Genomic DNA, 52,209 nt, shown 5'->3' on the forward strand with positions numbered 1-52,209 from the left:
GGGCGACCTGGCTGCTTGACCGGGCTACGAAAAGAGGAAAAATCCAGCGCGTGCTGGTGACGGAGGTGTATCAGTTTTAAATCGCTGCGAGCGCCAAAACTGTATCAGTTTTCAATCGCTGTTGACATCGTTCTCCAATCGAACTCGCCGCTCTCGACATCGATCTCACTCCAGGGCGCCTCAATCAGCTCGGAGGTGCGAACAAACAGCAGCAGCAACAAGTGCATGGCGATGCGCACCAATGGTCCCATGCAGGCGTTATTGCGTACGAAGGCGTGCAGGAATGCCGGAAGCTCATCGGCGCCGATGGCTGCGAAATGGCCCTTCAAGGGCGGCTTGAGCACCTTGCCTAGTTTCGCCGCAGGATTACGGTCAATGATTCCGCAATTCATGCCATGTTCGAAGACACGGGAAATATCAGCCGCCATACGCTTGGCAACTTCGCGAGCACCGCGTTGCTCGATACGCCGCAGCACAGCGAGCAAGTCAGAGGCACTGATAGCGGTGATTGCGCCCTGGTTAAAGAACGGAAAGACATCGATCTGGAAACGACGCAAAATATTCTCCGCTGTACCAGGCTGCCATTGATCAATCATCGTCGCATGCCAATCGCGCGCGACGCGCTCAAAGGTGTTAACCGGCGCAGCCTGGACGGCGCGCGCCGCTCGCTTTGCTTCTGCCGGGTCGGCGCCAGACAACAGCAATTGGCGGGCTTCTTCGCGCTTTAGCCGCGCTGCAGCTAGCGATACGCCGGGGTAGGCGCCGAAGCTGATTCGCGTTTCACCACCTTGAGGCCGGCGGTACTTGAACCACCAGACTTTAGAACCGCTGGGATTGATTTCAACGTAAAGGCCGGCGCCATCGAACAAACGGAACAGCCGTTCGGCTGGGTTGGCGTTGCGGACTTGGCGATCGGTAAGTGGGGGAATAGATTTAGGCATTTTGAGGGTCGCGGAAAAAGGGTGGATAAAAATGACCCCCAATACGACCCCAAAACGCATTGGCTGCAGATAGACGTTCTGAGCCGTAGTTAAACAAAAAAACCGCTGCCCCAGAGTGGGAACAGCGGTTTCTTTGATGTCCATCTATCAGACTGGACAGTGTTCTGGCGGAGACGGTGTAATACACACCACTAGGATTCATGCGGCATTCAATAGCACAACCAATCCAAATACCTACAAATATACCTACAAGATTTTCCGATAAAAAAAATCTTCACTTTGCCACCATTCGTCGATGCATCAAACGGTTGTGCTGCCGGTACGTGAGTATACCACGAGTGCAAATAGCAAAATTTCACTCCCGTGCCGGCTATAATCGAAGGAAAGGCGTGCGGCATCTCGCTCGACGGGCAGGCGCGAGTTTTCCGATTACTAAGCTTCCAAGGTACGGTAAGCATTACATTAATTATGAAAAAAATACATTTCAATATTTTCCATAAGTATAGCTGGCTGCAGATTTTCACACAGCTTTTAGGCGAGTTTTACATTCCCGCAGTCATCAGTCTCGTCTGGACGTATCTCGAGTCCAAAGACGCATCCCCAACTGAAATGCTAAAAGAGGGGATGCTCCACTTTTTTGCTGTTGGATGGGCATTCAGCCAATGGAATAGAGTAAAGAAACAAATCAAGGCAGAGAAAAACATCGCCGGCGTTGGTGACGACGTCAAAGCACTATTGAAACAGCTAGAAGACCACGCTGCAAATATTATAGGCTATTCGACGGGCGGGGATAGCTTCTGTACATTGACGCCAATCGGCGGCCTCAATGCTATCCCTGTAGCGTGGAGTATGAATCACCACGGAACCTATCCGGTCTTTGATATTGAGATCAAAATTTTAGACAGCAATGTTGCTTGGAAGTATTTCAAGGAAAATAGGCCGTACCCAGGACATTCGATCCATAATTTTAAAGCTTTGCATCCAGCAGACATTAAAAACTTCATCCTGGATTCACCAATCACGACAAATGAACGAGGCGAAATGCGCTTGAGCTTCCTTTTCAAAACACGCGCCGGGGAATATCGTCAAGAGCTACTTTCTAAACCTGTCTCAGGCAACTGGAAGTATGCTACTCGGGTAGTAAGAAATACTGTGACCATTTGGGAGAGCGTAGAAGAAGACTTTCCACGGAACCCAAGCGGAGAAACCGAATGGTATAATTTCCACAATTGAAAATTAAATTCAATATCACTCTATCCTAACATCCCATCCACAACCACGGCCTAGGCTTATGCTTACGCTTAAAAAAACTTGCTGAGGGCAAGCTATAATCATACGGCCATAGAAGATCGCCATATACGCATGATTTGTGAACCTAACTGTTCCTCTTGGGGATGCTTACTGCAGCGCGCGCTTCCACGCCCAGATTGTCACAATGACGGTCTGGGCTTTTTGCTGTTAGAGAAGAATTGCAACAGTGCTAAATAGATAAGGAGGTCAAATGGCCGTAGGATTTTTAAACCGTGAGGGCAAGCAGATTCCCAAATCGGAATGGCAGGAGCTGCGGGCGGACGAGTCGTACAAGCAGGTGCGACGCTACGACAATGGCGCGGTCAATGTTGACCTGGAGTGGGTCGGCCGCGTTGCCGACTTCGGCACCGTTTTCCCGGACTTCTACAAAGTGTTCAAGCTGTCGGTGAGCAATTACACCGAGGACGGCAAGCTGGTTCCTGACCCGGTCATTACGGACAAATTCTTTCACAAGGAAGCTTCGGCCATCGCCTTCTATGAGGTGTTTTTGACCAAGTGGACCAACAGTGGCATTGGCGACACCGGCGTGTTTCAGGAAGTCGACAATACCTTGACGCCGCCGCCACCGGAAGATCCGAACCGGCCAGAGAGCGCTATTTCAGGCGAGGGCTTTGATGAGGTAGGTGCCTGGTGAGCCGCCGCTACTCGGCTTGCGACCGCATCAACCGTATCGTGAAGGAGCTGGTCAGCGCCGGCTGGGAGGCGCTGCGCACCAAGGGGCACCCGCGCATCAAGTCGCCTGACGGGAAGATCACCCTGACCGTGCCTGGCTCCCCGTCGGACCACCGCAGCGCCCTGAACTGGATCAGCCAGATTCGGCGCCTGGGCGTGGTTCTGCCAGCATGAGCGATACCTGCAAGATGAACGTGGCCGGTGGTCCCTGCCCTTCATGCCCTTGGCGCACTGACCAGACAGCAGCCGACATTCCAAACTTCGACCTTGAGAAAGCGGAGGGCTTGGCTAAGACTTGCCCTAACGAACGCGGCTTCGGCCCGGACTTCGACGCGAGCCTGTTTGCATGCCACAAGTCGAAGGAAGGGGCTGAAATTGCCTGTGCAGGCTGGCTCGCTGCCGTCGGCGGGCGGCACCCACAGGTGCGCCTCGCTGTCATGCGCGGCCAGCTCGATCCTGAACGCTTAGCGCCAGGCAAGGCCTGGCCGGAGCTGCACGACAACTACCAGGACGTGTTGAGAAAGCTTAGACAGACAGCTTAGCCATCCGACGATTCGTTGGTTTTGGGCGCCGGCTGCGCAGGAAGCCAGTCGTCTGCGGCGGGATGTCCCGTCATCTGAGCCAAAAAGCGCCTACTGATATAGCCACCACCTACAAAATGATCTGCCATGCCGTCGGGGTCGTCCAAGTTGAAGCGAAGCTTGAAGTTGACATTGGCGATTTGGTGGTAGAAGTTGCTAAGGTCATCGGTAGTGAATTTGGCTTTGATAATTTCCTTCTTTTTTACACGCACCGAATATATCTCGGCCAAGTCTTCAGTCGACCATTGGAGCATTCCATGTACCAATGCATCACGAAAAACTTTGAGCTTGACGATCCTGTCGTATTGCCTTTCGAGTACTTCTTTACGAGCCTCAGAAGCTACTCCCGCTACTCTCTTCCGCCATAAGTCGAGCACGCCGGTAAATTGCACATTGTTCATGGCCGCAGGCAGTTTGACCTCTCCGTCATCCTCGACGTCAAAAGTCAGCAGCGTCTGATGGAATATCTCGTATTCCATAGCTCCCCATTGAGCAATGATCTTACCCAAAAAAAAGGTCTCTCTGTCTGAGAGTTCGTCGTTCCAAATGGAAATGCAGTCGTCTGTCACATCGCCTCCCATCTATTTTCCAAATGGCAATTTAACACATGCACCGCTGGCGCAGCTCGACATAGCCGATGGCGTCGATTGTCAGTCCAAATACGGCCCTTCAAACTTCATACATCGAACAGCGCAATGCACTGATCGGTATGAGCAGAGGGCAGAAACAAAGCCATGTAGGTCGGTTGTTGTGCCATGCCCCACCTGTGAAACTGATGTTGTTGCAAGACGAAACCAATCTAAACTTTATGGGAGAAGCAAAATGGCAAATGTACAAACTCAAGTATTGAGCGACGACGCAGCGAATGACGCGCTGCTGGCCGAACTACTGAGCGACGTGGGCTTGGACGCCGGCGGCGATGAAGTGATCGAGACCGTGCCGGAGAGCGACGGTTTGGGCCAGGTGGGCGATATCGCCGCAAGCGTCGAAATGCTCGACGACAGCCTGCTGGAAGAAATCGACGCAAGCGCCAAGCGTACCGACGACATGCAGGCGCTGTACGCCGAACAGCCAGCGCAGCCCGCCATCGCGGCTGGCGAGACGGCACCAGAAACGACGCCAGAGATCGCGGCCGCTGCGCCAAAGAAAAAGCGCAGCGGTGGCAAAAAGAAGGAGGCAAAGGCGCCGGCGGAAGATGAAAGCGCTCCCGCCGAAGCGCCGGCAGTCGCAGTTGCACCAGTTGAGGACAAGAAGCCGAAGGTGCCGCGCGCTACTTCGGTGACGCACAAGCCGGGCGACCTGCTGCTGGCCAAGCTGGGCGACAAAGCGGACGACTTCCTTGTGTTTGACAGCACCGCAGACTTGGCCCAGATCGAAGTGGACAAGATCCAGTTCATTGAGCGCATGAACGACCGCGACGCCATCGCCGACAAGGTGCGCGAGAAGATCAACATGTTCCTGGTGTGGATGGCCAAGGGCGGCTCCTTGAACGAAGTGCTCAAGCGCGCCATCACCGTGCTGCATACGGACGGCCAGCTCACTTCGGGCGACAAGGGCAACCTCCAGCTGAACTTGCTCTCTAAGCCGTACAGCGTCGGCACGGCCCGCAGCCAAGCGAATCAAATGTTCATGGCACTGCCCGAACTGGGCCTGACCATCAAGGAGAAAGGCCGCATGATTCCGAACCCCAACAGCCCTCTTCTCGTCGGCGCATATGCTGCGTTGGGCCTGGAATAAATAGCACACCGGGCGGCCCTGCGCCGCCCCACTATCAGACGAGGAACAGAGAAATGCTGGACAAATTAATGGCGGTGCCGATCGAGACGCTGTTCGACCTCAAGCAAAAGGTGGACGAGGCATGCGAGAAGCGGCGCCGGGAGCTATTCAAGCCAGGTCGCAAGGCAAAGTTCGAAACGAACAAACGCAAGTGTGGCTACGTCGTCATGATGATCACTCAGATCGGACCGAAGAACATTATCGGATACGAAATCGACGCCCACGGTAATCACCTCCAACATGTCACCTGTCGGGTCGATCCGAGAGTCCTCACGCCGGTGTTCGAAAAGCCGAAGCCAGCCGCCCCTCCCATGTACGCCGCTGGCGATCGACCGCAGCTGGAAACGGCCGGCACATACTAAGCCAGGCGCCTTCGGGCGCTTTTTTATCTTGTCACTCGCTCCTCGGCGAAGTGAGGTCGATGCACTGATACCGACATCAGCTACACCTTATCATTCCGCGAACTAAACGGTCGCATAGTAAGCTTTCGCTGATCTTTCAATACTAACCTCTACCCCGTAAAAATAACGCTTGCAGCCCGTTTAAATCTGCGGCTACAATCTCTGATATAAGTAAGCGCTGAGTTACATATCCAACCTCGAGCGCTGATAATGTCTCTATCGCGACGTGCGATCTTACGGAACACAGAAATGATGAAAATCACCTTAGAACGGGCGGAACGCCCTATCAAAAGCGGTAAGCAGCAAGCAATCACCCCTCGCAACGGCAAGAACTCGGCCGACATGATGCTCAAGCCAGCGCAGAAGCCGGCGCAGAACGACAAGCAAAAACCCAGCGGCAGCTATCTGTGGCTGGGCGACCTGAAGCTGTAAGGAGACCGTCATGACCCCAACTCAGCGCGCGTACCAGGCACTGCAAACCACCTTGGGCCACTTCATGCCGGTCGGCCAGCGAATGATGCTTCTCAGCCAGTTGAAAGGAGAGGAAGGCGTCGGCATCGCCGAGATCGTCAACAAGGTGACAGATGCCATTGCCACCATGGCGAGCACGCACCAGACGGCCAGCCAGGGCGATCAGGCGACTGCTCCCCTGCACTACTTCTCGGGCGCAGTCGAAGCCTGGATCACGGAGAAAGATATGGGCAACCCGACGGCCGGCGACGTGTCGCAGCGCCAGGCATTCGGACTGATCACGCTCAGTGGCGACGTAGAGACTGCGGAGCTGGGCTACATCAGTCTTGAGGAACTGATCGGCTGCGACGTAGAGCTGGATCTTTACTGGACGCCCAAAACGTTAGCGGAGATTCGCAAGCCGTGAATACCAAGCAGAAGAAAGCCAGGTTGAAGAAGCTGACAAATGGCTTGGCCGAGCGCGTTAAGACGAATGCGGAGAATCGAATCAGCGCCGTGTTGTGGCATGACTACCTCGTGGAGATCGCCAACTACGAGGTGCTTCGCCGAAACACCCCGGAGACATCGCAGGACGTCTGGTAATCAGGCTGCTTTCAGATGCTCAAGGCTTACGCCGGCGTTCAGCGCAGCCTTGAGCCACGCGGGGCGCGGGCCGGCGCCCATCCACACGTTGGCTGGGTTCGTTGGATCAACATAGCGCTGGCTAGGCGCGCGCGCTTTGCGTGGCTTTTTAGAGGGGCCACTGCCTGGCACGAGGTACGCCACTGGCATTCCAACCTCGCGAGCAATTTGGAAAATGCGCTCGATAGCAGCGCTTTTATCTTGCCTGGTTCGAACTCTAAGTTCATCTATCACGCGTGCGAGCAGCGATTTCAACTCCGATTTATTCATGCCGGCCAGATCCATGGACTCCCTTTCTATTTGATGTAGGAGTAAGCGCGCAAGGGAGCAATGTAGCCACTTTGTCTCCGCACTTACGTTGAGATTATAGCGGGATCAAAACGAACGGGAGTAGCAGCAACATGGAGAACAGTCGATGAGCACGATGAACTTCAAATGGGGCCGGGACGAGCGCGGCATGGAAGGCTGGGTTGCAGAAGGCTATGCCAACTTCGACGTCACCATGCCTGGGCAATTTGCCCATGACGTGCTGGAGCACCTGCCGCGCGGACTGAAGCACGGCCAGATCGCCGACGAATTAATGGCGCTAGGCGCGCGCCTCTACGCCCGGGTCAAGTCTGAATGGTGGTGGAGCCAGGGCTTCCGCGTTGGCGTGCCGGAGACTTGGGGCATGGAGCTGGTGACGCTTCTCACGGATATCCGCGCTGCCGGCCTGAGCGAGCCTGCGCTGATCGTCGAGCCATTATTGAACGACGACATGGACGACGAGATTGAGGCGGCGCTGGAGTACGGGGCGCTCAAAGCCAATCGTGAGTTTGAATACCAGGCCTCCTGGGATAAGAGCCTGCAGGGACAGGCGTCGTACGACGCTCAGTCGGAGCTGTTTCAAAACATGGCCGCCTGGATGCGTCGCGGTTATCGGGCCTGTGTTGCGCGCTTCAAGGACCGCCGCCCCGCCGACATCATGTGGCTCGGCGAACTCATGGACCAAGAAGCCAAGATGTACGACCGCGGCGAAGAAGGCGACAAGCTGTCGGTGCGGGTGCATGAGAAGGACATGGAATTCGAGTTCGTTCACAAGCCAGGACAGTTCTCGGAGTACTACAACTAGCCACGCCCGGTCCACACCCCGACCGGGAAAATACATATATCGACAACACAGCGAAAGCTAGAAATGCAAATTCACCTCTTACCGAACACCGCCGCCGCAGTCCGCCTGACTCACGCTGCCGGCGACATTCTGATCATCGAGTCGGAGAAAGTTATTGGCGTTGCCGCCAACTGGCAGCCTTTCGCCATAACTGTCGAAGCCGGCCAGCTTCACGCTTTCCCTCCACGCCCGCTACCCCAAGAAGTTCTCACCGAATTCGGCGCTTCCGTCGTTCGTGCATTCGGTCAGGCCATGCTGCGCGGTTGGGCGACGCAGCCGAGCGTCGACTTGGCAATGGCGAAGGTCCAGCAACTGACGTGCGCCTGCTGCGGCAGCTATCACAAGGGCCGGCAATGGTGGAACCGCGACGACGGCTACGGTCTGTGCAATGACTGCATCGACGACTGCGTCACGGACCCGATGGACTTCCTTGAGGCCGGCGCCAGCTACGGCGTGCCAGGCTATCACTACGACATCGACGGCTCGCACTTCCGGGCAAAGGCAGGTGCGTGATGGGCAACCGGTACGAGTTCAGCCTCTACTTTTCCGTAGATGACCTCAAGCAACTTCTCGCTGCGGCGCTGGCGCACGAAGACGCGGAAGGCATGACTGCGGTCGACTTTACGACCGCCGAGGGCGAAATCGACGTGTCCGCCTGCGCGCGCATGTTGCTCGACCCCGGCTCGATGCCTGGCTGTAACATCTTTGACTCAGCGGTGGAGGGTGAAGCATGACGAGGATTCTCGTATTGAAATCCTATACCGCCACCGTCGATCACTTGCGAGACCCGCGCCTGGTCAAATGCATCTGCGAAAACTGCGAGACGACGATGACGGCCGACAAGCTGGCGCCGATCGAAAGTGCCATTCTTACTCCAGGCCATGCGTCGCCTGCAGGCCGTTGCCCCGAGTGCGACCAGCTGGCGTACGTGGACCAGCCTGATCTTCAATCGCTTGTCGAAATCGTGGAGCAGCTACTGACGTGCGCCGAGCTGAGCCAGGAAGAACTGGAGCCACACACCCAGGTACTAATCGAGTCGGCCCGTCTGATTATGGGCAATCCGCGATGAACCGGGTGCCTACAAGCAGCCGACGGGCGATGGCGCCGATCCACGCGGCGGCTGGCGAGGATACGCACCATTGTCAAATTTGCGGCACCAAGACAGAACACGCCCGTGAAGAACTGGCAGGACCGGGCTGGGAAACCCCGCGAATCTGTCCGCATTGTCGCCAGCGGTACTACCTCACCGACGAGGCAAAGGATGTGCCTGACCTCAACGACCTCGGCGAGATCGAGATCGTGGACGAGAGCAGCGGCACGGTGGTGGGCATGACGTGGGACGACCGGGCGACGAAATCCACCGCCAAACTGAAGGCACGCCTGGAAAGATTGCGTGCAGAAGAAAAGACGCCCGTTACGGAGGCAAGCCAGGCTGACCTCGATCACCTGTTCGGCAAGAAGCGGCCGCTGGAAGAGCCTTCGCCATACGGCGACGAGTTTGGGAGCTACTGATGGCTGAAACCGACCTGATCGGAGAGTACCCAAAGCAGGGCCAGCATGCCTGGACGGCCATCATAGATGTAGCGAAGCCGAAGGATTGGAACCGGTGCCTGCGCTGCAACCATCCTCTGTTTCCGGTCGCGACCGCCCCGCTGGCTGAAGGTCGAAAGCGGAAGGCCTGCAATTTTTGCACGCAGCGCTACAACGTGCTCGAGCCAGTCGCGCCGCCCGAGGAAATTTACGAAGACGGCGGCTCTTGGTGAGCCGCCAATCGAAAGGAAATCATGAAAGTAATTCAGTGCAAAGTCGTTGAGGAATGGGACGGCGGCGACCGCCACAATTTCGCCTTTCGCATATCGTTGGACGTGTCCGATGAAGAAATCAAAAGCCGGGACCGCCACTGCCTTATCCGGCCCGAGACGCTAATCGTCTTCGACAGTCTCGAGGAGAAAGACGCCAACTCCCGCGCCAACCTGCGTCGCAGCGCCTGGGCAAAGCTCAGCCCCCAGGAACGCTTGGCGCTCGGCCTGTCGGAACCGAAATAGGCAGCGTAGCGTCCGGTCCCTGCTGCCACATTCGGCCCTTCAAACTGTCTCTTGTCGCGACGTGCGACGCAAAACGAGAACGAAATGACCCATTTAGAAATTGAAAAAATCTTAGACGCTTGGACGCCCGAACACGCGGACGCGGCGCAGCGCGAAGGCTGGGACTTGTTCACCACCACTTCGGATGATGGTGAACCGGTTCAAGTTCAGCGCATCGACGATCCAGAAGAACTGCCCGCTGGCGTGGCGACCTATCTTCCCAGCAACTGCGTGGCTTTGGCTATCGCTTTCACCGGTACCGGCGCCCACCACCTCGCGGCACGCACCATCATCAAAGACCACTTCCCGAAGGAGTGGGCGAACATGCTAAAGGCCGGCGCCATGACGGGCGGCCAGGTGCTGGAAGCGGAGATCTACTGATGCTCTGGATTATCACAGTGGATCACATCACGAAAGAATTGAACGACTCGCGTGCAGCCCACGCGCCTGGCGCTGAGCAGTTCGTTACCTACGCCGACCGCAAATTTGGCGCACCGAAGGCTTGGCGTGAAAGCTACAAGACCGCCGACGAACAGGGCAAAGCGATGATGTTGGCCCAGTTCAAGGCGAACATGACCGACGAATTCCGCCTCTACGACGACGACAACAACCTGTATTACGAAGGCTTATGTCTCGACCTCGACGACCAGGATGGTGACAACGCCTTCGCGCCGCTGGACTGGGCAAGCGACGACGCCGGCTGCACCCGCATGGATTACCGCAAGAAAGGAGCGACCGAATGGAAAACACTGTGAACCTGAGCGCCGACGAGATTCGCATCGCCGACAATTACAACCGCGAATACCCAGGCATGAGCCGTGACCAGGCAATCGCCAAAGCGAAGCAGGTTCTGGCCGACATCGCCGCACGCGGCAAAGAGGTGCCGCCGGCGATCGCGACCAAGCCGGTCAATCACCACCTCGGCATGCCCAAGAGCGCAGCATCGGCTCCCGACCCGACGGACGTGTATCGCGACGGCATGGTCGAGGCATTTAACAATGCGGTGGACGACATCGTCATGGGAGGATCTACGCAATGACGCTGGCTGTAACTCGCATCCCGTCTCACCAGGATCGCGACGCCGACTTCAACTCGAAGGCGCCGCACTACAAGACCGCCGACTTCACCACCCTGGCGCGCTCCTACTGGCCTCACCTGCCGGCCGAGTGCGTGCGCGTAGTCTTTGATAGCCTCAAGCGCAACATCAAGTACCAGGAAGACGAGCCGCTGTTCCGCGTGTACCGCACGGTGGACGACGACAGCTTCATCGGCCACTACTTCGCCCGAGCGCTGAAGGACTTCACCTTGTGAGGCACTTCACGCCCATTATCATTGCGGCGCTGATGGCTACGTCTGTAGTTGGTGCCGGTTTGTACGAAGCCTCGCGCCCGCCGATCGAGCTGCGCCTGGCGCTGGTGCAGTAACGTGGACGAGAGCGTAGCTTGGTCGGCGTACGCCGATTTCGGCAACTTCTGACCCATTCCCAAAGCAGGCACTTTGCCTGCTTTTTAGGCGATGTATAAGCGCCATGGATAAGTTGTTGATTATAAACAACTTTACAGGATCGCTTGAGAAGCAACGCGCAACCAACGCGCAAGAATCCTGGCGTTTTCCCTGTAGCAAAACCCGTCATGCAAACGACCGATATCGACCAGCGAGAAGGTACCTGCACGCGCTCAAAAACAAGAATTCGACCCAGCACAAGGGCGCGAGAGAAAAGCGCTCAAAACGCGTTTAAACGCTTAGGCAAGATCGATCGCCACCGCACGGCTCCAACCTTGCACCGATATCATCGTTTCAGTAAAACCGCATACACAGAAAGGCAGAAATGACCAGTATTCCCCCCGCCATTGAAACCGCGCTTCGGCACGTTCAAGCTCAGCATCCTACCGTATGCCAAGTTTTCTACGGGATCTGCAACCAATGGCTATACACGGACGCATTCATGGAGCCTCCAAGCTTTAGCGACGAAATTGATGTCTCCTTGCTCGAGGATGCGGCTGACGCTGTGCCTTTTTTACCTTGCGCGTTCGCCCTCCCATCCACATAAATAAAGAAAGGCAGAAAAGATGATCTACACGTACTTGGACTTATCGACCGGGCACCTCTCGCAAAAGACGAAGGAACTACTGGATGAGGCAGCCGACCGACAAATGGCGCAGTGGCCCGCAATGACGATCGCCAAATACTCCTACGGTTACTTCGTCACCGTGCCTGACCTGGGCCAGCAGGACGTTCGTGACCAAGCGACTTGGCTGCGCGCGGACCTACGCGCTTGCCTGCAGTACGCTCACAAGCAGGGCATCCACATGCTGCGCTTCGATGCAGAAGGCGACCAGGTGGACGGCCTCGAGGTGTTCGATGAATAAGCCACTGCGCCTGCGGCCGGCCGAGGTACTCGAACAGCGCCTGTTCATGGAACTGATCAACCGAGTGGAGAACGCTGCCGAAGGCGCCGACCTGGACGACCCGCCGGCCGAGCTATACGCCACCGCCTACCGGGTGGGCCAGTTAATGGAGAGCATCGGCTTTGCCAAGACGCCGGCCGGCTTGATGATGGTCGTGCGCGATTCGGACGAGCTGGACAACATCGACAATGCCGACGCTGAGCAGCGCCGCGCAATGAAGGCAGGCATGGTTCAAGTGATCTTAGCGATGACAAAGGGGCCGACAAAGTAAAGCGGCAGGGCTTGATGGGCGCCTGCCGGTCTAAGATCGTCGAATGTTTGGCCCATCGGGCCTGAGAAGAATGGATACGCTACCGCGCAAATTCATTATAGCTCAGGCTCAACTCATCTAATCTCCGCTCTATCCAAACCCCAAAAAAATTGTTCCATATAGCTTTTTGGAAACAATACAACAGCGAAACTACTTTCCTCACCCATTCCTGATCTCCGTCTGTACCATTCTGGTCATATCAACATCTAGGGAGAAAACATGGACCAAGCAACCCAACAGAAGATTGCACAGGCTAAATTGCTTCAAGAAGCAGCGGACAAGCTCAACCAGGAGATCGATAAGCTGCTTGGCTCGATCGCCACGGAAGCAATGGCAAAAGGAGATATCAATTACATCGAGGAGCTAATCAAAGAAATGCCCGATGGCTTCGCCCGCTCGGAACTGCAAACATGGCTTAAGCAAAACGCCCATAGCTAACTCTCAACAAGGAATTATATGCAAAAAGCAATTCAGGATTTCCTCAGCTCTCTGCCAGTGTGGGTCGATGCTTTGGGCATTATCATCGCACTGGCACTGCTTATCTACGCCGTCACCTCAAACAGGTATGATGAAGACAAAAATGTGGCATGGGCCTTCGTGATTGCCCTTCCACTCGTAGCTTTCAGCATCATCGCCTTGGGCCTTCACTGGTCGCTGCCAAACCAATGAATCTCGAACGCTTTAACCGATGGGCTACGGCCTACCATGAAGCAGGCCACCTGATCTGCACCCATTACAGCGAACATTTTTTTCTGAGAGATCCTGCGGTACACATTCCTGGACTTCGCCCCGGGAATCTAGCTGAAGCAACCCTTCGCGGCCCAAGTAGAGTTAGGTGGAATGCAGAACACGCAAGAGAATTCTCAATGATCTCATTCGGAGGATACGTAGGAGATCGATTAGCGGAGAAAATGTTCCCTCCCTTTACTGTACATGCGGAGAGCTGTGAAGGCGACAGGCAGAAAAGGGAGGAAGCCGTGTTTGATTTTGACATATACCACGAGCAAAAAGAACATCTTGGCGAATGCATCCGACTAATCACTCTGCACAGTGAAGCGCATCATCAAATAGCTAAAATCATTTACAAAGCTAAGAAGGACGTACCTCTCGCAGATGTTCTTGCAGTACTTGAGCCTATAGGGTGGATTGCGCGATTAAAGAAGTGGTTCGGAGTAGGACGCAAGGGATAGAGGGTAAGCGCCTGTATAGCGCGATAGAGAGGAATTATGGATACGTGTAAGGTTAGCGAAAATGCGCCTTGGATTCATCGTTTCAACTCACTTTTCCCGCCAACCTTATACTAAATCCACGCGGCATTGCAGCCAGGCCCGTATAAGAGTCATCTGCACCGGCATTAATCCTGCCCGGTTTGGCTCTTATACATTGGCGTGAATTTCTATAAGGGTGGCGTCTCTCCTAGGGAAAAATGATCTTATACATTGATCTGACTTCCTGATTATAGTGCGCGGAGCGATCCCCAAGCCCAACGCGCCATGGCACTTCCATGGACATTCCTACTTGGCGCGAAGGCGCCCAGTGATTACATAACGGCCGGCGTAAAAGACAGCCATGACCAGCGCGGCGCCTCCCACGCCAAGAAGCACACCAAAATCTAGGTGGCCATTTGCCCACCCCATAATTGGATAAAGAATCAAAGAAGCAATCGCCAGCACTACGGCTAGCCGGTACAGTTTCTCTTCCATGGATATCCCCGGATTTATATTGCCATCAGGATATCACAGGCAGTAGGCGCCAGGCCATCCACTCTAGGCCATGGCGAGGCCAGGCCGCACCGGCTATAGGCCACCCTCCCCGGCTGCACGCACCCAGCCACCCTGCCGCCACACTCACATCGTCAAACTTCTTTCTGTCGCAACGTAGCGACGACAACCAGAGAGATAGCGATGCAATTAAATACCTTCCCATGCGTAGTAGAAGCCCTCCACACGACCGGTGTGAACATCGTGCGCTGCGCAGCCCTTGGCACCACCGACGTGTACGTGACCGACGATTTTGGTCATCTGATCCACCGCAACATGGGCCACCTGGCATCGGTGCAGCACAGCATGAACTCGGCAGACGCCTGATCATGAGCCAATCCGTTATCGACCACTACCGCGCCAGGATCAAGCGTATGGGCCGCTGGATGGCGCCACGCTTCCTGCGCAACCGGGGCTTCACCTTCGAGCAAGCCTACTTCATCATCTTTGGCGTCCAGCCACGGTTATAGGAGCGCCGCCATGCGAGAAGCCATCGAACGTGCCGCCATTAGTGCTGCCACCCTCCCACAGGACAACGCGCATGGTCAGGACGACGACATCGACGCCGGCGTGGAAATGTCCCACTTGGAATGCTGGGCTGAAGGACTGGTCCACATGGACGCTCACGCGCGCCGAGCACCGCGCCGGATGCGGTATCACGATTAATCACAGGAGGGGCGTATATCGCCTCTCTCTGTTCTCACGACATTAATCCATGGAACGCCATGGCGTTATTCGGATACTCCACGAATCGCGAGCGCGGCGACGTACTTTTTCCGGGTTTTATATACGTGGCATCCCCATGGCCCAATGTGGAATTGGATTCTCCACGGCGAACAGTTGGAGCATTCCATGGATATTCCTCAAAAAGCAGCGCTTCCGACGCCTAAAGAACAAATGCGGGTGGGCGCGCCCGAATAGCACGGTGGCTGCGAGGCGTCAATCGATCCGCTGGAATACAACACAAAATTGGTTCAATTTATTTTTTAGTTCTTTTTATTTTTTGGTTCAATTTCGTTATATAATTCTTCTCGTCGCAACACACTTTGTTGCACTAACCGGGCGATGTGCCCATATCACACAAAGGGATTGACCATGAAAACCGCAAAATTCAAACCAGAAACCATCGTCGCTAAACTGTTCGACGCTATCAACACCCGCATCGCCACCCTGAAAGAAAATGAGCAAGTGGTAAGCGTTGAATTCAAATCGATCCTGGCTCACTTCAATCCAGAAGGCGACTCCTATCGTGCCATGCTGCACGCAGTAGAAAACACCAAAACCTTCTTTGACTTTGCGCCTTTACTGAGCGTGGTAGCCAAAGCTAAACCGGGCAAGGGCCATGATTCTGGTTACGTGCAAGCCAAAGCCTTGGTGAAAATCATTAATTTTGCCAAAGCACTCGCACAGAAAGACTTCCGTATCCTGGATAACCATACGCGCTCAATCATGCTTAACACGATGGTCAATAACGGTTGCATTTCGTCGCGCACCGCATTCGCTACCTTAGTTCGCGTTGAATATGACGCACTTGAATCGCAAGACGAGAAACTGAGCGCACGCAACAATTACACTCCTGGCACTGGTAGCACCCAATTATCCAGCACCCGCGAACTGTTCCGCATTCTCGGTTTGACCGATGGTATTAAAGGAGCGCGTGATGCACAGATCATCTTCACCGAACAAGCGAAAGCAGCATTGATCCAGCACTTCGATCCGATCGCTAAAAAGCTCGGTATTGAAGTCGAGAGCGAAGAACAAGAGAGTGAAGAAGTAGAAGCATAACGCGTTTTTATTTGCCCTTATGCATAAGTCAGTACTGACTTATGCATATTGCGAAGCACGCTCATACTGACCTATACGAGAGAACATAATGCATAGCACATACAGCGAACAAGAGAGCGCACGCAAACGAGAGAAGCACGACGCAAGGGCCATTATCATCATCTGCGCTATCACGCTCGGTTCGTTGCTCGGTGCGTTTGTCAAGATGGTGTAGCACCTCCCCCTCCCCCTGTCGATTTTCTCTAAGTGCCTGGAAGGGCGAAGTCCTAGAGAAAACGCGACCCGCTGATGGCCCTGCCTTCCTCAACTTCCGCCTCTGCGAAGACCTCCTTATAGAAATTCCGGGGATTTCAAAATTGGAGATCCTTACACGTCCATTGCCCAAGTCCCAATTTCCCTAGGTGCCACAATAGGAGAGCGACGCGCGTATCCGCGACACGCCATTCCGCCTGGCCGTGATTTCATCGGTTGCACAATTGGATAGAAGCGCCGACTCCATTCGATGCCATTTGTCGTACCAATTGGCTTTATCACTCCACGTAGCGACGCTGCAAGGTGTGGGATCAGAACGACAACGAATAATACGCCTGCGCCAGAGGGCGCTACGCCCTTGCGCTCAAGGAAAATACCAGTTTCCGCACGTCATAACATCCCCATTTCGTGGCGCTTTCCACCCTCTTTCCACCCTCCCATGTCACCTCACGAGCGGCCGTAGGCATAATAGCCTCGCATAAGGACTGGTATCCCGGCGCCTAACCAAGAACGTGCGGAGGGTCTAACCCACACTAAAAGGAACAGCCCGTTCATACATTTTCAAAGGAGAATCAACATGTTCAAAACGCTCGATACTGCCATGCGCCGAGCCGACGTCATTATTGCGTCCATGCAGCAGAACCCGACCGGGGCCGCCATCTTCGTGCTGCTCGTGTCAATCATTTGTGGAGCTGGCGTGGCTGCGCTTTACGCGGTGAGCCGTTAATGGCTACCCCTGATATACTGTATGCAAACACAGTATTTGCCAACACGCACGTCCGCACAAAAATGGGAGACGCCACCATGCTCACACCCCCACTGGAAATCACCGCCGAAGCCGAGCAAGCCAAGCGCCTGGTCATGCGTGACGTGTGGCGCGCCAGTGAGCTGGCCATTTCCCGGGCGATTACAGGAACGACAGGGCACCCGCAGCTCGACGCGGAACTTCCCAATGGAGGCTGGCCAAGATCCTCGCTTGTCGAGTTGATGGTCCAGCAGCATGGAATTGGCGAAATGCAGCTGCTGCGCCCGTTCCTGACGGGGCTGTCTCAGAAGCAGCGCGTGGCCATGATCCAACCACCGTACGTCCCTCACGCCATGGCTGCTCGAGCCTGGGGCATGAAGGTGGAGAACATGATGTGGCTCACGCCCAAGAGCAGTGCCGATGCGCTATGGGCGGCAGAGCAGATACTCAAGAATGGTTCCTGCGGGGCGGTGGTGCTGTGGCAGCCAAACGTGCGGCCAGAGGCGCTGCGACGCTTGAACCTGGCGTCCCAGACGACCGACACCTGGTTGTGGCTGGTACGTCCGCTGTCAGCTGCAATGGATGCGTCGCCCTCGCCTCTGCGCATGTCGTTGAGACCGGCTGCCGGCGGCGTGTCCGTGGACATCATCAAGAGGAAGGGGCCGCACTGCGACGAGTTGATTTTCGTGCCGCTGCCCGACATGCCGGTGCCGCAGCGATCGCCCGTTGTGCCGGCCGAGGAAGTGTTCACACCAGCACCTGGCGTGCTGGCTCGACGCGAAGTGCCGGTGCTGATGTAATGAGCTTGAGATTTATGCCAATGGGGGCCGGACGTTTGAGACCACTCCATGCTCTAGGATATACGGCACATGGACGAATGGGCCTGGACCACCGAAGTCTCTGGCGTTGCGGGTGATGACGATGCGATTTTCCACCTCTGCCGTTGCCCGAATGATGCAATCAGGCAGCGTCTTCTTCGTGTTTTCTTTGGTGGACGCCCGCCGAATCGCCGCCGCCCTTACCATGATCTGCTCCGACGTTTGCACCACGTCGATGTCGAGACGCAATAACTTAATCCTGAAGTCCGCAATACGCTCCGGGGTCATCTGGCATGCAACCTCCATCCAGTTGATCGAGCTGATGATCTTACTTTCGTACTCGCCGCCGGCCACAACTTCCAGCGCCTCCGGCACTCCATCCAACATGTCTATTATTATGTTTGTGTCAAACAGTACTATTGCCATTCAGCCCGCATCCTGTTCTGGTATTCGACGCCGTCAGTTGGCCCATTCCCGCTTTCTTTCCACAGCGCGATCATTTCCCTGGCTGCCGCCAAGCGTGCTGCCCTGTCGTGCTTAGGCGGCATCATTTCCCCTGCGGCAGTCGTTTTAGCAACAAGGGCGCCTTCTGACTTATTGGGCAGCTTAGGGGCCGAAGGCAGCCACGGCCCATCTGGAACCCAGCGCCCGTTTTCCTGCTTCAGCCGAGTAAGTGTTGGACGGCCGCCTTTCACTGGCTTAGCGACGGCTTCGCTCTCGGCTGGCGGACTGTGGATGATTTTTTGAGCGAGCGACATATTGCACCCCTTTCATTTAATATACCTCGTAGTGTATAACATTTGACCAGGCCCGCAACCGCAATGGTTCGGCTGTCGGTACATTTCCTCGCTGGGAGCATGACTTGACCGTTATTTCTATATTCAGTGGCGCCGGCGGCAGCGGCCGCACAACACTGGCGGTCGGCTTGGCTGCTTACTTCGCCAAAAGCGGGCGCGCCACGGCCCTGTTGGACGTGAACTACGCCGACAACCAAGTAGCGGTGCGCTGGGCCGAGAAAATTGCCGGCACGGCCTCGAGCTGGTCCTTCCCGACTATTGGGTATCCCGACGGCGACGTGGCCGCCTGGGTAAAGGCCCATGCGGACGAATTGGATGTGGTCGTCGTCGACGGCACGAACTACGACGGCGTGGCGCTGCGCACTGCGCTGGCGCTATCGAATATGGTCCTGGTCCCGGTTGAGTCATCCGGCCGCGCCATGGAGGCCGCAGCCTTCCTGGTTCCCCTGATCGTAGCCGCGCGCGAAACAAACCCGGGCCTGAAGGCTTACACCGTGGTGGCCGACATCACAGGCAAAGACTACGAGGGCGATCCGGGGCACGCGATCGCCGAACTGCCGGAGCTGGAAAACGTCATCACCAGCGCCTGGTCGTTTGACGACGCCATGGACCTGGGGCACACCGTATTTGATCGCCCTGAATACGACGATGCCGCCGAGCAGATCATTGCTCTGGCGACTGAGGTAGAAAGACTCATTTAATGAAACACAGAAAGCCACATTTGCGGAAATACAGAAATGTGATTATGATGAATCCGTAACCGCGCTGTGCGGCAAATCGGAGATCACATGACGTACGTAATCGGCATCATCGGCCAAAAAGGCGGGTCTGGAAAAACCACCACTTCAATTAATCTTGCGTGCGGTTTGCACGAGCTGGGCTACAGCATTCTGCTCATCGACTCGGACAACGACACCCAGGCCAGCTCTCTCAGTTGGAAGGCGGCGCGCACCGGCGAATCGCTCTTCCCCGTCGTGGGCATGCCGCACGCGAGCATCCACAAAGAGCTGCCACGTCTCGGCCGTGGCTATGATTTCGTCATCGTGGATGGCCCGCCACACGTCGGCGACGCCACACGCAGTATCGTCATGTCGTCCAACCTGGTGATCGTTCCGGTTCAGCCATCGCCATTGGACGTGTGGGCGGCTGCGGAAACCATGAAGCTGTTGAAGGAAGGATTGATCTTCCGGCCCGACCTACAAATTGCGGTGCTGATCACCCGGAAGATCGTCAACACGGCAATCGGTCGCGACGTTACCGCGGCCATGGAGGCCTATGAATTTCCGGTTCTCGATAACGCCATGATGCAGCGCGTTGTATTTGCTGAGAGCCTTGGCGGAGGCCAGTCAGTCTTCGAAATGGACGACGCGGCGAAGGCGGTAGAGGACGTTCGTGCTATCGTGGCGGAAATTTCTGAAAGGTTTTTGAATGGCAACGAAAAAAATAGCACTGACGCCCTCGCCTCTGCATAAGCCGGCAGCCAAGACTGGAGCGCCTTCGGCCGATCACTGGGTGAAAACAAGGTCGCTCGACGTAGAGAAAGAGCCGCAAAAACGGCTCACGTTGGACATACCGGCCAGCCTCCATGCGCGCATTAAATCTCAATGCGCGCTTGATGGAACAAAAATGGTTGAGGAGATAAAGCTCTTGCTGGAGGACCGCTGGCCGGAGAAAAAGTGACGGAATTGGCTGGTCGGGCCTCGCGGCCGCGACCGGCAATCTGGCAAAAGTCTTCCCGCTAACTTTTAATAGTGTACCCGCAAGCCTTTAGCTCTTTGGATACGGCGGACTTCCACCCGCCATACGAATCTAAGGTGACGTAAACTACACCACTTATATCATTTGGCGTTTCAATTTCGTCCTTCACCAGCGCACAAACATTTTCCCGACCGAGCTTACCAATCATTAAGCCATGTTCAAAAACCACGTTTTGCCTCGCTCGTTTCTTTGGGGACAAATGACCTTCATGCGCGCCTCTCCCGAAGTCACATGGGGTATATAGAACGATCGCAAAGTCCGCGTCGTTAGCGTAGCGCTCAATCTTCTCAATAATAGTCATGCCTTGGCTGGCCTGCTCATGGAGAATAATAGCTTCCAGTCCAAGCTCCTCGATAAACCTGGCGACCTCTTGTTTCGCAGCGTCGTCCCGGCCGTGAACAACAAACACTTTCCGCTTGTTCCGTTCGGTCGGCGGTGGCGGAGCCTGAAATCTAGAGACTTGCGCAGGTTCACTTGCTTGAGGTATGAAACCCATAGCTCGCAGCGAGACTGATTGCCTTGTCGGCAACGGGTCTGGCTCGGTCTTGCGTCCATTGCCGTTTTCAAATTGCGAGGAAGGCGTGGAAGGGGTACCTTCCAAGTAGTCCAGGACTTTCGTAAATTCTTCCGATATAAAAGTTCTTCGCTCAGCATAAGATTTAAATTTCGGCTGAATAAACGACCAGAATGCGCCCAAGTCGCGACACATCCGCACGAAAGACGGAAGCAGCTGCGAAATCTCGTTATCCGAGAGCAGTTCGTGCCGAAGCTTCATATACTCGGTGTCATCGGCAGAGTTGCCAGAGGCGCGAGCACTCAGAATGGTGGCAAGATAATTTACTTTTTCAAACCGGGATTGGAGAAATTCTAAACTCATATTCTTTTCCGTTGGTAGATGCGATAGCCAAAAGACCCGCATGAATTAACGAGCTGGCTTGGAGAATGCCGTAAGAATTACAGGAACCGGTCCAATATCTTCTTGCTGTGCTTGTCCAACTCGCGCACATCGCGCACCAGGAAGTGAATACCGTGGATGTCCGAGATCAGGAGCGTATCGGCCGTCAGCCGGCGGATGTCTTCTTCGCCGCGCAGCACGAATTCGGTGTCGCCACGGTCGGTATTGACGGTCCACGTGCATGGCGTGGCAAAGCTGGTCACGGCCACGATGCGGCTGATCTCGGGCATGAATTCGCGCCCGCTCAATTCTTCGCGCACCAGCGCACCTACCGCTGCCGGCAAATCCTCGATGCGGTCGATCCAGGCCACTTCCTTGCCGTCATGATTGACCAGCGCGATGCCGTCTTCCGGCGCCTGCACCGGGAAGGCGCGCACCGCTGCCACGCCTTCGTGGACTACGCCATCAAGCGTGGTCAGTACCAGTTTGCCGAAGGGGTTGCGTGTCAGTTCAAAGTTAATGCTCATCTGCTTCAATCCTTGCTGCCACGGTCGTCGAGGTCCGTGTCCACGTTGCGGGCTTGCGCCTGTACCAGGCGGTAGTACGCGCCTTCCTTGGCCATCAGTTCATCGTGGCCGCCTTCTTCCACCACCACGCCGCGATCCATCACCACCAGGCGGTCCGCTTTTGCCAGCGTGGACAGGCGGTGAGCAATCGCGATCGTGGTGCGGCCTTTGACCAGGTTTTCCAGCGCGCGCTGGATTTCTTTTTCGGTCTCCGAATCGACCGAGGCGGTGGCTTCGTCGAGGATCAGGATCTTTGGGTCGATCAGCAGCGCACGCGCAATCGAAATGCGCTGGCGCTCGCCGCCGGACAGGCCCTGGCCGCGTTCACCGACCATCGAATCGTAACCCTGCGGCAGGCGCAGGATGAATTCGTGGGCGTGGGCGGCGCGGGCGGCGGCCATGATCTCGGCGCGGGTGGCGTCCGGTTTGCCGTAGGCGAGGTTCTCGGCGATGGTGCCGAAGAACAGGAACGGTTCCTGCAGCACCAGGCCGATCTGGCGGCGGTAGTCGGAAACGGCCAGCGAGCGGATATCCACGCCGTCGAGCATGATGGCGCCTTCGGCCACGTCGTAGAAGCGGCAGATCAGGTTCACCAGCGTCGATTTGCCCGAACCCGAATGGCCGACCAGGCCCACCATTTCGCCGGCCTTGATATCGAGGTTGATGCCGCGGTTGACCGCGCGGTTACCGTAGCGGAAGCCCACTTCGCGCAAGGTGATATTGCCTTCCACCTTGGCCAGCTTGACCGGGTTGACCGGATCGGGCACCGACGACACGTGGTCGAGAATGTCGAAAATACGCTTGGCGGCCGACGCCGATTTTTGCGTGACCGAGACGATGCGGCTCATCGAATCGAGACGGCCGTAGAAGCGGCTCGAGTACGCAATGAACGCGGACAGCACCCCGACCGTGATATTGCCCTTCGAGACCTGGTAGATACCGAACACCCAGATCACCAGCAGACCCAGCTCGGTCAGGAACGACACGGTCGGCGAAAAAAGCGACCAGATTTTATTGAGCTTGTCGTTGACGGCCAGGTTGTGCTTGTTGGCGGTGCGGAAGCGCGCCGCTTCGCGCGTCTCCTGCGCGAACGCTTTCACCACGCGGATGCCGGGAATGGTATCGGCCAGCACGTTGGTCACTTCGCCCCACACGCGATCGATCTTTTCAAAGCCGGTGCGCAGGCGGTCGCGCACCAGGTGGATCAGCCAGGCGATGAACGGCAGCGGCGCCAGCGCGAAGATGGCGAGATACGGATCGATCGAGAACAGGATCACGCCCGTCATGATGATCATCAGGCAGTCGGACGCAAAGTCCAGCAAATGCAGCGACAGGAACACGCAAATGCGGTCGCTCTCGCTGCCGATGCGCGACATCAGGTCGCCGGTGCGCTTGCCGCCGAAGTATTCGAGCGAGAGGCGCAGCAGGTGGTCATAAGTCTCGGTGCGCAGGTCGGCGCCGATACGCTCGGAGACCAGTGCCAGCACATAGGTCTTGGCCCAGCCGAAAATCCACGCCAGCACCGCCGCGCCCACCAGGCCGGACATGTACAGCGCCACCAGGCTCGAATCGACCGGCGTGCCGTTCTGGTACGGAATCAGCACCTTGTCCATCAGCGGAATGGTCAGATACGGCGGGATCATGTGGGCGCCGGTGGACAGCAGCATTAGCAGGAAGCCCAGGCCCAGTTGCAGCTTGTACGGACGGGCAAAGCGCCACAGGCGGAACAGGGTCCAGGTGGACGGCGGCGTGTACACCACCTTGGTGCACACCGGGCATTCTTCCTGGTCCGGTTCCAGCGGCGCCTTGCAGCTCGGGCAGACGTTGGTGTCGTCGCTGATGACCGGCTCACCGCTGGAGTGGCTGTCGCGCTGGGCGGCAAAGTGCTCGACCAGGCGGATCGCCTGTAGGTTCTGGCCCAGCGTAAAACGCCAGGCGGCCAGGCGGCCGCGCGCGGACACCAGTTCCAGGTGGCCCACGCCCGCGTGATCGTGGTGTTCCAGCGACAGATCGAACGAGAACGGCCATGCCTGCCATTGCTCCTGGCCCGGCGCGCGCGCCAGCAGGCGGGTGTTGGTAATCACGACCATACCCTTGGCGAAACGAAGTTGCTGATCCAGATCGACCTCTAAGGCGCCTACAACACGCTCCTCCTTGGAAAGCTGGGCCTCGATATCGGCGCGCCAGCGGTCGGGTACATCGATTCCAGACGAGCTGGACAATTGTTGACTTGTCATTAGTGGCTTTTTCGTTTCGGTTTTCTTGCGTCATGATAACGCAATGACAAATGACGCTCGAGGCGCCGTGGAGTGCGGTGCTTTAAACTACCAAGCGTCATGCGCGGTATCTGGACGATCTCGAGGCAGCGGGATGGACTCGATCTCAATCCACTGCCCGTTTCTCACATAGGTTAGGCAGGCGTTAAGAGCCGTTCCCATTAGTTCAGTATTTTGCACAACGCGGCCATCGTCATGATGGTGCAGGTACTTGCCATCTGGCGTGACCTCAATGCAGGCGCACGAGTTGGGAAAGTGGCCGCCCTGCTTCATGGTGAAGTAGCGGCTTACCATACCTCCCCCACTACTGTCTCAGGCGAGTGCGGCGCGCCAATCGAGTCATCAAACTCTTCCCAGTGGCCGGATTCGACCAGGCTCTCGGCCTGTCGCAGAGTCCAATTGGCACCTCGTATCGATCCGCCCGCGACAAGCATCGAGCGGGAGCCGCCTGCGTAAAACTGCACCGAACTCACCCTGTAATTAATATTCACCGCGCCCACTTTCCTGAAGCTGCGTACCCAGCTCATGAAACTGCCACCGTTATGAGATAAATGACCATGCAGGCCAGCGCAAACTGCTGAAACCAATGCAATCTGGCGAAGCGCTTGCCCGTCTTCCAATCGACGATAGCCAAGACTATCCCGGCCAACAACGCAAGGACCACCACCAGGCCGATCACGTCGTGCCTTTGCTGGCCAGCTCCACGGCTGCGGCGATTTGTTCTGGAGTCAAAGTACGCAGCAGTGCGTTGAGCTGCTTCTTAGGCGCCCGGGCCGCCACCTTGGCTGCGCGTTTGCGATCGTAGAGGGCCGACGCGCTGTCGGAGCCGCGCAGCAGTACAAGCATAAGGTCTACCACCTCACCTTGCGTAATCTTGTGGGCCTTGGCCAGAACGGCCAACTCCTCCCAGCTCTCGACGGAGAGATCAATCGACCGACGTTGACGCTCCTCGTCAACCGGAAGTTGAATTTCTTGAATGTCCATATGTTCCAAAATAAGTATTTTTACGTTCATATGGATTATAGCTCATTAAAAATTTGAATCATTCTTGCGTAGGAACACTCCTACGTTGTTTGTCAAGAAACTTAAAATATCAAAGGTCTAACAACGTTACGAAAGTTCACAAACTGACCGGTTGTAGCGCCGCCACGGTTAATGATATCGCTCACATTTGGCCGCAAAGGTGGATAGATCCGTGCTAAGATAGTTGCTTAGAAAATACGCGGGTTTCTCGTGCACAACAGCCAACTTACGGGATGTCGAACCTCCATATAACCGGAGCTAGACAACAATTGACATCTATTTAGCGCTGCCAAAATCGCAGTCGTTGGATTTTTGCATCCTGAAGATTGACTTTACGCATCGCAACCTGAAAGATAGCCGCATGAAACTGAAAATCGCCTGCTTCAACCCTACCACCCAAGAATACACGCACGAGGAAATCACCCTGACTTCGAAAGTCTTTAAGACGCCTGAAGCAGCCGTGACCGCGCTGCGCGGGATGTACCAAGCCGCAGCTCCGGATGTGGAAGTGTTACATGCTGTTCTAATCGAAGAAATGGAACGCGGCTACTACGAGTAAGCCGCGAATGTGAAATAACTTGGCCGCTTTATGCGGCCTTTTTCATTTTGGAGAAGCCCAGAGCCTCCAGATCAAAGTCGGCGCCCCGCTCCAGGATGTGCCGGTCGAAGCCAGGAGTGGCCTTGATGATGCCCAAGCGCGTGAGAGCGTGCTCCTTCAGGTGCTCGTTGAAGGCATCGGCAAAGTCGGTGACAAAGCACACGTTTGGCATGCCGTTTTTCTTCTCCCGCAGGCCGCGTCCGATTCGCTGACGCAGCGCCACCTCGGCCTTGCCGCCGCCAGCGAGACAAATGTGCCCGACTGCCGGCACGTCCACGCCAACGTCGAGGATGCTCGTCCCGATCAGTACATCGATCTCGGCCCCGGCCAACCTGCGCAGCGCCTCCTTACGCCCTTCCTTGTCGTCTTCACCCTGGATGAATTCAACGCGTAGGCCGGCATTAGCCAGTTTCTGCGCCAGCAAGGCGCCGTGCTGTGTCTGTTGGATCAGCACCATCGACGTCAGTCCGTACCCGGCGAAGCGCACGCATTCTTTGACGATCTCCGCATTACGGAACTCGTTCTCGACGATCCCAATGCGGTATGCGGACTGCCAACCGGTGTGACGCATCAGTTTGGCTGGCTTGTTGCGCAGCTCGATAATACGGAAGTGAGGCTGCGCCAGAATGCCGCGATCGATCAGCAGCTCCTCGGGCACCTTGATGGCGATCGGTCCGGAGCACGCCATCAAGCGCATGTTGGCCTCCTCATCGCCCTTCATGAATGGGGTTGCCGTAAGCGCCAGGCGGTAGTGTGCATTTTTGCAGTGGCGCATGATCTCGTAATAGCTGTTGCCCGACGCTTCATGTGCTTCTTCGAGGATCACCAGTTCGAATTTACCCAGGAGGTCGATCGTCTTGGCGCGATCCTTCATGTGCGCGTCCACCTTCACCGCAGCGGCGGCTTTCAATTCTTTGGCGCCGGCCGCGCGCGCAGCCTTCTGCTTGACCTCAAGCTCCGCGATCGCCGCGCGTACGGCCGCCGGCGTGGCCCCAACGGCCGTCATCTTCTTTTCCAGCGCCTTGGCGACCTTCACTTCTTTCTTCAGGATTTGGTCGACCATGCGCTCGATCTCGCCGTCGACCGTTTTCTCCTCGAGACGCGCGACCAGCGTCTGCACCATGGCCACCGACATTTTCTTGATCGCCTGACGCTCAACGCCATCCTGCACAACGGTGTGCCCGAACTTGCCGTCGCCCAGGATGGACACCTTGATGCCCAGATCGCGTTCAAATGCCTCATGCATCTGGTACAACAGGATGCCGCGCGTGGTCAGGAACATCGCCGGCCGGCCAATACGGGCGAACGCCAGCTTGGCGATCCGACTCTTGCCGCCGCCGGTGGCCACTTGGGCAATGATCTGCCCGAACTTGAGCAGCGCGTCGATCACCTTCGGCTGATAGTCGTAGCGCGGTGCCATGCCGAACTTGTCGACTACGGGAGCGACCGGCCCCAGCGGCGGCGGCAACTCTTTTCGGGCGAACATGACCGTGTACCCCAGCGCGCGCAGCTTGGCCGCAACGTAGTGGACGAAGCCGGCCGGAAACGTGCCCGCGCGGAAGTCAAGAAACGAGCTGCGGCCATCCCATGTGCCGCGCTTGAAGGTTATGGAGTGCTCGGCGCCGGAGACCGCGTACGACAGGATCGTTTGGACCGCCAGGAGCAAATCACGATCCGGCTTGTGAAGTTTTGCGATCCAGGCGTTGGATGCGATGGTTGCTTGTTTGGTCATTGGGGTTGCCAAGTGTTAAAAATATGGATAAAGTATAAGTCAGTACTGACTTATTATCAATCACACCCATTCCATGTCAAATCCCACCCTTACCACTGCCGATCCCCGCACGCTGACGCCGAATCCCTGGAACACGAACATCGTCGGCCCGGACAACGAGGCCAAGATCGATGCCTCGATCAAGCGTCTGGGCATGTTCAAACCTATCGTCGTGCGCACCCTGGCCAGCGGTGAGCTGCAGATACTGGGCGGCGAACACCGAAATGGTTCGGCGATCCGTCTTGGCATGACGGAAGTCCCTATCGTCAATCTTGGCCAGATCAGCGACAAGAAGGCAAAAGAGATCGGCCTGGTCGACAACGGCCGCTACGGCAGTGATGACACCCTGCTGCTGACCAAACTCCTGGAGGAGATCGGCACGCCGGCCGAGCTGGGTGCGTTTTTGCCCTATTCTGACTCGGAATTCGAATCGATCTTTGCAAGCAGCACTATAGCTCTCGATGATCTTGATTTTCCGGATGAGGGCACCCCTACCCCAAGCCCTTCGACAACTGCCGCACCCCAGACCCACGTCATCATGCGCTTCAAGGTGCCAGTGGGCGATTCGGCCACGATCACCGACGCCATCGAGCGGACAATGAAGCGTCAGCGCTTCACCGACGAGGACAGTCTCACCAATGCCGGCCACGCGCTGGTGCACATCATTGGCAACCTGGCATGAACATCCGGCCAGCGAACGGCAAGGACTACGTGTACTGCGAGTCCTGCCTCAACTTGGAAATCCCATTCGAGTGCCAGGGGTGCGACGCCGGGAGCAACTACTCCGGCGCCGATCCTGACGAACTCGACGCGGCGCCCGCCGAAGCACCCCTCACCTTTATGCCCATTCAGGACGAACAATGATCGAAATTCTGTTCATCGCTGTGATCCTCGGGATCATTGCTGCCACCTACTGTTACTGCTGCATGTCCGAAGCCAGCTTCCCATTTGTCGCCATTTTCTCGATCGTGACAGGCGTTCTGACCTCCTCTCTCGTACTGATCTCTGCGTTCATTTTCGTCACCCTGCGCGTGGTCTTGCAGATCCTGCCGCTCTAACATCAAGGAATATTTATGGATAACCAGCACCGCAAGATCGCCGGCTACAACGAGTTCGACGCCGAGACGATCGACCTGATGAACCAGGTCCGCCAACACAACCACGAGATCGCCAAACTGGTCGAAATGGTCAAGCAGCGCATCGCTACCCAGCGCACTGCGGCGATCGGCGACGCCGACCTGACCCGCCGCATGAACGCTGCCGAGCCTGAGCGCTGGGCCGCGCTGGGCCGCACCAGCATCCAGCAAGGCCTGATGTTCCTCACGCGCGCTGTCGCGCAGCCGGAGTTCTGATCATGGCGTCTACTGCAGCAAGCCCTGAAATTCAAATGTGGGACACTGGCCGCCCACGCCCATACGCCAAGAACGCGAAAATGCACGACGACAGCCAGGTCGGCAAAATCGCCGCTTCGCTCGAGAAATTCGGCTGGCGCGGCAATCCGATCGTGGTGGACGAGAACGAAGAGATCCTTGCCGGCCACGGCCGGCGCCTGGCCGCCATCAAGCTGGGCCTGCCTCACGTACCAGTGGTGCAGATCACCGACATGACCGAGGATGAAAAGCGAGCGTACCGTCTGGCCGATAACCGCGTCGCGATTTCCAACCTCGATACCGACCTGCTGCAGCAAGAGCTGGTGGACCTGGACTTCGACTTGAGCGGCTTCTTCGACAAGAAAGAGCTGGACTTCGTCATCGCCGACCTGGGCGAGCTGAACACGGACGCCTTTGTCACCGACCTCGACGCCGAGATTGCCAAGCAATCAGAGGAGACTGCAGAAACCATCGTGGCATCTGCCATGAAGGACGTCCCGATCGCCAAAGCGCTGGGCTTCAAGTCCATCAAGGGCGCCGACGAGCGGGCGGTGGCCATGTTCATCGCCCAGCTGGAGCACGAATCGGGCAAGTCGGGCGCCGAGGCCTTCATGGAGTTCATCAACACGATGGCGGCCGCCGCATGAGCCGCAACTTCTACGACACCATCCCAAAGTCGGTGCGCATCGGCAGCTACGACTTCAAGGTCGTTGTTATGCCCAACTTCGAACAGGCTTCCGACACCGTCTACGGTGACATGAACGCAGTGCTGCAGCGAATCCGCATTTGCGATGATCTGGCGCCGGCGCGCTTGGCCAATACCTTCATGCACGAGGTCATGCATGCAATCCATATGTTCTATGGCGTGGGCGACAAAACTATCGAGGAGGACACCACATTCCTCACCACCAACGGTCTGTGCGCATTCTGGATGAACAACCCGGAGGCGGCCGCGTGGTGGGTGGACTGCGTCCTAAACGCCCCACAGAAACACGAAAATACGGAAACAAAGAAATGATTTTTACTGTAGATAAGCGCTTCCAGACCGCAGTTACCCGTACTGACCGCGTGCTGGAGATCGCCGAAGCATTCGGCCTGGGCCTGGACGACAAGGAATTCGTCGTCTTCGATAACCAGCCGATCGAGATCGAACAGGGTGACGTGGTGTACGTGACGGGCCAGTCCGGCGCCGGCAAGTCCACCGTACTACGTGAGCTGTCGGCCCTGATGACCGGTGCCGGCATGCATGTGGCCGATCTCGACGCCGTTCCGCTGCTCGACGTACCGCTGATCGACCAGATCGGTGCCACCACGGCTGCTGCGCTGAACTTGCTGTCCGTGGCCGGCCTCAATGACGCCTACCTGTTCGTGCGCAAGCCTGCCGAACTGTCGGACGGCCAACGCTACCGCTTCCGCCTGGCCAAGCTGATCGAGTCCGGCGCCAAGGTCTGGGTCGCTGATGAATTCCTCGCCGTGCTGGACCGCACCACTGCGAAAGTGATCGCCTTCAACCTGCAGAAAATTGCGCGCATGGCCGGCGCCACGCTGCTCGTGGCCACCACGCACACCGACATGGTGCCCGACCTGGCGCCAAACGTGTACATCGAGAAGCGCTACCGCGAGAAGATCAAGATCGTCCACCGCGGCGGCGTAGTAGGGCAGCCCGCATGATCGTCGCCGATAACGAGGACGTGCTGATCGAGCGCCGCGCGGTGCCGGCCAAGCACAAGCTGTCGCTGCTGAGCCAGATTTACGTCGAGCGCGGCACGAAGGAAGACTGGGACTTGCTGCACGAGCTGCACTACAAGGCTGAGAACCTAGGCATTGGCCCGCTGATTTACCGGTGCATCCTCGATGGCCAGGTGATCGGCGTAGGCGTCATGACGGTACCCAAAATGCTGCTGTCTGGCCGCAACGAGGCGTTTAAGCACATGCGGCCAAACCAGGCCGGCCGTGACACGAAGCTGATGAACCGCCACCGCGCGCTCTGGCTTAACGCTCACAGCTGCACCAATTCGCGCCTGGTCCTGGACACGATGTACCGCGGCGCCGGTATTGCCTACCGCATGCAGAACCTCATGATGCGCATGACCGGCTGCCGCTACGTCGAGTTCCAGTCGTCGATGTCGAAGTTCAACCCGTTTGCCGCGCGCGCCGGCATGAAATTCACGAAGCCGCGGCGCAGCGCCAATTACAGCAAAGGCCTGGACTTCTTCCGGCGCTGGTTTGCCTCGGCCCCAATGGACTACGTCGGCATCCTCGCCGAGCTGGAGGCGTTCAAGGAACCGGTGCGGGCCAAGTGCGTCGCCGAAATGCGCAAGTTCTACTACACCTGCTCGTCCATGGAAAAATCCGGCGACAACCGGGCCAACGGAACGTCGCGCGTGGACGCCATGGAGGTGCGCTACCTGCTCAAGTCGCTTCAGCAGTTGGTCCTGGCCAGCCCCCTTTACGGTGTGTTCACCAATCCCGACTTCGAAATGGGCGCTGGGACCGATTTTGAGTACCCGCCACGCCTTCCATTGGTCGCGTTCGACAACCAGTCGCTAACTGAGCCGCTGGACCTGCAGCGGGCCGCTGAGCAGCTTGCCGCCATCACCATCAAAACCACCATCGCTGAACCACAACTGGACGAACATGAACCTGACGACCAAGCAGATTGAACTGATCCGCGTAATCAACGAGGCGCCGTGCGACCTGGACGAGATCCTGGAGCGCGTGCGCTATTCCACCACCAAGCAAAGCCTGCAGTTCTCCATCCGGGCGCTCATCGGGCATGGCCTGATCGAGAAAAAAGGTCAGGAGAAGCGCCGCGGCCGCATGCGACAGGTCATCCAGATCACGACCCTTGGCTCCGGCTACGGCGGTAAGCAAATCCAGTTGGAGCCGAACCCTGTGATCTCCAACGTCGAGGACGATGAATTGGATGTCGACATGGAGATTCTGGAAGCATAAATAGTTGTCGTTCCGCTACTTATGCTCGACTTATGCTCGAGACGCGTTTCTATAAATAATATATACATTCTATAAGTACATACTTACTATTTATTATTTGCGGAAAACGCAGTCGAGCATAAGTCGAGCATAAGTCCAAACGAACGACAGCGGAAAGGATGAACGCCGGAACGGAGCCTCTTAGCCCGGGAAACTGAACCGGATCAGCCCTTCCCGCCAAACCCTGCGATGGCGATGCGGTGCGAGTGCGTGAGGTGCCCAGCACTCCTTCCTTGAACCTAATCGCCCCTCTACGCCAAAAAAGATAAGTCAGTATTGACTTATCTTTGAGGCGGCGTTACAGTGGTGTCCATATGTTGAATGTTCCATATGGGCGCCCTCCCTGCGCCCATTTTTTTTGCCCGAAGGAATAGCAGTGACAGCACCAACGCCGAAAAAGCGCAACCTGACCCCGAAGCAATGGGCGGAAGCGGAAGCGTTATGGACGTCCGGCGAAGTGACCTACGAAGACCTGGTCAAAAAATACGGCAAGTCCATTTCTACCTTCGAACGACACTTCCGGGCCAAAGGCCTCTCCAAGGGAGCGACTGCGGCTGCCGTAAAAAAGAAGGTCGAGGAAACGCTCGCCGCGAACACCATCGACGAGGCGACGGTCATTGCTGCCCGAATCAAGGAGACAAAGGAGCAGCACTACTCCTGGGCGACCAACTTGGCCAAGCTAACCTGGAACGAGATTCTGGAGGCCAAGCGCGCCGGCAATCCCCTTTCGGTGGCTACCAACAACCTCAAGGCGCTCGAGTCTGCAGCCAACGTGATGAAGAAGATGCGCGAGGAGCGCTGGGCTGTCCTGGGCTTGGATCGCCCTGACGCCGTTGATCCTTCCGAATTGCCGGAACTGCTCATCGCCGAGCTGACCGCCGAGCAGATTCAAGAGCTGCGCGACCGCGACCATTCCGAAATCGACGACCTGACGGCGCCACCGCCGGCCGATGACGACGATGCGGACGACGAAGACGGCGACGACGCCGTGGTCGAAGAAGGCGTCTGATGGCTGTCGCGCGAGAGAAGCTGTCCCTTCACACCAAGCAAATGCTGGTGTACCGGTCGAAGGCGCGTTTTCGTGTCGTGGTAGCCGGCCGCCGGTGGGGCAAGACCGCCCTCTCGCGCGTGCTGATCATCACCCGGGCCAAAAAGCGAAAGTCCAAGATCTGGTACGTCGCTCCGACCTACAAGATGGCCAAGCAGATTATGTGGACCGACTTGCTCGAGGCGATCCCGCGTCGCTGGGTCCGCAAGGTCAACGAGACGCGCCTGGAGATCACCCTGGTCAACGGCACCGTGATCGAGCTGAAGGGTGCCGACAAGGGCGACTCGCTGCGCGGCGTGGGCGTGGACTTCCTGGTCCTGGACGAATTCCAGGATATTGCGGCCGACACCTGGGTCAAAGTGCTGCGCCCTGTCCTTGCCGACCGTCGTGGCGAGGCCATCTTCATCGGCACCCCGAAGGCATACAACTACCTCTACGAGCTGTTCAAGCGCGGCCAGGAGGCCGGCAACGTCGCTCGCAACCTGTGGGAGAGCTGGCAGTTCCCGACCATCACCTCGCCGTTCATCCCGGTGTCCGAGATTGAGGCCGCAAAGCAGGATATGGACGAGAAATCGTTCAAGCAGGAATTCGAAGCCTCCTTCGAAACCATGTCAGGTCGCGTGTACTACCCGTTCGACCGCAACGAGCATGTCGGCGACTACCCTTTCAATCCAAAGCTGCCGATCTGGGTGGGTATGGACTTCAACATCGATCCGATGTCGACAGTCATCTTCCAGCCGCAGCGCGACGGTACCGTCTGGGCCGTCGACGAGGTCGTGCTGTTCTCGTCGAACACCGAGGAAATTTGCAACGAGCTGGAGAAGCGGTACTGGCGCCACCAGATCCAGGTCGTCGTCTATCCCGACCCTGCCGGCGGTCAGCGACAGCACGCGCGGGGCGAAACCGACTTGGACATCCTTCGTGAGAAAGGCTTCAAGCGCCTGAAGTTCCGCAAGAAGCACCCGGCCGTAGCCGACCGCGTCAATGCGATGAACCGCATGCTGAAAGCGGCCGATGGTACCGTTCGCCTGAAGGTCGACGCCAGGTGCAAACACTTCATCGGCGCGCTCGAGCAGACCATTTACAAGCCAGGTTCACGCGACGTCGACAAGAGCGGCGGTACTGAACACAGCGCCGATGCGGGCGGATATTGCATCGAGCTGGAGTTCCCTGTTCGGAAGGTGCAGATCGGAGGTATGTCGCGATAGCTTTGGCCTTGACATGTAAGTCAGTACTGACTTACTATCGCGCCATGAACATGAAAACCTTCACGCCAGGCGCTACCGCGACGATCGACCCGACATCGGTCGACGGTACGATTGTCCCGCTGGATGGTGACCAGAAAAAGCTCAAAGCGCTCATTTCTCGTCGCCATCCTCAGTACGAAGAGAACCTGAAGCACTGGGAGTTTTTGGCGGCCACCTACAAGGGCGGCCGGGATTGGTTCACCGAAGAAAATGTCTTCCGTTACGTCAAGGAAGGCGAGCAAGAGTACAAGGACCGCGTCGACCGCGCCTACCGGTTCAACCACTCCCATGAGGTGGTGGACCTGCTCAACAAGTACCTGTTCAAGCAAAACATCACGCGTAACGACGCGGACGCCCCAGCCTCGGTAAAAGAATTCTGGAAGCTCTCGACCAAGGCCGGCCTGAAGATCAACGACTTCGCGCGCCAGGTAGGCCGAAAGGCTTCCATTCTCGGCCGCCTGGCTATCGTGGTCGACAACAAGGCCAAACGCCCCACGACCGAGATCATTTCCCAAGCAGATGCGAAGACCGCCGGCCTACGCACCTACGCCTACGCCGTCGGCCCAGCCCAGCTGCTGGACTACTCGTACGACGAAGACGGCGGCCTGAACTGGGTGCTCATTCAGGAAGTGGTGCGCGATGACGTGGACCCAATGGAAAGCTCCGGCAAGGAAATGCCGCGCTACCGCATCTGGACCAAGAACGAATGGCGCCTGTTTGAAGAGCGCCAGGTGGGCCGCACCAACAAGACCCGCGTGGTCGAGGTTGGCCAAGGCATTCACGGTCTGGGCGAAGTGCCAGTAATCATCCACGACCACTTCATCACCGATGACGAGTACACCTCGCCAGGTTTGATCGATGACGTCGCCTACCTGGACCGCGCGGTGGCCAATTACCTGTCGAATCTGGATGCCATCATCCAGGATCAGACGTTTTCGCAGCTGGCAATGCCGGCTCAAAACGTGCTGCCTGGTACCGACAACTACAACGCCATGTTGGACATGGGCACCAAGCGGATCTTCCTGTACGACGGCGAAGGTGGCGCCAGGCCTGAATTTATTTCGCCCGACCCGAAACAAGCGCAAATGATCTTGGCCGTTATCGACAAGATCATCAACGAGATTTACCACACCGTCGGCCTGGCCGGCGAGCGCACCAAGCAGGACAACTCGATGGGCATTGACAACAGCTCCGGCGTTGCCAAGGCCTACGACTTCGAACGCGTCAACGCGCTGCTGCAAGCGAAAGCAGACAGCCTGGAGCTTTTCGAAAACCGTCTTGCCCGCCTGGTCGCAAAATGGAATGGCGAAGCCCTGACCGACAACATCGTCTCCTATCCGGACAACTTCGATACGCGCGGGCTTTACGACGAGTTCGATCTCGCCGCACGCCTGATGCTGATCGACGCCCCTAAAGGCATCCGTCAAGAGCAGATGAAGTCCGTCATCGACAAGCTGTTCCCGCAGCTGGCCAAAGACCTGAAAGCAAAGATGATGTCGGAGCTGAAGGAATGGCCAACTGATCCGGTGCAATTGGCGGCGGCCATGACGGCAGCCACCGCGGCCAATTCACCAACCAGCGTCAGCGCCAAGGCCACAGCGAAGGAAGGGGCGGAAGCGCCACCTGCCAAATCGCCTGCGGGCCAAGGCTCTGTTAAGAAGGACACCAAGTGACCCGAAAGGGCATTGGCGGCGCGTAAGCGCAAACCCTAACCCGCAGCGCCACGCGACCGGCGCCGCACAACAACTCATTGACCTAGAGACTGGTCTGAAAGGTATCAGATGCACAAGCAGTGGATGTATAAGATGAAATCGTGGCGCTATCAGAACGCCGACAACGGCGACGGCAACCAGAACGGGGGCGGCGCAACCACCCCACCGGCTGGCGAGAAGAAGGAGCCGACCGCTGAAGAAGTGGCCGCGGCCGCCGCAGGTGGCGCCAAGAAGCCGACCGACGAAGAAGCGCGCCTGCTCAAGGAAGTCATGCAGAAGAAGGACGCCCTCAAGCGTACCGAATCTGACCTGGCCAGCGCCCAGGCCCGCCTGAAGGAATTCGACGGCATCGATCCAGCCGCTGTACGCAAGCTGATCGCCGACCAGACCGCCGCCGACGAAGCCCAGCTGGTTGCCAAGGGCGAGTACGAAACCCTGAAGGCCCGCATGGCCGACGAGCACGGCAAAACCACCAAGCAACTGCAGGACCAGATCGAAGTGCTGCGCGCTGCGCTGGCCGGCAAAGACAAGGTCGTCGACGAACTGTCCGTTGGCCAGAAATTCGCTCAGTCGAAGCTGATCGCTGAAGAACTGACCATGACCTCGTCCAAGGCCCGCATCGTGTACGGCACTCACTTCGACGTCGTTGACGGCAACGTGGTTGCCTACGACAAGCCTCGTGGTGAAGCTGGCCGCGCGCCGCTGGTGGACCAATACGGCACCAACGTCGATTTCGAAACGGCGCTGCGTAAAATCTGCGAAGCCGACCCGGACAAAGAGCACCTGTTCCGTTCGAAGGCCAAGCAAGGCGCCGGCAGCGAGTCCAAACAGACCGCAAAAGTGCCAGCGCCTGCGCAAGGCCAGCTGGATTCGGTGTCGAAGATCGGCGCCGGCCTGAAATCGATGAATCTGCTGGGTCAAGCCCCGGCGTAATCAAAGCTGGAAAAGTACTGACTCGCCCTTAAAAGTAAGTCAGTACTTATTTACATTTGTGCCTCAAAGTGTTATTGTGGCGAATTATCGGAACTAGAGCGACTTAGGCCCGTTAGCCAAAACTTTTTTGTAATTCTCTGAAAAGGAATTGAGTAATGCCTCTGTTGCGAACCGAAGCCGAGCGCCTGAGTGCCAATCAAATGGTACAGGGCGTCATCGAAGAAATCATCGAACGCGATGACCTGTTCTCCATCCTGCCTTTCGTGCAAACCGAAGGCAAGGCCTACCTGTACAACCGCGAGAAAACCATCGGCGGCGCCGACTGGCTGGACCCGAACGATCCGATCAACGAATCGGCTGCCACCTTCGAAGAAGTGGTTGCCAAGCTGCGCATTCTGGCTGGCGACGTTGATGTGGACAAGTTCCTGAACCAGACCATGAGCGACACCAACAGCCAGATGGCGACCCAAATCGCCAAAAAGGCCAAGACCGTCGCGCGCGAATTCCACCGCGCCCTGGCAACCGGCGACAGCTCCGTGAACTCGAAAGTGTTCGACGGTCTGCCGCGCCTGCTGAAGCAAGCCCAGGACTTCGCCGCCACCGCGGGCGGTAGCCAGATCGTTTCCGCCGGCACCAACGGCAACCCGCTGACCCTGACCATGATGGACGAGCTGTGCGACGCAGTGCCGAACGGCGCCGACGTCCTGGTGATGCGCCGCGGCACCATTCGTGCGTACCGCGCCCTGCTGCGCGCCACCTACGGCACCGACGCCGTGATGCAGATGATGGAAAACTTCGGTCGCCCGATGCTGACCCACAACGGCATCCCGATCATTATGAACGAGTTCCTGTCGGGCGCCGAAGTCAAGGGCACCTCGATCGCGACCGCCTCGGTGTACGCGCTGCGTCTGAACGAGCAGGACGGCCTGCACGGCTTGTACGGCGGCGACAACGCCGGTATCGTGGTCGAGAACATCGGCACCGTGCAGAACAAAGATGCTACCCGCATCCGTCTGAAGTGGTACACCTCGCTGGCCCTGAAGTCGACCCGTTCGATCGCAGCCCTGCAAGGCGTCACCAACATTTAAGTAAAAATGTAAGTCAGTACTGACTTATAATATAAAGGCGGGCTTCGGCTCGCCTTTATTGCATTCTGAAAGGTGAATATGAAAATTCGTTTGACGCAACCAGGCTTTGAAACCTACACCGGGCAAATGGGCGTCGTCTTCTTTGAAGACGGCCTGACCACTGCCGATGTGAAACCTATCGACGCCGTACGCATCGCGGCCCAGTTCCTGTGTGAATGGGAAGACGGCACCACCGCCTCCGTCGCACAGTCCATTCTGGACCATGCGCATTCCACTACCGGCACCATCCCGGCCGAGATCAACGCCGACCAGGCGCTGGCCAGCCAAGAAGGCACCCGCAAAGCTCAAGCGCAGCCTGCTGCCCCGGGTTCGCGCGCGTACACGCAGGAAGAGCTGGAAGCAATCGCTGACGCCTCCGGCATCAAAGGCCTGCGCGCCATTGGTGATGCGCTGGGCGTCAAAGGCAACGCCATTGGTGAGCTGATCAAGTCCATCCTGACCAAGCAGGCGTAATCATGAACGTGTTCTCCGCAGGGACGCCAGTCACTCTCGCAGTGCCGCTAGTCGACTACGTCGGCAACCAGGTGGACGTAGCACGTGTCGAGTACCGCGTTACCGACCAGGAAGGCATCGAGATTGTCCCGCTCACCCAGCTCACAGACTTTGTCGCTGGCAGCGATGTGGCGACGGTCAGTATTGCGCCCTTGGGGAACACGCTCAAGGCCGGCGCCAAGCAAGCGCTGCGGGTCGTCGAACTGAACTGCACGCTTGCCGATTCCAATACCTGGATGACGAGTGCGTCGTACGTGATCTCCACGCTCGATCCGCTGGTGGCCGGCGCCAACTCCTTCATGACCTACGCCCAAGCCGAATTCACCTCGATCTCGGTGCCCAACCTCGACAGCTGGAACGCTGCAGATCCGCGCGCGCGCATCGCCGCACTGATCGACGCACGCGAACACATTTGCCAGCTGAGCTTCACCCCGCTCAACGCCGGCGTCAACTGGGGCCAAGACAGCCTGAACTACATCCCGGAAGGCACGCGATCAACGAATTATGTTGGCGGCTTGCTCTCGCCTGGCGGTGATCTCAGCCAGCTGACCCCGGACCAATTCTCCCAGCTGCCTCCGCGCTTCATCGACGCTCTTGCCAAAGCGCAGTTGGTCGAAGCGGACTCGATCCTCGCCGGCGACTCGGTCGAACGCAAACGACGCGATGGCCTTATCCAGGACGTGGTGGGCGAATCGAGCCAAACCTTCCGCCAGGGCAAGCCGCTGGACATGCCGGTATCCCGCCGCGCCCTGCGCTACCTGTCGCTGTACATCACTTTCGCAAAACGGATCGGACGCGGATAATGGATTTCGAACAATACGGAACGACCTTGAGCCAGCAGTACGAGAATTTCGCTGCAAAGCTCAATCTGGATTACCTCACCTACCGCGCGGCGCCGGCGGCCGCTGCTGCCAGCATGCGCCTAACCGGTCTGCTGACGGTCGACACCTTTATTACGAGCGCCAAGAACACCACGCTTGAATACTTACGCTCGCTCGGTGCTGGCGCACCCACAGACGGTCTGTTGCCCTACCTGAACCAGATCCATGCGATCGCAATGACCAACCTCAACGAGTTGATCACGAAGCTGGGCACAGGCGACCTGAACGTCGGCAGCGTACTGACCCGCCCGGGCGGCGCAATGGGCGAGATCGCCCGTCGCATCATGGCCAAGCCAGAACTGATGGCGAAAGATACGGCCGGCCGCAACTGGCGTTCTGACAAGCTGGTAGCGCTGCTGGCGCGGGACTTTGCATATCAGGCCTACATCGACGCGCGCGTCAACCAGGTGGCGGCCGCCGGCTACGACATGGTCGCGCTGATCTACCCTAACCCGGAGCACCGCAATCAGGGCGTCACGCTTCGCATCGACCAGCTGGAGAGCGTGCGCCATCAATTCTTCCACCCGAATGCGACCGCGCGCCTGGAGGCGTATGTTCCGGCCTAATCAGCACTGCCGCATTCAGCTCTCCTCGGGCAAGCACGACATTCACGGCCAGCCGATCCCGGGGCGCTACGTCCCGGAGCGGTGCTCGGTCGTCAAGCTGGCCACGTCGAACGAGAAGACCACCGTTCGGGCTGACAGCTCCGCCTCGCGCGGCAATGCCCAGGAGCTGGAGACCACCTCGATCATTCTCCTGCCGGCAAACACGCTTGCGAAGATCGACGACATCATCCAGGTGGCCGCAATCAAGCTGCGCATCGCCACGCGCGAGCCAAAGTATGACGTGACCGGTCGGCTTGACCATTACCGTATTCAAGCAACCATGTGGAGCCAGAAATGAACTTGTTGCCTCTTGCGGCCATTCTCTCGAGCGCCAAGCTGGGCATCGAGGGCGAAACGCTTTTCGTAGACATGATGCCGGCTGACGCCGGCAATGCGGTGCTGCTGCGCAACCCACTGACCGGGACCAAGATCAATCACGAACTGCCCGGCTACTTTAAGACCGAGTTCCAGGTGATCGTGCGTGCCACGCTCGGCGGCTACGGCGAAGGCCTGGCGCTGATGGAGCAAGTCGTCGAGGCCTTCACGATGGAGGAGACGGCCGTGGCCAACATGCACTTCAACTACTGCCGGCCACGCACCACCCCAGTAGTATTCCCACTCTCCGAAGGCAATATTCTGGAGTTCAATGTGATGTTCGACTGCTGTTTCGTGCGGAGCTGATATGCCGTTGACCTACAAAGGCATCATGGAGACAGGACAAATGCTAGTGCGCGTCGACACGACCGCCAAGCGCCGGGTGAAGTCGGCCTTGGTCCAGAAGGCGCGCGAGATCCAGGCCAAGGCCGTGCGGATGGCGCCGCGCGACGTGTCCAACCTGGAGAAGGCGATCAAAGTGCGCGGCGAAGGAAGCATGCTGCGCGATGACGCCGGCCGCTTCACCCGCGCCGAGGTGGAGATCTACATCGACGAGACAGTGCCGGTGCCCGAGCGGCCAGGCAAGATGGTGGGCGATTACGCATACGAGATCCACACCCACCTGACGCCGGCCGGCACCATGCAGCTCGGCCCGAAATCGCGGGCAAAGCAGGACGGCCAGACTGAAGTAGTTGGCGGCGGCTTTATGGAGCGGGCGGTGGCCGAAATAGACGGCGCCATCGACGCGGCACTTGCCGAAGCCCTGGCCTCCATTTTCTAGAAATAGCTGACCTTTTGTGCCATAATAGATAAGTCAGTACTGACTTATGTACGAACCCTTTGCAAAGGAATTTGAATGGCAACTGCACCAGTGAATAAGAGCGACACCAAAAACGTCAAGCTTGGCGTCTGCAAGGTCTTCTACGATGGCGTCGACCTGGGCTACACCCAAGGCGGCGTCGATGTCGAGGTGAAGACCGACACCCATAAGGTGAACGTCGACCAGTTCGGCAAGACCACCATCAACGAATACATCATGGGTCGCGACGTAACCGTGAAAGTGCCGCTGGCCGAAACCACCCTGGACAACATGGTCAAGATCATGCCTGGCGCCACGTTGCATGTCGATCCCGTCGACTCCACCAAACGCTGGGTGGTTGTCACCAATGGCGTGGGCACCGACCTGCTGTCGATCGCCAAAGAGCTGCGTCTGCATCCGAAGAGCCTGCCGGATGACAACGTCTCGGAAGACTTCGTGATCCCGAAAGCGTCGACGGCCGGTGGCCTGAAGTTCGCCTACAAACTGGAAAACGAACGCATCTATGACTGCGACTTCACCGGTTATCCGGACCCAGTTACCGGTGAGCTGTTCGGCATCGGCCTCGACATCGCCTAATCGACTTTTTAACCAAACCGCAACCCCGCCGCCGGCGGGGTTGTTTCGCAAGGAACTGCTGTAATGAAAATTTTGAATCTGGACAAGCTGAACGTCTCCAGCGGCCGCTTTCTGACCATCGCCAATGTGCGGCACGAAATCATGGCAATGACCGTGGAGAACTTTCTGAAGGTCTCGCATTCGGCCCAAGAGCTGATCAGCCGCACGGCGTCACCGTCGGAGCACTTCGAAAACGTGCTCGACACCATCATGCTGCTGGTGCCGACCGCGCCGCGCGAAGCGCTGAGCAAACTCAGCCTGGACGGCCTGAACACGGTGTCCGAGTTCGTGCGTGGCGCCGACGTCGACGAAGCAGAAGTGATCGAAGTCTCGGCAGAAGAAGGCAAAGCGGGAAACTGACCGGCCCGACAGTTGAGGAAATCGACTTCGGTTTCTTCTTCTGCCGGGTGAGCCACTACTACGCGATGGGCTTCGACGCCGTGAGGCGCTTGCCGCTCAAGACATTTTGGATGATGCACAGAAACATCGACCGGATCGAAGCGAAGCGCGACATGCGGGCAATGTCGGTCGCTATGGTCGCCCAGTCCACTCCGGACACCGCACGCGCCTTCCGTGAAGAACTGGTCATTGAAGCCGGGACCATCATCAAGCTGGGCGGCCCCACAGAGAGTCCGCTCGATGCTAAGCGCGACGAAGCTGGCTTTGCCGAATTGAAAATGATGGCGGGTCAAAAAATTGGTAGTTGAAACGAGGTAATGGATGTCTCTTGGCAAGGAAATTAAGGTTGTACTGTCGCTCGACGACGCGGGTTTTAGCTCCAAGGTAAAAGGCGCCAGCGCCGGCACCAAGACTCTCAATCTCGACCTTGGAAACCTGGCCAAGGGCGTCGACCGCGTCGATACGACCCTCTTGACGTTATCGTCCGACCTGCAGAAGATGACCGGCGCAATGGCCGGCATCACTCAAGGGATGTCCGCTGCTGTCAACAGTGTGCAGAAGACCGTCAGCAGCCTGGCCGCAATGGACCGGGCGGTTGAGCAAAACACTAAATCCATGAAGGAAGGCGCCGCCTCGGCGATCGACCTCAAGCTAAAGTCGCTGCGCAACGAGCTGGAGGGCAATGAGAAGATCATCGCCGGCCGCTTGGCGCTGCATAAGACCCTATCCCGCCTCGAGAATGAATACAACGCCAAGGCCTTGTCACAGAGCATTGCGGCCGAAAACATGCGCCGGCAGAAGAAGTCCGGCAGCTCCCGCGAGGCGCTGACCGAACAGAACGTTGCCAACGGCTATGCTGGTTCCGCTCAGGTGATTCGCCAGCAAACCGAGGCACTGCTGCGCTTGACCAATGCTGAGCGCGCGCAGCAGGACGTGCGTCGCGCTACGATCGCCCAGTTGGAGCAGCAGCGCGCGATGAACAATGCCGTGGCCGCATCGAATGCCCAGGCGGTGGCCGCAGCACGCTCCGCCGGCGAAGACCAGCGCCTGATCGCTGAGCGTGCTATCGCCGCGCGCCTGCGCGCCGACCGTGAATCCGAGTCTTCCGCTCAGGCTGCTGCACGCGTGCGGGTGCAGGCAGCCCGCACCGCTGCGCGCGAGGAGCGTATCCAAGCCGAAATGATCGGTACCATGTGGAAGAGCATGGCGCAGCTGTACGCCTCGAGCAAGATTGGCCAGGGTCTGATCAAATCGGTATCCGAGGCCGACGAGTATGCGCGCGTGGTCGAGAAGATGAACGCCATGGGCCTTGAGGGCAAACAAGGCAATGCAAACATTCTCTCTATTTCCAAGACAGTCGAGGCCCAGAACCCGAACATCAGCCGCTCCGACGCGCTGAAGATGACGCTGGCCAACGCCGCCGGCGCCGTCACTACCGATCCAAAGATGCTCAGCCAGATCGTGCCTGAGATCGCCAAGATGACGACGGTCATGAGCCGCCTCTTCCCGGAGCAGTCTCACAACATCGAACAGATGGCCCAGAACTTGATGGGCGTTATGGAAGCGCGCGGGATCACCAACGACTCGGGCAAGATGCTGAGCGCCCTCGACAGCCTGGCGCGCGCGCTTATTCTGACCCAAGGCAAGATGACGGTCCAGGATTACGAAACGATTACCCGTCGTGGCGGCGCCGGTAACGCGCAGCTCAAGAACGACGAGTCCGTTCTTTACGACATCGCTGCTGCCAGCCAGATGAAAGTGATGGGCGGCGGAGGCGGTGGTGCCGGCGGCGTGTCGAGCTTTGCGACGGCCCAGCGCGGCGCCGCCAGTCGAATCAATGGCGGTACCCGCGAGACGATCTCCGGCACGAAGCTGCTGGTGGAATTCGGCGTCATTGACAAAGACGAGCTGTCGGCAGCGAACGGCGGCAAGCCCCTTACGCGCAACTACAACACAGTCAAGTACAAAAACTCGGATGCCGCGTCCGAGAACACGACCAAGTTCGCCATGGAGCTGGCCAACAGCGTCAAGGCCAAGCTGGCCGCAACACCAGAGTCTGACCAGCGATTCTTCGCCAAGGGCGCGGACCGCACCGACGACATGGAACAAGCGAAGGCTTTTGGCGCCTGGGTAGACAAGTCGATCGGCAACACCAACGTCCGCGAATTCTACAAACAGTTCGCCACCAAGGGTTCGCAGCACCGTGTCATGGCTGAGGTTGAGGCGGCCGAGCAAGCACCAACGTACGGAAAAGCCCATGAAGATGCGATGAAGTCCTGGGGCGTAGAGGTTGATACCACCAAAGCAGCGCTCTCCAAATTGGGCGTTGTGGTTGGCGACACTCTCATCCCAGTGCTGCGCCCCCTACTGGAAACCATCACCAGCATCGTCGATGCGACACGCGAATTTGGCCAGAACAACCCTATGGCCACGAAGCTGCTGGCAATCAGCGCAGCCGGCGCGATGGTCGTGCTCGGCTTCAAGGGCATGACCGGAATGTTCGGGGTCGTCGGCAACCTGTCGAACGGTCTGAGTGCGCTTGCTGCCGCGGGCGGTCGCGCCAGCACGACTGGCGGCACCCTGGCCGGATCTACCGCCCGCGTGACTGCGGCGGCAATGGACAACCTGCAGGCGACAGCCCGCAGCGCCGCAGCGCATAACGACTACGCCCAGATGCAATTGCGCGCCGCCCAGGCCACGGTAGCGAACAGCACCGGCATGGCACGCTTGAGCGCGGTGACGAACACCCTCCTGCCGGCCCAGCAGCGGGCCGCCACGGCCGCAGCAGCCAATACCACGGCCCAGACTGCCCTTTCGACCGCGCAAGCCGCCACGACGCGCACAGCGCGCGTGATGAATGGCGTACTGAGCATGACTGGTGGACCGATCGGCCTGATCATCACTGCGCTGACGCTGGCAACGGTCGCCTGGAGCATGTTCGGCACGGCCGCAAGCGAGGCAGCGAAAAAATCTAAAAAGGCGTCCGAGGATTCCGCTGGCGCAGTCCAGTCTTCGCTCAAACGAATGAAGGACGAAACGACCACGATTAAGAAAGGCGAGAATGCGGTCGTCATTCAAGATGAGACTGCCGAAATCGCGAAGTTGCGCGCTCAGTTAGGGCAAAAGCAGATTGATCGGACGACCTTTGCTGGAGCGGAGAAAAGTGCCCGTGCCGGAACGGAAGGCGCGGCCCGTAGTCGCACGGCCGGCGCCGACCAAGAAATTGCGGATCTGAAGATGGCAATCAAGAAGCGTCAGGACGCGCTCGATGCCTTGATAGACGCCGAGGGCGTCCGGAATGCCGCGCGCGCTCAGAAGGAAGCAAAGGACCAGGCCGACGCCAAAGCCAAGGCAGACGCTGCACTCAAAGGTCTCAAAGTTCGTAAAGGCCCCAAGGGTGACGAGGGCACTGAAACCACCGACACGGACGGACTCTTCCGCACGCCTCGTGATCAGACGCCGCGCCGCGTGCGTGACCCGCTAACCGAGGCGCTGGAGACTGAGAAAGGCAAGATCGACGCCGCCACCGAGAAGATGAAGTCGATCGTAGAGGGTGGGGAGACTCTTGAGTCGCTGCGCGCACAGGCCGCAGCCCTGGTGGAAGGTGAGCGCAAAGCCGGCAACCTCTCGCCCGACCGGGACGTAAAGAAAAATCCTACCGCGGACGACCCAGAGATCGTTCTGCTCAAAGAACGCACTTACCAAAGAATGCTGCTGGCTGAGCAGCTGAAGGCGCTCGAGTTCACGAACGAGCGTGTGGCGGCCACCGGTCTCGACGCAAATATGGCAATGGAGCGCTTCGCCGGCGAGGGCGCGGCAAAGCAAACCGACTCCTTCCGCGCCCTGGCGCGCGAACTGGAGCGCCTTGAACAGCGAATCGGCGCCGGTACGGAGAAATTCGCGCAGTTCGAAGCGGCAAAAACCGCCGCCCTGTTCAACCAGGCGCGCGCTGACGCTGCAAGTTTCGGGGCGGGTTACGTGGACAAGAACAAAGCCGACTCGGCCGATCTGGAGCCAAACGAGCGCACCCGTATTGCCCGCCGCATTCAGGCCGAAAGTGACGCCGAAGACCGGATCTACCAGACCCGCGTCAACAACATGGAGCGCACGCGCGCTGCGGCGGTAGAGGCCGCCAAGGGGATCGCCAACAGCGAGGCGAAGATCAAGCAGATCAACGCGGACGCCCAGGACGCGCGCGACCAGCTCGACATTCAGTACGGCGAGCGCCGCCGCATTCGTGCTGAGCAAGAGGTGCGCGCCACCGAATCTGCTGCAGCGCAGATGACCCGACAGTGGGCGGACGTCAACAAAGCGGTCGACGACGCGGGGGCAAGTGCGGCCAACGGGTTTGTGTCGATGCTGACCAGTTCGCTGCAAACGGGCCGCCTGGCGGTAAGCGACTTCATCAAGAACATCCTGATGGACATCGCCAACGCAAAGCTGAAAGAGACGCTCGCCAACCCGCTTAAGGAGCTTGCCAACGCCGGCGGCGACTGGGTCAAACAGAATGTGTTCGGCCAAGCCGGAAGCGCAACCAAGTCCGGCGCCGAAGCAGCGGAGGCTGCGGCTATCGCAACGAAGACGTCGGCTGACAGCGCGGCCGCGACGGCCACCAGCATGTTTAGCGTGGCTATCAACAACGCCGTGTTCTCTGTACAGGCGATGGCTCAAGCGATGTCCATGGCGGCTGCCTCTACCGGGGCCAGCAGCGGGATGGGCTGGATGGGCGCGGTCGGCAGCGCCATCGGCAGCGCGTACGGCGGCGGAGGAGGTACGGCCCCATCAAATGAGCTTTTTGCCAACGGCGGCATCATGACCAGCCTTGGCGCGATGGAGCTTCGCAAATACGCCAACGGCGGCGTGGCCACCAGCCCGCAGGTGGCGGTCTACGGCGAAGGCTCGATGAACGAGGCCTATGTGCCCCTCCCCGATGGCCGGACCATCCCGGTGACTGTTTCCGGCGGTGGCGGCGGTGCGGCACCTTCAGTGGTGGTCAACGTAATCAATCAGAGCGGCCAGAACATGAATGCCGATCAGGGCAACATGCGCTTCGATGGCAAGCAGTACATTCTCGACACAGTACTGACGGCGGCGGCATCCCCAGGCAGCTTCCGCAGTGGATTAAAGGACGCAGTGAAATGACCGACCCGGTATTCCCTAAAATGGACAAAGAGCAGGACTCCAAATACTACGGCGTCGAGCTGGAAGACCCCGCCATGAAAAGCAAAATGGAGGGCGGCTACGTCGTCTCACGCGCACGCCACACCCGGAAGCCGCGCAAGACTTTTACCACCGGCTATACCGGCATTTCGGAACCCGATCGCGCGCGCCTTGAGGCCTTCTACGAACTGGTGCGAGGCGGAAGCATGATTTTCGATTGGACGGACCCAGTCCAGAAGGCCACCTACAAGGTCCGATTTGCCGAGAAAATTAAATTCAAATATACCGGCATGGGCATGGCAAGGCTCTGGGACGTGTCCCTGACGCTAGAACAGGCATAGCATTACCGCGAACTTAACTTATAGCACTCCGATGCGCCCCGCCACCTCAGCAGCCGACGAGGCTGCTTACGTGGCTATCTGCCGGAACTATTACTTCCAAAACTTTACAGAATATGCAATATGCCTCTGACTTCCATATTTTAGTCTAGCCCACCCTGTTAATGGATTAACTAAAGTTGAGCCGAACGTCATTCCGGTGCTTGGACCGCCATCGAGGCGAATCGCGTTATCGATTTTTAACAGGCTAAAAATGGTACACAAATCATAAGCGCTCGTTTCACCATCCGATGTTGATGAAATTACTACGTAGCGACCGTCTTTCTCACCTAAAGCAGACCAGCGATTTTTCAAAGTATCGGTAGTACAAACGCCATCTTTACGAATTGATGTCGAAGAGCTAATGACAAATGTATCAGGCAAGAAATTATAAATTTTATCATAGTCAAGCCACTTGCCGCGATAATTATTATTAACCGTAGCCAATACTCGTTTATTTCCTTGAGAGACGCCCGATGTATAATTAACACCTATCATCTCATTGCCGAATTTTGCATAACCTGATGGCCTGCCAGTTTGATTGGGGCCGGTGCCTTCGTCTCCAGCCCAATAAAATCCATTAACAGTAATCGCAGATTTACTCAAAGAATTTAGTTCCGATATAGTCTTTAAGTTCATTACTTCGGGATACTTGGCAGAGTAAGCCAGCCCTGCAGAAGCCTGTACCCCCATAGTATTAATAATGCCGATATGCACAAATGGGGCAGTATTCTCACACCAGTTCACGTTGAGAAAACCGGTTTGCTGGAGGTAGCTTTCAATGGTGTTCTGGTTTGCCGGATTTGACAAAGTTTCCCAACATTGATTGACTACGACTGCGTTAGATGAGGCGTTTAACGAGTTTGCATCCCCTTCACGATCTAATCGTGAAATTTTCAGCAATCCAGTTTTAGTGAACTTTTTCGTTACCGTTCCCGATGAATCTGATGAAACGGACGATCGAGTCACTCCACTCGTAGGTTCCGGGGTCTGCGGAACAATTGTCGCGGACTTACCCCTCGCCATCACTTCGGACGTGACGGAGAATTCCTTTTTTGTTTCAATATAAGGAAAAATGTCTATACTTGGGTAAGCATTACCCACGTTACGCACAGCGACGCTAAAAATCTGAGCATTTTCGGTAGCTCCAGCAGGGATTCTCAAATTAACCCCAAGCGGAAGCTGAACTGACGCGGCGGAGGCGGGATCGTAATATACGACCTCTGCCTCATTATCCAAATATGACGAAACGGCTTGTTGAGGAAAATATACAACTTTACCAGTGCTAATTTTTTTCTTCAACACTACTAAAATATCCGCTCCCTGAACGTCTTTTCCGAGAACAAGCGGAGCCTTGAGACTTACCTGGCCACTAACCGTCTTTTGCCCCGGAGTTTCACCAAAATAAATCGACTTGATTTCCCCATAAGGAACAGAAGAATCAAAGAGGATCGTTGCCCGACCTTCTAAAGTAGAGTGAATAGTGACATAGCTTTTAGGCGATGGTCTGAAGCAAGCGGTTGAAGAGCAAAATATCAAGTCTCCGATCTTGACATCTTGGTCGGGTTTAAGCCCTTCGGTAGAGATTGCCAGCCGAAGCCTTTTTGTACTCACATCTCTTGCATCGGTATTGGAATAATCAGCGACTGTAGTGGGCTGGAATGGATAGTGAGCCGCCTGCGCAGATAAGCATAGTGCTGAGGTGAGGATGAGGGTAGGTAAACTTTTTAGCATGACAATCCTTCATGTCCGTTGAGAAATAGTCAAGAATGTGCGCCGAGCATTAATACGAATGAACTCTATCAGGTTGCCATTCCGGAAAATGCGTAAATTGTAACTTTTCATAATTTTTTTTGTTAAAACGGGCCTGTCACGCCGCCGATTCAATTTTTATCGGCCCTCCCTTGCCAAAAGGTCAAGCCACGTGCCATTTGTAAGTCAGCACTGACTTACGTATAATGGTCGATTATGAGCAAATCCCTATCTGTAGCCAGCGTAGTCGAGAAAAATCGGATCTCTTCAGATACGCCTTGGCTTATTTGTATTGACATCGACGTCGTCAACCCGGAGACGTCAGCTCTGGTAGAAACCCTCCACCTGGTTCGCAACAGCGATCCGATCCAGTTCAACGGCCACGAGTATCTGCCAGCACCACTAGACATCGAGCTGAAGGAAGAGGCCGGCAACCAGCAATCGATCAAGCTGAGCATCCCGGACTACAGCGGCGCCGTTCAACGCTACATGCAGGACTATGGCGGCGGCGTTGGCTTTATGGTGGGCATCATGGTGGTCAACGCGGACAACTTGGCCAACCCGCCAGAGATTATCGAATATTTTGAAGTGGTCAGCTCCGACAGTGGCAGCTATACCTGCAACTTCACGCTCGGCGCCGAGAACAACATCACCAAGGCCTTCCCCCGCCGTCGGCAGACCAAGGATTACTGCCAGTGGCGCTACAAGGGCGAGGAGTGCGGGTACACAGGCGCCCTGCCCTCCTGTGATCTTTCCCTCAAGGGTGCAAATGGCTGCGCCGTCCATCAGAACGTTGTCCACTTTGGCGCCTTCCCTGGCATTAACGCACGCGACGTCAGCTATGGATAGAGGCGCAGACCTGGTTGGCATTCCGTTCGAATACGGTGGCCGCGGGCCGGACAAGCTCGACTGTTATGGCCTGGTGATGGAAATGAGCCGACGCAATGGTTACTCGCTCCCGGACTTTGGCTTTGCTGACAACCAGGCGATGGTCGCTTCAATGATGGGCGTGACGATGCCTCAGTGGGAGGAGATTGCGCCGGGGCCTGGCGCGGTGGTGCTGATGCGTATCGGCCGGCATATCGCGCATGTCGGTTACATGATTGATCAGCACCGAATGATCCACGCGTGGGAGCAATCCCATGGCGTGACGATCGTGACGGTGGACTCTTGGAAACAACGCATCGTAGGATTCTATAAGCATGTCGGATAAAGTAAAAAAGCCACGCAAGAACGCCAAGCCGGCTCCGGTTGCGAAGGTCAAGCGACGCGCGACGGTAACGCCCGTCATGATCCCGGTGATTCGCATCACCAATCCATTCAACGCTCGAGAATTTGTGCGTGAAGAGCTGACGTGGCGCGCGCGCAAGTCGCTAGCTGCGTATTTCCCGGCGCCGGCCGCGGCCGAGAGTGTCATTTCGATCAACGGCAAGATCATCCCTCGCGATCAGTTCCGAGTAACTTACCTCGATCGGACAGACAACCTGGTCGTCTGCCCTGTGCCAACCGGGGGCGGCGGTGCCAAAGGCATCCTCACAATCGTGGCGATGATTGCGATTGCGGTCGTTACCGCTGGTGCTGGCCTCGCCATTGCTGGCGCGATGGGTCTGACCGGTACCGCACTCACCGTCGGTGGCGCCATTATCCAGGCCGGTATCTCCATCGCAGGCGCGATGCTCGTAAATGCTGCCCTGGCCCCAAGCAAGCCAACCCCAAATCGAAGCGAAGCTTCCAGCGCCACCTACGGTGCCGACGGCGCTAAAAATACTTCCCTCGAAGGCATTCCAGTACCGATCTGCTATGGCGAGTTCCGCATGGCCGGCAACGTCCTGGGAATGCACACCGAGAATGACGCCGACGACAACCAGACGCTGTACATGCTCTTGTCGGCGGGCGAGGGGCCGGTCGCTTCCCTTACGGACATCGAGATCAATGACAATCCGCTTGTCGATTACAAGAACGTCGAAGTGCAAACCCGCCTGGGTCTGTCGACGCAGGCTCCTATTCCATGGTTCAAGGACAACGTAGTTGCCGACAGCAAGAACCAAAAGATTGGAGCTGACTGGTTCTATAGCACCACCTCGACGGCGGTCGATCAGTTGCGCTTCGACTTCGTCGCGCCACAAGGCTTATGTAAGATTGATTCGAAGTCCGGTGAGGCCAATCGGTACACGGTCGACCTGCAAATTCAAATTCGGCCCGCAGGCTCCACGGACGAGTTTAAAGACATCGCTTCGGCTGCGGAAATCATCGATTGGGAAGAAGTAACTGGCTCGGTTGTAAGAAAGACCGGCGAGTTCTACGACAGCGCGACGGGCCGCGCGTACCGCTACGATGCCGACGGAAGAATCGTCTACACGGATGCGCCGGAGCTATCATGGGTGGATGTGTGGGGCGTAGCTATTGGAAAAGCTACGTCTGCGGGGCAGTTCCTGAGCCAATCCTCCCCTACGCCAATTCAAACACCTGACGGCGTCCAATACGTTAATCGCGTCCCGGTTTATCGCGTCG

At 57.3% G+C, this 52,209-nt stretch carries 75 protein-coding genes (1 of these 75 only partly in view); 62 read left to right on the forward strand and 13 right to left on the reverse strand.

Going from position 1 to position 52,209, the window contains the following annotated elements; all coding sequences use genetic code 11:
• Positions 1-104: 104 nt before the first annotated feature.
• Complete coding sequence (locus F8197_RS05995; RefSeq protein WP_152880951.1) at positions 105-1,085, reverse strand: integrase arm-type DNA-binding domain-containing protein; 981 nt, start codon at positions 1,083-1,085, stop codon at positions 105-107.
• 324 nt (positions 1,086-1,409) lie between these two features.
• On the opposite strand from F8197_RS05995, the gene F8197_RS06000 reads away from it, so the two are divergent.
• The 4 genes from F8197_RS06000 to F8197_RS06015 all read left to right on the forward strand — a co-directional run bounded on the left by F8197_RS06000 (position 1,410) and on the right by F8197_RS06015 (position 3,466).
• Positions 1,410-2,174, forward strand: a complete 765-nt coding sequence (locus F8197_RS06000; protein WP_152880953.1) for a hypothetical protein — start codon at positions 1,410-1,412, stop codon at positions 2,172-2,174.
• A gap of 268 nt (positions 2,175-2,442) precedes the next feature.
• A complete protein-coding gene (locus F8197_RS06005) occupies positions 2,443-2,886 on the forward strand; it encodes a hypothetical protein (RefSeq protein WP_152880955.1) in 444 nt (147 codons plus the stop codon).
• A complete protein-coding gene (locus F8197_RS06010) occupies positions 2,883-3,098 on the forward strand; it encodes a type II toxin-antitoxin system HicA family toxin (protein ID WP_152880957.1) in 216 nt (71 codons plus the stop codon). The genes F8197_RS06005 and F8197_RS06010 overlap by 4 nt, the downstream gene beginning before the upstream one ends.
• Positions 3,095-3,466, forward strand: coding sequence for a DUF6283 family protein (locus F8197_RS06015; RefSeq protein ID WP_152880959.1), 372 nt, complete (start codon positions 3,095-3,097; stop codon positions 3,464-3,466). Before F8197_RS06010 ends, F8197_RS06015 begins: the two co-directional genes overlap by 4 nt.
• Here the strand turns inward: F8197_RS06015 and F8197_RS06020 are convergent.
• Complete coding sequence (locus tag F8197_RS06020; RefSeq protein WP_227012129.1) at positions 3,463-4,074, reverse strand: hypothetical protein; 612 nt, start codon at positions 4,072-4,074, stop codon at positions 3,463-3,465. The two genes, F8197_RS06015 and F8197_RS06020, sit on opposite strands and share 4 nt — an antisense overlap.
• A 253-nt stretch (positions 4,075-4,327) precedes the next feature.
• On the opposite strand from F8197_RS06020, the gene F8197_RS06025 reads away from it, so the two are divergent.
• From F8197_RS06025 to F8197_RS06045, 5 genes are all read left to right on the forward strand, one after another.
• Entirely contained in the window at positions 4,328-5,242 is a 915-nt protein-coding gene (locus F8197_RS06025; RefSeq protein WP_152880963.1) for a hypothetical protein, read from the forward strand.
• 53 nt (positions 5,243-5,295) lie between these two features.
• Positions 5,296-5,643, forward strand: coding sequence for a hypothetical protein (locus tag F8197_RS06030; RefSeq protein WP_152880966.1), 348 nt, complete (start codon positions 5,296-5,298; stop codon positions 5,641-5,643).
• 288 nt (positions 5,644-5,931) lie between these two features.
• On the forward strand, positions 5,932-6,114 hold the full coding sequence (locus F8197_RS06035; protein WP_152880968.1) for a hypothetical protein: 183 nt from the start codon (positions 5,932-5,934) through the stop codon (positions 6,112-6,114).
• A 10-nt stretch (positions 6,115-6,124) separates the two neighbouring features.
• Positions 6,125-6,559: a hypothetical protein gene (locus F8197_RS06040; protein WP_152880970.1), complete on the forward strand. Its 435-nt coding sequence runs from the start codon at positions 6,125-6,127 to the stop codon at positions 6,557-6,559.
• Positions 6,556-6,735, forward strand: a complete 180-nt coding sequence (locus F8197_RS06045) for a hypothetical protein (protein ID WP_152880972.1) — start codon at positions 6,556-6,558, stop codon at positions 6,733-6,735. The genes F8197_RS06040 and F8197_RS06045 overlap by 4 nt, the downstream gene beginning before the upstream one ends.
• Here the strand turns inward: F8197_RS06045 and F8197_RS06050 are convergent, their stop codons facing one another.
• Entirely contained in the window at positions 6,736-7,059 is a 324-nt protein-coding gene (locus F8197_RS06050) for an H-NS family nucleoid-associated regulatory protein (RefSeq protein WP_152880974.1), read from the reverse strand.
• Positions 7,060-7,189: 130 nt separating this feature from the next.
• Between F8197_RS06050 and F8197_RS06055 the strand changes: the two genes are divergently transcribed.
• The 15 genes from F8197_RS06055 (at position 7,190) to F8197_RS06125 (ending at position 13,395) form a co-directional block, all read left to right on the forward strand.
• Positions 7,190-7,885 (forward strand): hypothetical protein, encoded by a 696-nt coding sequence (locus F8197_RS06055; protein WP_152880976.1) that lies wholly within the window; start codon positions 7,190-7,192, stop codon positions 7,883-7,885.
• A gap of 63 nt (positions 7,886-7,948) precedes the next feature.
• A complete protein-coding gene (locus tag F8197_RS06060; RefSeq protein ID WP_152880978.1) occupies positions 7,949-8,437 on the forward strand; it encodes a hypothetical protein in 489 nt (162 codons plus the stop codon).
• Positions 8,437-8,658, forward strand: coding sequence for a hypothetical protein (locus F8197_RS06065; RefSeq protein ID WP_152880980.1), 222 nt, complete (start codon positions 8,437-8,439; stop codon positions 8,656-8,658). Before F8197_RS06060 ends, F8197_RS06065 begins: the two co-directional genes overlap by 1 nt.
• Positions 8,655-8,993 (forward strand): hypothetical protein, encoded by a 339-nt coding sequence (locus F8197_RS06070; RefSeq protein ID WP_152880982.1) that lies wholly within the window; start codon positions 8,655-8,657, stop codon positions 8,991-8,993. Before F8197_RS06065 ends, F8197_RS06070 begins: the two co-directional genes overlap by 4 nt.
• A gap of 29 nt (positions 8,994-9,022) precedes the next feature.
• Positions 9,023-9,436 (forward strand): hypothetical protein, encoded by a 414-nt coding sequence (locus tag F8197_RS06075; protein WP_152880984.1) that lies wholly within the window; start codon positions 9,023-9,025, stop codon positions 9,434-9,436.
• Positions 9,436-9,687, forward strand: a complete 252-nt coding sequence (locus F8197_RS06080; protein ID WP_152880986.1) for a hypothetical protein — start codon at positions 9,436-9,438, stop codon at positions 9,685-9,687. Before F8197_RS06075 ends, F8197_RS06080 begins: the two co-directional genes overlap by 1 nt.
• 21 nt (positions 9,688-9,708) lie before the next feature.
• Positions 9,709-9,969, forward strand: coding sequence for a hypothetical protein (locus F8197_RS06085; protein WP_152880988.1), 261 nt, complete (start codon positions 9,709-9,711; stop codon positions 9,967-9,969).
• Between the two features lie 84 nt (positions 9,970-10,053).
• The gene (locus F8197_RS06090; RefSeq protein ID WP_152880990.1) at positions 10,054-10,389 is read left to right on the forward strand and encodes a hypothetical protein; all 336 of its coding nucleotides are present in this window, start codon (positions 10,054-10,056) and stop codon (positions 10,387-10,389) included.
• On the forward strand, positions 10,389-10,763 hold the full coding sequence (locus F8197_RS06095) for a hypothetical protein (protein ID WP_152880992.1): 375 nt from the start codon (positions 10,389-10,391) through the stop codon (positions 10,761-10,763). The genes F8197_RS06090 and F8197_RS06095 overlap by 1 nt, the downstream gene beginning before the upstream one ends.
• On the forward strand, positions 10,748-11,047 hold the full coding sequence (locus tag F8197_RS06100) for a hypothetical protein (protein ID WP_152880994.1): 300 nt from the start codon (positions 10,748-10,750) through the stop codon (positions 11,045-11,047). Before F8197_RS06095 ends, F8197_RS06100 begins: the two co-directional genes overlap by 16 nt.
• Positions 11,044-11,319, forward strand: coding sequence for a hypothetical protein (locus tag F8197_RS06105; RefSeq protein WP_152880995.1), 276 nt, complete (start codon positions 11,044-11,046; stop codon positions 11,317-11,319). Before F8197_RS06100 ends, F8197_RS06105 begins: the two co-directional genes overlap by 4 nt.
• Positions 11,320-12,077: 758 nt before the next feature.
• Entirely contained in the window at positions 12,078-12,377 is a 300-nt protein-coding gene (locus tag F8197_RS06110) for a hypothetical protein (RefSeq protein WP_152880997.1), read from the forward strand.
• The gene (locus F8197_RS06115; RefSeq protein WP_152880998.1) at positions 12,370-12,687 is read left to right on the forward strand and encodes a hypothetical protein; all 318 of its coding nucleotides are present in this window, start codon (positions 12,370-12,372) and stop codon (positions 12,685-12,687) included. Before F8197_RS06110 ends, F8197_RS06115 begins: the two co-directional genes overlap by 8 nt.
• Positions 12,688-12,945: 258 nt before the next feature.
• Positions 12,946-13,164, forward strand: a complete 219-nt coding sequence (locus F8197_RS06120; protein ID WP_152881000.1) for a hypothetical protein — start codon at positions 12,946-12,948, stop codon at positions 13,162-13,164.
• Between the two features lie 18 nt (positions 13,165-13,182).
• A complete protein-coding gene (locus F8197_RS06125; protein WP_152881002.1) occupies positions 13,183-13,395 on the forward strand; it encodes a hypothetical protein in 213 nt (70 codons plus the stop codon).
• 845 nt (positions 13,396-14,240) lie between these two features.
• Here F8197_RS06125 and F8197_RS06130 read toward each other — a convergent pair.
• Complete coding sequence (locus F8197_RS06130) at positions 14,241-14,429, reverse strand: hypothetical protein (RefSeq protein WP_152881004.1); 189 nt, start codon at positions 14,427-14,429, stop codon at positions 14,241-14,243.
• Positions 14,430-14,630: 201 nt separating this feature from the next.
• On the opposite strand from F8197_RS06130, the gene F8197_RS06135 reads away from it, so the two are divergent.
• The 6 genes from F8197_RS06135 to imuA all read left to right on the forward strand — a co-directional run bounded on the left by F8197_RS06135 (position 14,631) and on the right by imuA (position 18,068).
• Complete coding sequence (locus F8197_RS06135; RefSeq protein ID WP_152881006.1) at positions 14,631-14,813, forward strand: hypothetical protein; 183 nt, start codon at positions 14,631-14,633, stop codon at positions 14,811-14,813.
• 2 nt (positions 14,814-14,815) lie between these two features.
• Positions 14,816-14,956 carry a hypothetical protein gene (locus F8197_RS28520; protein WP_193333360.1) on the forward strand — a complete coding sequence of 47 codons (141 nt, stop codon included), beginning with the start codon at positions 14,816-14,818 and terminating at the stop codon, positions 14,954-14,956.
• Between the two features lie 10 nt (positions 14,957-14,966).
• Positions 14,967-15,152: a hypothetical protein gene (locus F8197_RS06140; RefSeq protein WP_152881008.1), complete on the forward strand. Its 186-nt coding sequence runs from the start codon at positions 14,967-14,969 to the stop codon at positions 15,150-15,152.
• 429 nt (positions 15,153-15,581) lie between these two features.
• Complete coding sequence (locus F8197_RS06145) at positions 15,582-16,271, forward strand: hypothetical protein (protein ID WP_152881010.1); 690 nt, start codon at positions 15,582-15,584, stop codon at positions 16,269-16,271.
• A gap of 829 nt (positions 16,272-17,100) precedes the next feature.
• Complete coding sequence (locus tag F8197_RS28525; protein WP_193333361.1) at positions 17,101-17,250, forward strand: hypothetical protein; 150 nt, start codon at positions 17,101-17,103, stop codon at positions 17,248-17,250.
• Positions 17,250-18,068, forward strand: coding sequence for a translesion DNA synthesis-associated protein ImuA (imuA, locus tag F8197_RS06150; protein ID WP_227012130.1), 819 nt, complete (start codon positions 17,250-17,252; stop codon positions 18,066-18,068). The genes F8197_RS28525 and imuA overlap by 1 nt, the downstream gene beginning before the upstream one ends.
• A gap of 12 nt (positions 18,069-18,080) precedes the next feature.
• Here the strand turns inward: imuA and F8197_RS06155 are convergent, their stop codons facing one another.
• Both F8197_RS06155 and F8197_RS06160 read right to left on the reverse strand, forming a co-directional pair.
• Entirely contained in the window at positions 18,081-18,512 is a 432-nt protein-coding gene (locus F8197_RS06155; RefSeq protein ID WP_152881012.1) for a PIN domain-containing protein, read from the reverse strand.
• Positions 18,503-18,844: a hypothetical protein gene (locus F8197_RS06160; protein WP_152881014.1), complete on the reverse strand. Its 342-nt coding sequence runs from the start codon at positions 18,842-18,844 to the stop codon at positions 18,503-18,505. The genes F8197_RS06155 and F8197_RS06160 overlap by 10 nt, the downstream gene beginning before the upstream one ends.
• Before the next feature lie 104 nt (positions 18,845-18,948).
• On the opposite strand from F8197_RS06160, the gene F8197_RS06165 reads away from it, so the two are divergent.
• The 3 genes from F8197_RS06165 (at position 18,949) to F8197_RS06175 (ending at position 20,563) form a co-directional block, all read left to right on the forward strand.
• On the forward strand, positions 18,949-19,584 hold the full coding sequence (locus F8197_RS06165) for a hypothetical protein (RefSeq protein WP_152881016.1): 636 nt from the start codon (positions 18,949-18,951) through the stop codon (positions 19,582-19,584).
• 87 nt (positions 19,585-19,671) lie between these two features.
• Positions 19,672-20,355, forward strand: a complete 684-nt coding sequence (parA, locus tag F8197_RS06170) for a ParA family partition ATPase (protein WP_152881018.1) — start codon at positions 19,672-19,674, stop codon at positions 20,353-20,355.
• On the forward strand, positions 20,312-20,563 hold the full coding sequence (locus tag F8197_RS06175) for a hypothetical protein (RefSeq protein ID WP_227012131.1): 252 nt from the start codon (positions 20,312-20,314) through the stop codon (positions 20,561-20,563). The genes parA and F8197_RS06175 overlap by 44 nt, the downstream gene beginning before the upstream one ends.
• Before the next feature lie 58 nt (positions 20,564-20,621).
• Here F8197_RS06175 and F8197_RS06180 read toward each other — a convergent pair whose 3' ends face one another.
• From F8197_RS06180 to F8197_RS06195, 5 genes are all read right to left on the reverse strand, one after another.
• On the reverse strand, positions 20,622-21,518 hold the full coding sequence (locus F8197_RS06180; RefSeq protein WP_152881020.1) for a TIR domain-containing protein: 897 nt from the start codon (positions 21,516-21,518) through the stop codon (positions 20,622-20,624).
• 77 nt (positions 21,519-21,595) lie between these two features.
• Positions 21,596-22,063 (reverse strand): DUF1854 domain-containing protein, encoded by a 468-nt coding sequence (locus tag F8197_RS06185; protein ID WP_152881021.1) that lies wholly within the window; start codon positions 22,061-22,063, stop codon positions 21,596-21,598.
• A 5-nt stretch (positions 22,064-22,068) separates the two neighbouring features.
• Positions 22,069-24,192 (reverse strand): ABC transporter ATP-binding protein, encoded by a 2,124-nt coding sequence (locus F8197_RS06190; RefSeq protein WP_152881964.1) that lies wholly within the window; start codon positions 24,190-24,192, stop codon positions 22,069-22,071.
• Between the two features lie 709 nt (positions 24,193-24,901).
• Positions 24,902-25,057 carry a hypothetical protein gene (locus F8197_RS28530; protein ID WP_193333362.1) on the reverse strand — a complete coding sequence of 52 codons (156 nt, stop codon included), beginning with the start codon at positions 25,055-25,057 and terminating at the stop codon, positions 24,902-24,904.
• On the reverse strand, positions 25,054-25,392 hold the full coding sequence (locus tag F8197_RS06195) for a hypothetical protein (RefSeq protein WP_152881023.1): 339 nt from the start codon (positions 25,390-25,392) through the stop codon (positions 25,054-25,056). The genes F8197_RS28530 and F8197_RS06195 overlap by 4 nt, the downstream gene beginning before the upstream one ends.
• Before the next feature lie 370 nt (positions 25,393-25,762).
• Here F8197_RS06195 and F8197_RS06200 point away from each other — a divergent pair, with 370 nt between their 5' ends.
• A complete protein-coding gene (locus tag F8197_RS06200; RefSeq protein WP_152881025.1) occupies positions 25,763-25,960 on the forward strand; it encodes a hypothetical protein in 198 nt (65 codons plus the stop codon).
• Positions 25,961-25,988: 28 nt separating this feature from the next.
• Here F8197_RS06200 and F8197_RS06205 read toward each other — a convergent pair whose 3' ends face one another.
• Complete coding sequence (locus tag F8197_RS06205; RefSeq protein ID WP_152881027.1) at positions 25,989-27,731, reverse strand: DEAD/DEAH box helicase; 1,743 nt, start codon at positions 27,729-27,731, stop codon at positions 25,989-25,991.
• A 73-nt stretch (positions 27,732-27,804) separates the two neighbouring features.
• Between F8197_RS06205 and F8197_RS06210 the strand changes: the two genes are divergently transcribed.
• The 25 genes from F8197_RS06210 (at position 27,805) to F8197_RS06330 (ending at position 47,910) form a co-directional block, all read left to right on the forward strand.
• Entirely contained in the window at positions 27,805-28,452 is a 648-nt protein-coding gene (locus tag F8197_RS06210; protein ID WP_152881029.1) for a ParB/RepB/Spo0J family partition protein, read from the forward strand.
• Positions 28,449-28,634 (forward strand): hypothetical protein, encoded by a 186-nt coding sequence (locus F8197_RS06215; protein ID WP_152881031.1) that lies wholly within the window; start codon positions 28,449-28,451, stop codon positions 28,632-28,634. Before F8197_RS06210 ends, F8197_RS06215 begins: the two co-directional genes overlap by 4 nt.
• Entirely contained in the window at positions 28,631-28,828 is a 198-nt protein-coding gene (locus F8197_RS06220) for a hypothetical protein (protein WP_152881033.1), read from the forward strand. The genes F8197_RS06215 and F8197_RS06220 overlap by 4 nt, the downstream gene beginning before the upstream one ends.
• Positions 28,829-28,843: 15 nt before the next feature.
• Positions 28,844-29,122 carry a hypothetical protein gene (locus tag F8197_RS06225; protein WP_152881035.1) on the forward strand — a complete coding sequence of 93 codons (279 nt, stop codon included), beginning with the start codon at positions 28,844-28,846 and terminating at the stop codon, positions 29,120-29,122.
• Positions 29,123-29,157: 35 nt separating this feature from the next.
• Positions 29,158-29,787: a ParB/Srx family N-terminal domain-containing protein gene (locus F8197_RS06230; RefSeq protein ID WP_152881037.1), complete on the forward strand. Its 630-nt coding sequence runs from the start codon at positions 29,158-29,160 to the stop codon at positions 29,785-29,787.
• Entirely contained in the window at positions 29,784-30,158 is a 375-nt protein-coding gene (locus tag F8197_RS06235) for a hypothetical protein (protein ID WP_152881039.1), read from the forward strand. The genes F8197_RS06230 and F8197_RS06235 overlap by 4 nt, the downstream gene beginning before the upstream one ends.
• The gene (locus tag F8197_RS06240; protein ID WP_152881041.1) at positions 30,155-30,811 is read left to right on the forward strand and encodes an ATP-binding protein; all 657 of its coding nucleotides are present in this window, start codon (positions 30,155-30,157) and stop codon (positions 30,809-30,811) included. The genes F8197_RS06235 and F8197_RS06240 overlap by 4 nt, the downstream gene beginning before the upstream one ends.
• On the forward strand, positions 30,808-31,803 hold the full coding sequence (locus tag F8197_RS06245) for a hypothetical protein (protein WP_227012132.1): 996 nt from the start codon (positions 30,808-30,810) through the stop codon (positions 31,801-31,803). Before F8197_RS06240 ends, F8197_RS06245 begins: the two co-directional genes overlap by 4 nt.
• The gene (locus F8197_RS06250) at positions 31,778-32,095 is read left to right on the forward strand and encodes a winged helix DNA-binding protein (RefSeq protein ID WP_227012133.1); all 318 of its coding nucleotides are present in this window, start codon (positions 31,778-31,780) and stop codon (positions 32,093-32,095) included. Before F8197_RS06245 ends, F8197_RS06250 begins: the two co-directional genes overlap by 26 nt.
• Before the next feature lie 415 nt (positions 32,096-32,510).
• On the forward strand, positions 32,511-33,143 hold the full coding sequence (locus F8197_RS06255; protein WP_152881043.1) for a DNA-binding protein: 633 nt from the start codon (positions 32,511-32,513) through the stop codon (positions 33,141-33,143).
• Positions 33,143-34,390, forward strand: a complete 1,248-nt coding sequence (locus tag F8197_RS06260) for a terminase large subunit domain-containing protein (RefSeq protein WP_152881045.1) — start codon at positions 33,143-33,145, stop codon at positions 34,388-34,390. The genes F8197_RS06255 and F8197_RS06260 overlap by 1 nt, the downstream gene beginning before the upstream one ends.
• A gap of 44 nt (positions 34,391-34,434) precedes the next feature.
• Positions 34,435-36,102 carry a phage portal protein gene (locus tag F8197_RS06265; RefSeq protein ID WP_227012134.1) on the forward strand — a complete coding sequence of 556 codons (1,668 nt, stop codon included), beginning with the start codon at positions 34,435-34,437 and terminating at the stop codon, positions 36,100-36,102.
• Positions 36,103-36,225: 123 nt separating this feature from the next.
• Positions 36,226-37,074 (forward strand): DUF6651 domain-containing protein, encoded by an 849-nt coding sequence (locus tag F8197_RS06270; RefSeq protein ID WP_152881047.1) that lies wholly within the window; start codon positions 36,226-36,228, stop codon positions 37,072-37,074.
• Positions 37,075-37,229: 155 nt separating this feature from the next.
• On the forward strand, positions 37,230-38,162 hold the full coding sequence (locus F8197_RS06275) for a major capsid protein (protein ID WP_152881049.1): 933 nt from the start codon (positions 37,230-37,232) through the stop codon (positions 38,160-38,162).
• Between the two features lie 78 nt (positions 38,163-38,240).
• Entirely contained in the window at positions 38,241-38,675 is a 435-nt protein-coding gene (locus F8197_RS06280; protein WP_152881051.1) for a hypothetical protein, read from the forward strand.
• Between the two features lie 2 nt (positions 38,676-38,677).
• Positions 38,678-39,517, forward strand: coding sequence for a hypothetical protein (locus F8197_RS06285; RefSeq protein WP_152881052.1), 840 nt, complete (start codon positions 38,678-38,680; stop codon positions 39,515-39,517).
• Positions 39,517-40,161 carry a hypothetical protein gene (locus tag F8197_RS06290; protein ID WP_152881054.1) on the forward strand — a complete coding sequence of 215 codons (645 nt, stop codon included), beginning with the start codon at positions 39,517-39,519 and terminating at the stop codon, positions 40,159-40,161. Before F8197_RS06285 ends, F8197_RS06290 begins: the two co-directional genes overlap by 1 nt.
• Complete coding sequence (locus tag F8197_RS06295) at positions 40,148-40,498, forward strand: hypothetical protein (RefSeq protein WP_152881056.1); 351 nt, start codon at positions 40,148-40,150, stop codon at positions 40,496-40,498. Before F8197_RS06290 ends, F8197_RS06295 begins: the two co-directional genes overlap by 14 nt.
• Entirely contained in the window at positions 40,495-40,881 is a 387-nt protein-coding gene (locus F8197_RS06300) for a minor capsid protein (protein WP_152881058.1), read from the forward strand. Before F8197_RS06295 ends, F8197_RS06300 begins: the two co-directional genes overlap by 4 nt.
• A gap of 1 nt (position 40,882) precedes the next feature.
• Positions 40,883-41,356: a hypothetical protein gene (locus tag F8197_RS06305; RefSeq protein ID WP_152881060.1), complete on the forward strand. Its 474-nt coding sequence runs from the start codon at positions 40,883-40,885 to the stop codon at positions 41,354-41,356.
• 75 nt (positions 41,357-41,431) lie between these two features.
• The gene (locus F8197_RS06310) at positions 41,432-41,971 is read left to right on the forward strand and encodes a hypothetical protein (protein ID WP_152881062.1); all 540 of its coding nucleotides are present in this window, start codon (positions 41,432-41,434) and stop codon (positions 41,969-41,971) included.
• Between the two features lie 63 nt (positions 41,972-42,034).
• Positions 42,035-42,370, forward strand: a complete 336-nt coding sequence (locus F8197_RS06315; protein WP_152881064.1) for a hypothetical protein — start codon at positions 42,035-42,037, stop codon at positions 42,368-42,370.
• Between the two features lie 65 nt (positions 42,371-42,435).
• Positions 42,436-42,717 (forward strand): hypothetical protein, encoded by a 282-nt coding sequence (locus tag F8197_RS06320; protein ID WP_152881066.1) that lies wholly within the window; start codon positions 42,436-42,438, stop codon positions 42,715-42,717.
• Positions 42,718-42,730: 13 nt separating this feature from the next.
• A complete protein-coding gene (locus F8197_RS06325; RefSeq protein WP_152881068.1) occupies positions 42,731-47,551 on the forward strand; it encodes a phage tail tape measure C-terminal domain-containing protein in 4,821 nt (1,606 codons plus the stop codon).
• Positions 47,548-47,910 (forward strand): hypothetical protein, encoded by a 363-nt coding sequence (locus F8197_RS06330; protein WP_152881070.1) that lies wholly within the window; start codon positions 47,548-47,550, stop codon positions 47,908-47,910. Before F8197_RS06325 ends, F8197_RS06330 begins: the two co-directional genes overlap by 4 nt.
• Positions 47,911-48,000: 90 nt before the next feature.
• Here F8197_RS06330 and F8197_RS06335 read toward each other — a convergent pair whose 3' ends face one another.
• A complete protein-coding gene (locus F8197_RS06335; protein ID WP_152881072.1) occupies positions 48,001-49,680 on the reverse strand; it encodes a phosphodiester glycosidase family protein in 1,680 nt (559 codons plus the stop codon).
• A 234-nt stretch (positions 49,681-49,914) separates the two neighbouring features.
• Here F8197_RS06335 and F8197_RS06340 point away from each other — a divergent pair, with 234 nt between their 5' ends.
• The 3 genes in view from F8197_RS06340 to F8197_RS06350 are tightly spaced (each overlapping or abutting the next) and all read left to right on the forward strand, a layout consistent with a single transcriptional unit that may run on beyond the window.
• On the forward strand, positions 49,915-50,547 hold the full coding sequence (locus F8197_RS06340; RefSeq protein WP_152881074.1) for a hypothetical protein: 633 nt from the start codon (positions 49,915-49,917) through the stop codon (positions 50,545-50,547).
• Positions 50,540-50,911 carry a C40 family peptidase gene (locus F8197_RS06345; RefSeq protein WP_193333363.1) on the forward strand — a complete coding sequence of 124 codons (372 nt, stop codon included), beginning with the start codon at positions 50,540-50,542 and terminating at the stop codon, positions 50,909-50,911. Before F8197_RS06340 ends, F8197_RS06345 begins: the two co-directional genes overlap by 8 nt.
• On the forward strand, positions 50,901-52,209 hold the start of the coding sequence (locus tag F8197_RS06350; protein WP_152881078.1) for a phage tail protein. The gene runs 4,085 nt beyond the window's last position; the window shows 1,309 of its 5,394 coding nt (coding positions 1-1,309); the start codon lies at positions 50,901-50,903; its stop codon lies beyond the right edge, outside the window. The genes F8197_RS06345 and F8197_RS06350 overlap by 11 nt, the downstream gene beginning before the upstream one ends.

Origin of the sequence: Duganella sp. FT27W (assembly GCF_009295655.1) — a bacterium.
In the GTDB taxonomy this organism is placed as follows: domain Bacteria; phylum Pseudomonadota; class Gammaproteobacteria; order Burkholderiales; family Burkholderiaceae_D; genus Rugamonas; species Rugamonas zoogloeoides.

What these genes read in the sequence shown, in the direction of transcription:
- F8197_RS05995 (WP_152880951.1), bottom strand. Translation starts at nt 1,085, where the DNA reads ATGGACATCAAAGAAACCGCTGTTCCCACTCTGGGGCAGCGGTTTTTT.
- F8197_RS06000 (WP_152880953.1), top strand. Translation starts at nt 1,410, where the DNA reads ATGAAAAAAATACATTTCAATATTTTCCATAAGTATAGCTGGCTGCAG.
- F8197_RS06005 (WP_152880955.1), top strand. Translation starts at nt 2,443, where the DNA reads ATGGCCGTAGGATTTTTAAACCGTGAGGGCAAGCAGATTCCCAAATCG.
- F8197_RS06015 (WP_152880959.1), top strand. Translation starts at nt 3,095, where the DNA reads ATGAGCGATACCTGCAAGATGAACGTGGCCGGTGGTCCCTGCCCTTCA.
- F8197_RS06025 (WP_152880963.1), top strand. Translation starts at nt 4,328, where the DNA reads ATGGCAAATGTACAAACTCAAGTATTGAGCGACGACGCAGCGAATGAC.
- F8197_RS06030 (WP_152880966.1), top strand. Translation starts at nt 5,296, where the DNA reads ATGCTGGACAAATTAATGGCGGTGCCGATCGAGACGCTGTTCGACCTC.
- F8197_RS06035 (WP_152880968.1), top strand. Translation starts at nt 5,932, where the DNA reads ATGATGAAAATCACCTTAGAACGGGCGGAACGCCCTATCAAAAGCGGT.
- F8197_RS06040 (WP_152880970.1), top strand. Translation starts at nt 6,125, where the DNA reads ATGACCCCAACTCAGCGCGCGTACCAGGCACTGCAAACCACCTTGGGC.
- F8197_RS06050 (WP_152880974.1), bottom strand. Translation starts at nt 7,059, where the DNA reads ATGGATCTGGCCGGCATGAATAAATCGGAGTTGAAATCGCTGCTCGCA.
- F8197_RS06055 (WP_152880976.1), top strand. Translation starts at nt 7,190, where the DNA reads ATGAGCACGATGAACTTCAAATGGGGCCGGGACGAGCGCGGCATGGAA.
- F8197_RS06060 (WP_152880978.1), top strand. Translation starts at nt 7,949, where the DNA reads ATGCAAATTCACCTCTTACCGAACACCGCCGCCGCAGTCCGCCTGACT.
- F8197_RS06065 (WP_152880980.1), top strand. Translation starts at nt 8,437, where the DNA reads ATGGGCAACCGGTACGAGTTCAGCCTCTACTTTTCCGTAGATGACCTC.
- F8197_RS06070 (WP_152880982.1), top strand. Translation starts at nt 8,655, where the DNA reads ATGACGAGGATTCTCGTATTGAAATCCTATACCGCCACCGTCGATCAC.
- F8197_RS06075 (WP_152880984.1), top strand. Translation starts at nt 9,023, where the DNA reads ATGGCGCCGATCCACGCGGCGGCTGGCGAGGATACGCACCATTGTCAA.
- F8197_RS06080 (WP_152880986.1), top strand. Translation starts at nt 9,436, where the DNA reads ATGGCTGAAACCGACCTGATCGGAGAGTACCCAAAGCAGGGCCAGCAT.
- F8197_RS06085 (WP_152880988.1), top strand. Translation starts at nt 9,709, where the DNA reads ATGAAAGTAATTCAGTGCAAAGTCGTTGAGGAATGGGACGGCGGCGAC.
- F8197_RS06090 (WP_152880990.1), top strand. Translation starts at nt 10,054, where the DNA reads ATGACCCATTTAGAAATTGAAAAAATCTTAGACGCTTGGACGCCCGAA.
- F8197_RS06095 (WP_152880992.1), top strand. Translation starts at nt 10,389, where the DNA reads ATGCTCTGGATTATCACAGTGGATCACATCACGAAAGAATTGAACGAC.
- F8197_RS06100 (WP_152880994.1), top strand. Translation starts at nt 10,748, where the DNA reads ATGGAAAACACTGTGAACCTGAGCGCCGACGAGATTCGCATCGCCGAC.
- F8197_RS06105 (WP_152880995.1), top strand. Translation starts at nt 11,044, where the DNA reads ATGACGCTGGCTGTAACTCGCATCCCGTCTCACCAGGATCGCGACGCC.
- F8197_RS06110 (WP_152880997.1), top strand. Translation starts at nt 12,078, where the DNA reads ATGATCTACACGTACTTGGACTTATCGACCGGGCACCTCTCGCAAAAG.
- F8197_RS06115 (WP_152880998.1), top strand. Translation starts at nt 12,370, where the DNA reads ATGAATAAGCCACTGCGCCTGCGGCCGGCCGAGGTACTCGAACAGCGC.
- F8197_RS06120 (WP_152881000.1), top strand. Translation starts at nt 12,946, where the DNA reads ATGGACCAAGCAACCCAACAGAAGATTGCACAGGCTAAATTGCTTCAA.
- F8197_RS06125 (WP_152881002.1), top strand. Translation starts at nt 13,183, where the DNA reads ATGCAAAAAGCAATTCAGGATTTCCTCAGCTCTCTGCCAGTGTGGGTC.
- F8197_RS06130 (WP_152881004.1), bottom strand. Translation starts at nt 14,429, where the DNA reads ATGGAAGAGAAACTGTACCGGCTAGCCGTAGTGCTGGCGATTGCTTCT.
- F8197_RS06135 (WP_152881006.1), top strand. Translation starts at nt 14,631, where the DNA reads ATGCAATTAAATACCTTCCCATGCGTAGTAGAAGCCCTCCACACGACC.
- F8197_RS28520 (WP_193333360.1), top strand. Translation starts at nt 14,816, where the DNA reads ATGAGCCAATCCGTTATCGACCACTACCGCGCCAGGATCAAGCGTATG.
- F8197_RS06140 (WP_152881008.1), top strand. Translation starts at nt 14,967, where the DNA reads ATGCGAGAAGCCATCGAACGTGCCGCCATTAGTGCTGCCACCCTCCCA.
- F8197_RS06145 (WP_152881010.1), top strand. Translation starts at nt 15,582, where the DNA reads ATGAAAACCGCAAAATTCAAACCAGAAACCATCGTCGCTAAACTGTTC.
- F8197_RS28525 (WP_193333361.1), top strand. Translation starts at nt 17,101, where the DNA reads ATGTTCAAAACGCTCGATACTGCCATGCGCCGAGCCGACGTCATTATT.
- imuA (WP_227012130.1), top strand. Translation starts at nt 17,250, where the DNA reads ATGGCTACCCCTGATATACTGTATGCAAACACAGTATTTGCCAACACG.
- F8197_RS06155 (WP_152881012.1), bottom strand. Translation starts at nt 18,512, where the DNA reads ATGGCAATAGTACTGTTTGACACAAACATAATAATAGACATGTTGGAT.
- F8197_RS06160 (WP_152881014.1), bottom strand. Translation starts at nt 18,844, where the DNA reads ATGTCGCTCGCTCAAAAAATCATCCACAGTCCGCCAGCCGAGAGCGAA.
- parA (WP_152881018.1), top strand. Translation starts at nt 19,672, where the DNA reads ATGACGTACGTAATCGGCATCATCGGCCAAAAAGGCGGGTCTGGAAAA.
- F8197_RS06175 (WP_227012131.1), top strand. Translation starts at nt 20,312, where the DNA reads ATGGCAACGAAAAAAATAGCACTGACGCCCTCGCCTCTGCATAAGCCG.
- F8197_RS06180 (WP_152881020.1), bottom strand. Translation starts at nt 21,518, where the DNA reads ATGAGTTTAGAATTTCTCCAATCCCGGTTTGAAAAAGTAAATTATCTT.
- F8197_RS06185 (WP_152881021.1), bottom strand. Translation starts at nt 22,063, where the DNA reads ATGAGCATTAACTTTGAACTGACACGCAACCCCTTCGGCAAACTGGTA.
- F8197_RS06190 (WP_152881964.1), bottom strand. Translation starts at nt 24,192, where the DNA reads ATGGTCGTGATTACCAACACCCGCCTGCTGGCGCGCGCGCCGGGCCAG.
- F8197_RS06195 (WP_152881023.1), bottom strand. Translation starts at nt 25,392, where the DNA reads ATGAACGTAAAAATACTTATTTTGGAACATATGGACATTCAAGAAATT.
- F8197_RS06200 (WP_152881025.1), top strand. Translation starts at nt 25,763, where the DNA reads ATGAAACTGAAAATCGCCTGCTTCAACCCTACCACCCAAGAATACACG.
- F8197_RS06205 (WP_152881027.1), bottom strand. Translation starts at nt 27,731, where the DNA reads ATGACCAAACAAGCAACCATCGCATCCAACGCCTGGATCGCAAAACTT.
- F8197_RS06210 (WP_152881029.1), top strand. Translation starts at nt 27,805, where the DNA reads ATGTCAAATCCCACCCTTACCACTGCCGATCCCCGCACGCTGACGCCG.
- F8197_RS06215 (WP_152881031.1), top strand. Translation starts at nt 28,449, where the DNA reads ATGAACATCCGGCCAGCGAACGGCAAGGACTACGTGTACTGCGAGTCC.
- F8197_RS06220 (WP_152881033.1), top strand. Translation starts at nt 28,631, where the DNA reads ATGATCGAAATTCTGTTCATCGCTGTGATCCTCGGGATCATTGCTGCC.
- F8197_RS06225 (WP_152881035.1), top strand. Translation starts at nt 28,844, where the DNA reads ATGGATAACCAGCACCGCAAGATCGCCGGCTACAACGAGTTCGACGCC.
- F8197_RS06230 (WP_152881037.1), top strand. Translation starts at nt 29,158, where the DNA reads ATGTGGGACACTGGCCGCCCACGCCCATACGCCAAGAACGCGAAAATG.
- F8197_RS06235 (WP_152881039.1), top strand. Translation starts at nt 29,784, where the DNA reads ATGAGCCGCAACTTCTACGACACCATCCCAAAGTCGGTGCGCATCGGC.
- F8197_RS06240 (WP_152881041.1), top strand. Translation starts at nt 30,155, where the DNA reads ATGATTTTTACTGTAGATAAGCGCTTCCAGACCGCAGTTACCCGTACT.
- F8197_RS06245 (WP_227012132.1), top strand. Translation starts at nt 30,808, where the DNA reads ATGATCGTCGCCGATAACGAGGACGTGCTGATCGAGCGCCGCGCGGTG.
- F8197_RS06250 (WP_227012133.1), top strand. Translation starts at nt 31,778, where the DNA reads ATGAACCTGACGACCAAGCAGATTGAACTGATCCGCGTAATCAACGAG.
- F8197_RS06260 (WP_152881045.1), top strand. Translation starts at nt 33,143, where the DNA reads ATGGCTGTCGCGCGAGAGAAGCTGTCCCTTCACACCAAGCAAATGCTG.
- F8197_RS06265 (WP_227012134.1), top strand. Translation starts at nt 34,435, where the DNA reads ATGAACATGAAAACCTTCACGCCAGGCGCTACCGCGACGATCGACCCG.
- F8197_RS06270 (WP_152881047.1), top strand. Translation starts at nt 36,226, where the DNA reads ATGTATAAGATGAAATCGTGGCGCTATCAGAACGCCGACAACGGCGAC.
- F8197_RS06275 (WP_152881049.1), top strand. Translation starts at nt 37,230, where the DNA reads ATGCCTCTGTTGCGAACCGAAGCCGAGCGCCTGAGTGCCAATCAAATG.
- F8197_RS06280 (WP_152881051.1), top strand. Translation starts at nt 38,241, where the DNA reads ATGAAAATTCGTTTGACGCAACCAGGCTTTGAAACCTACACCGGGCAA.
- F8197_RS06285 (WP_152881052.1), top strand. Translation starts at nt 38,678, where the DNA reads ATGAACGTGTTCTCCGCAGGGACGCCAGTCACTCTCGCAGTGCCGCTA.
- F8197_RS06290 (WP_152881054.1), top strand. Translation starts at nt 39,517, where the DNA reads ATGGATTTCGAACAATACGGAACGACCTTGAGCCAGCAGTACGAGAAT.
- F8197_RS06295 (WP_152881056.1), top strand. Translation starts at nt 40,148, where the DNA reads ATGTTCCGGCCTAATCAGCACTGCCGCATTCAGCTCTCCTCGGGCAAG.
- F8197_RS06300 (WP_152881058.1), top strand. Translation starts at nt 40,495, where the DNA reads ATGAACTTGTTGCCTCTTGCGGCCATTCTCTCGAGCGCCAAGCTGGGC.
- F8197_RS06305 (WP_152881060.1), top strand. Translation starts at nt 40,883, where the DNA reads ATGCCGTTGACCTACAAAGGCATCATGGAGACAGGACAAATGCTAGTG.
- F8197_RS06310 (WP_152881062.1), top strand. Translation starts at nt 41,432, where the DNA reads ATGGCAACTGCACCAGTGAATAAGAGCGACACCAAAAACGTCAAGCTT.
- F8197_RS06315 (WP_152881064.1), top strand. Translation starts at nt 42,035, where the DNA reads ATGAAAATTTTGAATCTGGACAAGCTGAACGTCTCCAGCGGCCGCTTT.
- F8197_RS06320 (WP_152881066.1), top strand. Translation starts at nt 42,436, where the DNA reads ATGGGCTTCGACGCCGTGAGGCGCTTGCCGCTCAAGACATTTTGGATG.
- F8197_RS06325 (WP_152881068.1), top strand. Translation starts at nt 42,731, where the DNA reads ATGTCTCTTGGCAAGGAAATTAAGGTTGTACTGTCGCTCGACGACGCG.
- F8197_RS06330 (WP_152881070.1), top strand. Translation starts at nt 47,548, where the DNA reads ATGACCGACCCGGTATTCCCTAAAATGGACAAAGAGCAGGACTCCAAA.
- F8197_RS06335 (WP_152881072.1), bottom strand. Translation starts at nt 49,680, where the DNA reads ATGCTAAAAAGTTTACCTACCCTCATCCTCACCTCAGCACTATGCTTA.
- F8197_RS06340 (WP_152881074.1), top strand. Translation starts at nt 49,915, where the DNA reads ATGAGCAAATCCCTATCTGTAGCCAGCGTAGTCGAGAAAAATCGGATC.
- F8197_RS06345 (WP_193333363.1), top strand. Translation starts at nt 50,540, where the DNA reads ATGGATAGAGGCGCAGACCTGGTTGGCATTCCGTTCGAATACGGTGGC.